General features: G+C 70.8%; 52 protein-coding genes, 4 tRNA genes and 1 riboswitch (1 of these 57 cut by a window edge). Of the genes, 28 read left to right on the top strand and 28 right to left on the bottom strand.

The genetic code is table 11. The features are described from left to right. Nucleotides 1-110: 110 nt before the first annotated feature. Nucleotides 111-896, bottom strand: a complete 786-nt coding sequence (locus tag LP52_RS09700) for an SDR family oxidoreductase (protein ID WP_040272624.1) — start codon at nt 894-896, stop codon at nt 111-113. Between the two features lie 309 nt (nt 897-1,205). Between LP52_RS09700 and LP52_RS09705 the strand changes: the two genes are divergently transcribed. Then, the gene (locus tag LP52_RS09705; protein ID WP_040272626.1) at nt 1,206-2,342 is read left to right on the top strand and encodes a winged helix DNA-binding domain-containing protein; all 1,137 of its coding nucleotides are present in this window, start codon (nt 1,206-1,208) and stop codon (nt 2,340-2,342) included. Between the two features lie 492 nt (nt 2,343-2,834). On the opposite strand, the gene LP52_RS09715 is transcribed toward LP52_RS09705, so the two are convergent. Next, nucleotides 2,835-3,143, bottom strand: a complete 309-nt coding sequence (locus LP52_RS09715; RefSeq protein ID WP_040272629.1) for a hypothetical protein — start codon at nt 3,141-3,143, stop codon at nt 2,835-2,837. A 152-nt stretch (nt 3,144-3,295) separates the two neighbouring features. Beyond that, nucleotides 3,296-3,361, top strand: a riboswitch (guanidine-III (ykkC-III) riboswitch). 11 nt (nt 3,362-3,372) lie between these two features. Between LP52_RS09715 and LP52_RS09720 the strand changes: the two genes are divergently transcribed. The 4 genes from LP52_RS09720 to LP52_RS09730 all read left to right on the top strand — a co-directional run bounded on the left by LP52_RS09720 (nt 3,373) and on the right by LP52_RS09730 (nt 5,505). Continuing rightward, entirely contained in the window at nt 3,373-3,687 is a 315-nt protein-coding gene (locus LP52_RS09720; RefSeq protein WP_040272631.1) for a DMT family transporter, read from the top strand. Nucleotides 3,688-4,147: 460 nt separating this feature from the next. Next, complete coding sequence (locus LP52_RS09725; RefSeq protein ID WP_040272632.1) at nt 4,148-4,912, top strand: helix-turn-helix domain-containing protein; 765 nt, start codon at nt 4,148-4,150, stop codon at nt 4,910-4,912. Between the two features lie 197 nt (nt 4,913-5,109). Further along, entirely contained in the window at nt 5,110-5,229 is a 120-nt protein-coding gene (locus LP52_RS28330; protein ID WP_221457558.1) for a DLW-39 family protein, read from the top strand. 203 nt (nt 5,230-5,432) lie between these two features. Next, nucleotides 5,433-5,505: transfer RNA gene (locus LP52_RS09730), tRNA-Ala, on the top strand. A 138-nt stretch (nt 5,506-5,643) separates the two neighbouring features. Here LP52_RS09730 and LP52_RS09735 read toward each other — a convergent pair. Together LP52_RS09735 and LP52_RS09740 are read right to left on the bottom strand one after the other, a co-directional pair. Then, a complete protein-coding gene (locus LP52_RS09735) occupies nt 5,644-6,114 on the bottom strand; it encodes a DinB family protein (protein ID WP_052809682.1) in 471 nt (156 codons plus the stop codon). 405 nt (nt 6,115-6,519) lie between these two features. Beyond that, the gene (locus tag LP52_RS09740; RefSeq protein ID WP_040272635.1) at nt 6,520-6,954 is read right to left on the bottom strand and encodes a MarR family winged helix-turn-helix transcriptional regulator; all 435 of its coding nucleotides are present in this window, start codon (nt 6,952-6,954) and stop codon (nt 6,520-6,522) included. Between the two features lie 115 nt (nt 6,955-7,069). Between LP52_RS09740 and LP52_RS09745 the strand changes: the two genes are divergently transcribed. Then, nucleotides 7,070-8,095, top strand: coding sequence for a zinc-binding dehydrogenase (locus tag LP52_RS09745; protein WP_040272637.1), 1,026 nt, complete (start codon nt 7,070-7,072; stop codon nt 8,093-8,095). A 131-nt stretch (nt 8,096-8,226) separates the two neighbouring features. On the opposite strand, the gene LP52_RS09750 is transcribed toward LP52_RS09745, so the two are convergent. Then, nucleotides 8,227-8,793, bottom strand: coding sequence for a GyrI-like domain-containing protein (locus LP52_RS09750; protein ID WP_052809666.1), 567 nt, complete (start codon nt 8,791-8,793; stop codon nt 8,227-8,229). A gap of 409 nt (nt 8,794-9,202) precedes the next feature. Between LP52_RS09750 and LP52_RS09755 the strand changes: the two genes are divergently transcribed. Continuing rightward, nucleotides 9,203-9,847 (top strand): DUF1707 and DUF4870 domain-containing protein, encoded by a 645-nt coding sequence (locus LP52_RS09755; protein WP_157036292.1) that lies wholly within the window; start codon nt 9,203-9,205, stop codon nt 9,845-9,847. Nucleotides 9,848-9,968: 121 nt separating this feature from the next. On the opposite strand, the gene LP52_RS09760 is transcribed toward LP52_RS09755, so the two are convergent. Beyond that, nucleotides 9,969-10,568, bottom strand: coding sequence for a hypothetical protein (locus tag LP52_RS09760; protein WP_040272639.1), 600 nt, complete (start codon nt 10,566-10,568; stop codon nt 9,969-9,971). Between the two features lie 400 nt (nt 10,569-10,968). Here LP52_RS09760 and LP52_RS09765 point away from each other — a divergent pair, with 400 nt between their 5' ends. Continuing rightward, entirely contained in the window at nt 10,969-11,496 is a 528-nt protein-coding gene (locus tag LP52_RS09765) for a peptidylprolyl isomerase (RefSeq protein ID WP_040272640.1), read from the top strand. 15 nt (nt 11,497-11,511) lie between these two features. Then, nucleotides 11,512-12,411 (top strand): rhomboid family intramembrane serine protease, encoded by a 900-nt coding sequence (locus LP52_RS09770; protein WP_040272642.1) that lies wholly within the window; start codon nt 11,512-11,514, stop codon nt 12,409-12,411. A gap of 281 nt (nt 12,412-12,692) precedes the next feature. Here LP52_RS09770 and LP52_RS09775 read toward each other — a convergent pair whose 3' ends face one another. From LP52_RS09775 to LP52_RS09810, 8 genes are all read right to left on the bottom strand, one after another. Continuing rightward, nucleotides 12,693-12,947 (bottom strand): cell division protein CrgA, encoded by a 255-nt coding sequence (locus LP52_RS09775; protein WP_040272644.1) that lies wholly within the window; start codon nt 12,945-12,947, stop codon nt 12,693-12,695. 241 nt (nt 12,948-13,188) lie between these two features. Further along, a complete protein-coding gene (gene pknB, locus LP52_RS09780; protein WP_040272645.1) occupies nt 13,189-14,982 on the bottom strand; it encodes a Stk1 family PASTA domain-containing Ser/Thr kinase in 1,794 nt (597 codons plus the stop codon). A gap of 85 nt (nt 14,983-15,067) precedes the next feature. Further along, on the bottom strand, nt 15,068-16,603 hold the full coding sequence (locus tag LP52_RS09785; RefSeq protein ID WP_040272646.1) for a serine/threonine-protein kinase: 1,536 nt from the start codon (nt 16,601-16,603) through the stop codon (nt 15,068-15,070). Beyond that, nucleotides 16,600-18,039 carry a peptidoglycan D,D-transpeptidase FtsI family protein gene (locus tag LP52_RS09790; RefSeq protein WP_040272648.1) on the bottom strand — a complete coding sequence of 480 codons (1,440 nt, stop codon included), beginning with the start codon at nt 18,037-18,039 and terminating at the stop codon, nt 16,600-16,602. Before LP52_RS09790 ends, LP52_RS09785 begins: the two co-directional genes overlap by 4 nt. Beyond that, entirely contained in the window at nt 18,036-19,412 is a 1,377-nt protein-coding gene (locus LP52_RS09795; RefSeq protein WP_084723092.1) for an FtsW/RodA/SpoVE family cell cycle protein, read from the bottom strand. Before LP52_RS09795 ends, LP52_RS09790 begins: the two co-directional genes overlap by 4 nt. A 61-nt stretch (nt 19,413-19,473) precedes the next feature. After that, nucleotides 19,474-20,889, bottom strand: a complete 1,416-nt coding sequence (locus LP52_RS09800; protein ID WP_040272651.1) for a Stp1/IreP family PP2C-type Ser/Thr phosphatase — start codon at nt 20,887-20,889, stop codon at nt 19,474-19,476. Further along, nucleotides 20,886-21,374, bottom strand: a complete 489-nt coding sequence (locus LP52_RS09805; RefSeq protein WP_040272653.1) for an FHA domain-containing protein FhaB/FipA — start codon at nt 21,372-21,374, stop codon at nt 20,886-20,888. Before LP52_RS09805 ends, LP52_RS09800 begins: the two co-directional genes overlap by 4 nt. Before the next feature lie 280 nt (nt 21,375-21,654). Then, nucleotides 21,655-22,416 (bottom strand): FhaA domain-containing protein, encoded by a 762-nt coding sequence (locus tag LP52_RS09810; RefSeq protein ID WP_274518797.1) that lies wholly within the window; start codon nt 22,414-22,416, stop codon nt 21,655-21,657. Nucleotides 22,417-22,697: 281 nt separating this feature from the next. Between LP52_RS09810 and LP52_RS09815 the strand changes: the two genes are divergently transcribed. Together LP52_RS09815 and LP52_RS09820 are read left to right on the top strand one after the other, a co-directional pair. Further along, nucleotides 22,698-22,783, top strand: a tRNA-Leu gene (locus LP52_RS09815). Between the two features lie 223 nt (nt 22,784-23,006). Next, a complete protein-coding gene (locus LP52_RS09820; protein WP_040272654.1) occupies nt 23,007-23,615 on the top strand; it encodes a TenA family protein in 609 nt (202 codons plus the stop codon). A 25-nt stretch (nt 23,616-23,640) separates the two neighbouring features. Here LP52_RS09820 and LP52_RS09825 read toward each other — a convergent pair whose 3' ends face one another. Next, nucleotides 23,641-24,153, bottom strand: a complete 513-nt coding sequence (locus tag LP52_RS09825) for an SSI family serine proteinase inhibitor (protein WP_238580818.1) — start codon at nt 24,151-24,153, stop codon at nt 23,641-23,643. Between the two features lie 170 nt (nt 24,154-24,323). On the opposite strand from LP52_RS09825, the gene LP52_RS09830 reads away from it, so the two are divergent. From LP52_RS09830 to pheA, 6 genes are all read left to right on the top strand, one after another. Continuing rightward, entirely contained in the window at nt 24,324-24,656 is a 333-nt protein-coding gene (locus LP52_RS09830) for a rhodanese-like domain-containing protein (RefSeq protein ID WP_040272657.1), read from the top strand. 123 nt (nt 24,657-24,779) lie between these two features. Further along, complete coding sequence (locus LP52_RS09835; protein ID WP_052809683.1) at nt 24,780-26,663, top strand: PAS domain S-box protein; 1,884 nt, start codon at nt 24,780-24,782, stop codon at nt 26,661-26,663. 263 nt (nt 26,664-26,926) lie between these two features. Then, a complete protein-coding gene (locus tag LP52_RS09840) occupies nt 26,927-27,463 on the top strand; it encodes an ATP-binding protein (protein WP_157036293.1) in 537 nt (178 codons plus the stop codon). Nucleotides 27,464-27,603: 140 nt separating this feature from the next. Continuing rightward, complete coding sequence (locus LP52_RS09845) at nt 27,604-27,960, top strand: STAS domain-containing protein (RefSeq protein ID WP_193789974.1); 357 nt, start codon at nt 27,604-27,606, stop codon at nt 27,958-27,960. 456 nt (nt 27,961-28,416) lie between these two features. Continuing rightward, nucleotides 28,417-29,070 carry a DUF4446 family protein gene (locus LP52_RS26415; RefSeq protein WP_238580819.1) on the top strand — a complete coding sequence of 218 codons (654 nt, stop codon included), beginning with the start codon at nt 28,417-28,419 and terminating at the stop codon, nt 29,068-29,070. Nucleotides 29,071-29,214: 144 nt separating this feature from the next. Continuing rightward, on the top strand, nt 29,215-30,156 hold the full coding sequence (gene pheA, locus LP52_RS09855; RefSeq protein ID WP_394298195.1) for a prephenate dehydratase: 942 nt from the start codon (nt 29,215-29,217) through the stop codon (nt 30,154-30,156). A 37-nt stretch (nt 30,157-30,193) separates the two neighbouring features. Here the strand turns inward: pheA and LP52_RS09860 are convergent, their stop codons facing one another. Further along, nucleotides 30,194-30,376, bottom strand: coding sequence for a hypothetical protein (locus LP52_RS09860; protein WP_040272662.1), 183 nt, complete (start codon nt 30,374-30,376; stop codon nt 30,194-30,196). Nucleotides 30,377-30,594: 218 nt separating this feature from the next. On the opposite strand from LP52_RS09860, the gene serS reads away from it, so the two are divergent. After that, nucleotides 30,595-31,863: a serine--tRNA ligase gene (serS, locus tag LP52_RS09865; RefSeq protein WP_040272663.1), complete on the top strand. Its 1,269-nt coding sequence runs from the start codon at nt 30,595-30,597 to the stop codon at nt 31,861-31,863. A 147-nt stretch (nt 31,864-32,010) separates the two neighbouring features. Here serS and LP52_RS09870 read toward each other — a convergent pair whose 3' ends face one another. After that, on the bottom strand, nt 32,011-32,544 hold the full coding sequence (locus LP52_RS09870) for a bacterial proteasome activator family protein (protein ID WP_040272665.1): 534 nt from the start codon (nt 32,542-32,544) through the stop codon (nt 32,011-32,013). Between the two features lie 29 nt (nt 32,545-32,573). Continuing rightward, nucleotides 32,574-33,557 carry an NAD(P)H-quinone oxidoreductase gene (locus LP52_RS09875; protein WP_040272667.1) on the bottom strand — a complete coding sequence of 328 codons (984 nt, stop codon included), beginning with the start codon at nt 33,555-33,557 and terminating at the stop codon, nt 32,574-32,576. A gap of 1,651 nt (nt 33,558-35,208) precedes the next feature. Between LP52_RS09875 and LP52_RS27680 the strand changes: the two genes are divergently transcribed. After that, on the top strand, nt 35,209-36,582 hold the full coding sequence (locus LP52_RS27680) for a MinD/ParA family ATP-binding protein (protein ID WP_394298196.1): 1,374 nt from the start codon (nt 35,209-35,211) through the stop codon (nt 36,580-36,582). Nucleotides 36,583-36,877: 295 nt separating this feature from the next. Here the strand turns inward: LP52_RS27680 and LP52_RS09885 are convergent. Beyond that, nucleotides 36,878-36,966, bottom strand: a tRNA-Ser gene (locus LP52_RS09885). Nucleotides 36,967-37,078: 112 nt separating this feature from the next. Continuing rightward, complete coding sequence (locus LP52_RS09890; protein ID WP_040272668.1) at nt 37,079-37,996, bottom strand: LysR family transcriptional regulator; 918 nt, start codon at nt 37,994-37,996, stop codon at nt 37,079-37,081. 74 nt (nt 37,997-38,070) lie between these two features. On the opposite strand from LP52_RS09890, the gene LP52_RS09895 reads away from it, so the two are divergent. Next, nucleotides 38,071-39,060, top strand: a complete 990-nt coding sequence (locus tag LP52_RS09895) for a DMT family transporter (RefSeq protein ID WP_084723074.1) — start codon at nt 38,071-38,073, stop codon at nt 39,058-39,060. 53 nt (nt 39,061-39,113) lie between these two features. Here LP52_RS09895 and LP52_RS09900 read toward each other — a convergent pair whose 3' ends face one another. Further along, a complete protein-coding gene (locus tag LP52_RS09900) occupies nt 39,114-41,105 on the bottom strand; it encodes a cation:proton antiporter (protein WP_040272670.1) in 1,992 nt (663 codons plus the stop codon). A 142-nt stretch (nt 41,106-41,247) separates the two neighbouring features. Between LP52_RS09900 and LP52_RS09905 the strand changes: the two genes are divergently transcribed. Both LP52_RS09905 and dnaN read left to right on the top strand, forming a co-directional pair. After that, nucleotides 41,248-41,715, top strand: a complete 468-nt coding sequence (locus LP52_RS09905; protein ID WP_040272671.1) for a DUF4442 domain-containing protein — start codon at nt 41,248-41,250, stop codon at nt 41,713-41,715. Nucleotides 41,716-41,901: 186 nt separating this feature from the next. Next, the gene (gene dnaN, locus LP52_RS09910; RefSeq protein ID WP_040272673.1) at nt 41,902-43,044 is read left to right on the top strand and encodes a DNA polymerase III subunit beta; all 1,143 of its coding nucleotides are present in this window, start codon (nt 41,902-41,904) and stop codon (nt 43,042-43,044) included. Between the two features lie 38 nt (nt 43,045-43,082). Here dnaN and LP52_RS09915 read toward each other — a convergent pair whose 3' ends face one another. From LP52_RS09915 to LP52_RS26420, 4 genes are all read right to left on the bottom strand, one after another. Next, nucleotides 43,083-43,511 carry a PPOX class F420-dependent oxidoreductase gene (locus LP52_RS09915; protein ID WP_040272675.1) on the bottom strand — a complete coding sequence of 143 codons (429 nt, stop codon included), beginning with the start codon at nt 43,509-43,511 and terminating at the stop codon, nt 43,083-43,085. 377 nt (nt 43,512-43,888) lie between these two features. Continuing rightward, on the bottom strand, nt 43,889-44,701 hold the full coding sequence (locus tag LP52_RS09920) for a DUF2786 domain-containing protein (RefSeq protein ID WP_040272676.1): 813 nt from the start codon (nt 44,699-44,701) through the stop codon (nt 43,889-43,891). Nucleotides 44,702-44,780: 79 nt separating this feature from the next. Beyond that, a complete protein-coding gene (locus LP52_RS09925; RefSeq protein ID WP_040272678.1) occupies nt 44,781-45,188 on the bottom strand; it encodes a hypothetical protein in 408 nt (135 codons plus the stop codon). A gap of 238 nt (nt 45,189-45,426) precedes the next feature. Then, complete coding sequence (locus tag LP52_RS26420; RefSeq protein WP_084723075.1) at nt 45,427-46,317, bottom strand: NUDIX hydrolase; 891 nt, start codon at nt 46,315-46,317, stop codon at nt 45,427-45,429. Between the two features lie 121 nt (nt 46,318-46,438). Between LP52_RS26420 and LP52_RS09935 the strand changes: the two genes are divergently transcribed. Next, nucleotides 46,439-47,734: a hypothetical protein gene (locus LP52_RS09935; RefSeq protein WP_040272679.1), complete on the top strand. Its 1,296-nt coding sequence runs from the start codon at nt 46,439-46,441 to the stop codon at nt 47,732-47,734. A gap of 46 nt (nt 47,735-47,780) precedes the next feature. Here the strand turns inward: LP52_RS09935 and LP52_RS09940 are convergent, their stop codons facing one another. From LP52_RS09940 to LP52_RS09950, 3 genes are all read right to left on the bottom strand, one after another. Further along, nucleotides 47,781-48,314 carry a hypothetical protein gene (locus tag LP52_RS09940; protein WP_157036294.1) on the bottom strand — a complete coding sequence of 178 codons (534 nt, stop codon included), beginning with the start codon at nt 48,312-48,314 and terminating at the stop codon, nt 47,781-47,783. Between the two features lie 528 nt (nt 48,315-48,842). Then, the gene (locus LP52_RS09945) at nt 48,843-49,448 is read right to left on the bottom strand and encodes a DUF4352 domain-containing protein (RefSeq protein ID WP_052809670.1); all 606 of its coding nucleotides are present in this window, start codon (nt 49,446-49,448) and stop codon (nt 48,843-48,845) included. 7 nt (nt 49,449-49,455) lie between these two features. Then, the gene (locus tag LP52_RS09950; protein ID WP_040272680.1) at nt 49,456-50,187 is read right to left on the bottom strand and encodes a hypothetical protein; all 732 of its coding nucleotides are present in this window, start codon (nt 50,185-50,187) and stop codon (nt 49,456-49,458) included. 359 nt (nt 50,188-50,546) lie between these two features. On the opposite strand from LP52_RS09950, the gene LP52_RS09960 reads away from it, so the two are divergent. The 5 genes from LP52_RS09960 to LP52_RS26425 all read left to right on the top strand — a co-directional run. Then, complete coding sequence (locus LP52_RS09960; protein WP_040272682.1) at nt 50,547-50,729, top strand: hypothetical protein; 183 nt, start codon at nt 50,547-50,549, stop codon at nt 50,727-50,729. Between the two features lie 51 nt (nt 50,730-50,780). After that, on the top strand, nt 50,781-50,963 hold the full coding sequence (locus tag LP52_RS09965; RefSeq protein WP_040272683.1) for a hypothetical protein: 183 nt from the start codon (nt 50,781-50,783) through the stop codon (nt 50,961-50,963). Nucleotides 50,964-51,088: 125 nt separating this feature from the next. After that, a complete protein-coding gene (locus LP52_RS09970; protein WP_238580821.1) occupies nt 51,089-54,130 on the top strand; it encodes an AfsR/SARP family transcriptional regulator in 3,042 nt (1,013 codons plus the stop codon). A 761-nt stretch (nt 54,131-54,891) separates the two neighbouring features. Further along, nucleotides 54,892-54,968: transfer RNA gene (locus LP52_RS09975), tRNA-Pro, on the top strand. Nucleotides 54,969-55,377: 409 nt separating this feature from the next. Beyond that, nucleotides 55,378-56,095, top strand: partial view of a DUF4062 domain-containing protein gene (locus LP52_RS26425; protein WP_084723077.1) — the 5' portion only. 437 nt of this gene lie beyond the right edge of the window; only the first 718 of its 1,155 coding nucleotides appear in the window; the start codon lies at nt 55,378-55,380; its stop codon lies off the right edge, out of view.

The raw sequence follows: 56,095 nt of genomic DNA on the forward strand, positions 1-56,095 counted from the left end.
CGGGGGCCCTGCCCCCCTTTTTTCGTACCCAAGATGAATACACTCGGTTATCGGTTTGTGGCCTTGAGTGTTTCAGAGTGCAGTGCGGTGCGGGGCGGTCTCCACTCGCCCTACTCCCCCGCCGGGGATTCCAAGAAGTCCTCCCACGTCTGTCGTCCGACCGGACGACCGGCCGCGAGGTTGGCCCCGCTGCGGAAGGCCGAAGCCGTCTTTCCCGGGACCGGGATCTTCTTCACCGGCCGCCGCCGACCCCGGATCAGCTCGTAGGACTCGGCGAGGCTCTCGATCGAGCGGACTTCGGGCCCGCCCATGCCGACCGCGCGTCCCGCAGGTTCCTCGCGCGCCAGCTCCACAAGACGCTGCGCCACTTCCCCGGCGGCCACCGGCTGGAACCAGAACCCCTGCGGCACCGGAACGAACGGCAGTCGCTCCGCTTGGCTCAGCGTCCAGTCGATCAGTTCATGGAACTGCGTGGTGCGCAGGATCGTGGATGGAAGCCCGGATTCCTCGATCAGCTCCTCGACCGCGACCTTGCCCCGGTAGTAGCGCAGCGGAACATAGTCGATACCCACGATCGATATGTAGACGAAGTGCCTGATTCCGGCCTGCGCCGCCTCCGTCAGGAGATTCGCGGCCGCCGACACCTCCTCAAGCGGGGACGCGGGGGCGTGGGCGCAGTGCACGACGGTGTCGACGCCTTCCAGCGCTCGCCTCAGTCCTCGGCCCGCGGCGAGGTCGCCGGTGAACCACGTCGCTCCGTTGCCCTGTGCGGGTGCGGCCCGCCGGCTGAGGACGCGCACCTCTGTGTCCCCGCCCTCAGCAAGGCGCCGGACGATGAGGCTCCCCAGCGTCCCTGTCCCGCCTGTGACCAGTATCGGTGTCGGGTTTTTCGCCATGGCCCTGATTCTCCTCCGACGTCGCCTGACCGGGAGGACCGCCGCGCGGTCGCGCGCCTCAACGGCCCTTCCGTGTTCGCTCCTCGGCCTCCGACTAACCACCGGGCCCGCCTGAGCCAACACGGGAAGCCGTGCCGGTGCTCGTCCGCTCGGGGCCGACCGCCGGGCCGAGAGTGAGACAACAGTATGCCGCCCCCGGCCTACCCGCTGCGGGCGCCGGTGTGTGTCGGCGGGATGAAACGGGCCGAGCCGAGGCCGGTGCCTGGCATGGTTGTCGTTACGGCGACAAGTCCAGGAGGTGCTTCAGCGATGGCTGCCCCCGTGGACGACCACAGATTGCGTATCGCGCGGATGCACGCCCAGCTTCTTATGGGGCCGCCCGCGGCGACGGCCGAAGATGCGATACGCGGCGCCGCGGCGCTGCAGGCGCAGGATGCGCAGGCTCTGCGGTTGGCGGTCCGAGCCCGGACGGCGGGGCTGGTGGTCGACGACGTCCGGCGCGCGGTGGTCGAGGAGCGCTCGATCGTGCGCACCTGGGGCATGCGGGGGACCCTGCACGCGCTGCCCGCGTCCGACGCCGGCTGGATCGTCGACCTGCTGGGGCCGGTGTTCGTACGGCGGTTCCGTACTCGCCGTTCGGCTCTGGGATTGGACGACGCGTTGTGCGAACGCGCCGCATCCGCGATCCGCGACCTCCTGTCGGGCGGCGCGTGCCTGACACGCAAGGATCTGGTCGAGCAGCTGAACAGGTCGGGCACGCCCGTCCCCGACAGCGGGCAGGCGCCCGCGCACCTGGTGGCCTACGCCGCGCTGCGCGGGATCGTGTGCAGGGGACCCGACACGTCGGGCGGCGATTCCGGCGAGCCCACCTACGTTCTGATGCGCGACTGGATAGGGCCGTGGGAGCCCAGCGACACCGAATCCGCGTTGCGGAGGTTGGCGCGGCGCTACCTCTGGGCGCACGGTCCGGCGACGCTGGAGGACTTCGCGGCGTGGTCAGGGCTGCCGGCGGGCATGGCGCGCCGCGGCTGGGACCTGGTGGAGGCCGAAGCGGCCGAGGTGCCCACGCGCCGCGGTCCGGCGCGAGCGCCGCGGGAGTTCGCCGAGTCCCTCCCCGTCGCAGCTTCCACACCCGCTGTGCGGTTGGTCGGGGCGTTCGACGCCTCTCTGCTGGGTTACAAGGGGCGCGACGTCGCGGTGCCGCCGAGCCATGAGCGCCGAATAGCGCCGGGCGGCGGGATCATCCACTCGGCGGTGCTCGTCGACGGCCGCGCAGTGGCGAGATGGCGTTGGGGGCACGACCGCGACACGGTGGTGGTCGAGCCGTTCGCACCGGTGCCGAGCGAGCTGGCGGCACCACTGGAAGACGAGACCGCCGACATCGGCCGGTTCCTGGGTGCCCGCTCCTTGCGGCTGGCTCTACGCGAAGCCGTCGAGGCCGACTGAGCGGGCAGCTGATGCGGTCGGATCGACAGGGCCGCGGGCACGGCCTTCGGCACTCGCGTGCCGGGAAGGCGTCCACCGCCGGACGAAGGCGACCTCTCGGCGGACGGGGGCGGGGTGTGGCATGCGAGCACACACCTCCGCACGCGGGAGCGGGAATCGCGCCCGCGTTGCTGTGACCAGGAGTAAGGGAGTGCCGGCTGGAGCTACTCCTCTTCGGACTCCGGCCCAGTGGGGGTCTCCATCAGCTGGCGCACCAGCGCCATGAACTCTTCGTCGCTCATCGCGGCCCAGTCCACACGCTCGTTCATGGTGGGCGGATTCCCCGGATTCAAGATCAATAAGCCTGAAACGGTCTCTCCGCGGGCTAATTCCTGGTAAAGGATCGATGATCGGCGCTTGGTGTGACCTCTCGGGGAGGTCGGGACGGCGAAGGCACTCGGCTCCTCTGCGGCGACCGAGATTCCTGAAGCCGGACAGAGAGCCCCTGCGGCGTCACAGCCGGCGGTTCACCGCTCCGCGGCACTGGGGACAGCGGCAGCGCTTGTTGTACGCGGTCAGAGTGCCGTGAGGCAGATCGGGGTCCCGCTCGGCCGTAAGTGTGGCGTCGAGCTGGTCACCGAAGGTGGTGAGGATGCGTGCCGCGGAGAACACGCGTTGGGGGCTGACACCGAGATCGCGCGACGCGTCGTCGATGTGGGCGCCCTTGCGCAGCTTGGCGATCAAGCGCGAACGCGTCGGAGGAGGAAGTTCCTCCTCGGCGTTCGCGATGAGCTGCTCGGTGTCGTCGATCGGATGGCTCATTGGGTTCCTTCGCCTGTGCACGGGGTTCATGCTCCCGTCGGTCCATCTGCATCGTATGCGGTCCCCACGACAGTTCGGCGCGGGGGCGTCGCCGACCGTGACTGCGGAGTCACGTGGAATAGGTGCCTCGTCGGACGGGTTTCCCGGTTCGGGAGGAGCCGATCCGGCCGCCCCCGGACGAGGTACGCCGTACCCGGTCAGCGACAAGACGGCGTGGTTCGGAGGCGTCATGGCCTGGTTTCTGCTGGTGGTTTCCGGTCTGCTGGAGAGCGTCTGGGCGCTCGCGCTCGCCGCGTCGCACGGCTTCACGCGGTTGTGGCCGTCGCTGATCTTCGCGGTCGGTCTCGCGCTGAGCATGTCCGGCCTCGCGATCGCGCTGCGTTCGATCCCCGTGGGCACCGGATACGCCGTATGGGTGGGTATCGGCGCAGTGGGCACCGCCGTCGCGGGCATGGTGTGGTTCGGCGAGGAGGCGAGTGTCGCGCGGGGTGTCTGCCTGCTGCTGATCGTCAGCGGGATCGTCGGATTGAAGCTGCTGCACTGATCGCGTCCCCCTGCCGATCGCGCGGCTGTGCGGCGGGGTGCGCGAGGCGTGTGCGGCGAGCAGGGGACCTCGTCTTCACGCTTTCCGCTGCTCCCGACCTGCCCGGCGCATTCGGCTGTGCGCCGGGCAGGGATCCGGGCCGCACCGAATTCCGATGCCTTTTCCGAGGGCGGCGCCGACGGCGGCGGAATGCACGCTGTACTCGTTGACTCGATTCCCGCTGGTCACACGGGGCCACTCGGGAGACGCTCCGCGGGCAGGGCCGGCCAGGCAGCAAGCGCCGAATAATCCGTGGTCGGAGTCTGATTTCTAGAAACTCATTGCTAGAGGCTAGGTCGAGTGCTTCTCTGGAGCTACGTAGCCAGTACTCAGTGTGTACGGGACAGGCGCCATGACCAGCCCTACTGTTCGCCGTCGCAGGCTCTCTGCGGAATTGCGCAGGCGACGCTTCGAAGCAGGAATGACCCTCAGCGACGTCGCCGAAGTCCTCGAATGGTCCCCGGCCAAACTCGGACACATAGAGACCGGCATCCGGAAGTGGCCGTCCGTGATGGAGGTCTCCGCGCTGCTGAAGCTGTACGGCGTGACCGGCGGGCAGCGCGAGGCCATCCTCACCATGGTCCGCGAATCCCGGCTGCGGCCGTGGTGGACGGAGTACGAGGACGTGATCCCATCGGCCTACGTCGGCAACGAGGCCGGGGCCGTCGCCATCGACACCTACGGCGGGATGCTCGTCCCCGACCTGCTGCAGGTCCCCGAGTACACCGCGGCGCTGGCCCGCTCCCAAGGGCACGGCGACCACGGCACGGAGCGCATGGTCGCCGCCTTCCTCAAGCGCCAGGAGGCCCTTGAACACAGCAGCCTGGAGCGATACCAGGCGGTCGTGGACGAGGACGCACTGCGCCGCATCGGCGGCGACTCCGCCCTGCTGCACGCCCAACTGCGCCGTCTCATCGACCTGGGCCGCCGCCACGACCGCGTCGTCATACGGCTGCTGCCTACCTCGGTCGGTCCGCACGCCGGCAGCGCCGGACCCTTCACCGTCCTGGAGTTCGACGAGGGCGAGGCGTCCTTGGCCTTCGTCGAGGCGACCCACGGCGGTGGGATCGTGGAGTCCGAGGAGGGGGTCGCGGCCTGCCAGGACGTGTGGCACCGGCTGGTCGATGCGTCCAGTACGGCCGAGACGACGGTGACGACCCTCAACCGGATGGCGCTGCTGACCTGAATCCCCGGCCGCATCGGGCGGGAACGCGCCGACGGGTTGCTAGTCTGCGGGGGAGACAACCCCATAAAGTTCTCTAGTGGCGCCTTCCGCACAGCAGGCGGGGTGGTCGGCAGCAGATGGCCGTACCGCGCTCCCCGGCCGGGTGGTGGCGCGCACGTCCGATTTTCCGTATCCGAGACCAAGAAGGGGTGCACGCCATGAAGAAGATCGTTGTTCTGGTGCTGGTGGCACTCGGTGCGTTCGCCGTCTACCGCAAGATCCAGGCGGACCGTGCCGAGCTCGACCTGTGGACCGAGGCCACCGCGGGCGACGCCTAAGCGGAACCGGTCCCATCAGCCGCGACGCGTGCGCGTGTCGCCGGCTGTTTCGGCGTACCCGAAGACGTGGGCGGACGTCGTCCCCTGCGGCCCCCACGCTTCCGGGACCGAATCGCGAGTGGTGCCTCCTCCACCCGAGCGCTGCGCCGGAAAAGAGCGACCGGCACTGCCCGCCGCACGGTATGATCGACACTGATCACACCGGGGCCATAGCTCAGCTGGCAGAGCGCCGGTTTTGCATACCGGAGGTCAGGGGTTCGACTCCCCTTGGCTCCACGGTTGTTTTCGCTGCTCAAGCGAACACACGACGGCCGCCCGAGGTTCTCCTCGGGCGGCCGTCGTGTGTCTGATGCATATAGCGCGGGGCCCGTCCCGTGTTCGGGGGCCTCGGCTCGTGCGGCGGCGTTTGGGGGCTCAGCCCATCGTCTTCTGGCCGTCGAGTGATTCGCGGATGATGTCGGCGTGGCCGCAATGCTGGGCGGTCTCGCGAAGCAGGTGCAGCAGGACGTCGCGTGCGGTCCAGCCGGCGTCCTCGGGGAACCAGGGAGCCGCCGGGAGCTTGTGGGCGACTTCGAGGTCCGGCAAGGTGCGCACGTACTCTTCGGTCTGCTCCGCCGTCCGCTGGTAGTCGGCGAGGACGCTTCGCAGCGTCTCCTCACCGGCCAGGCGGAACCCCTGTGCGTGAGCCTCGAACGTGGCCGGGTCCTCGTAGTCGATCTCGCCCGCCCCGTGCTGGATGAACTCGATCCATTCCCGTTCGGTCGCGGTGACGTGCTTGATCAGGCCGGCGAGAGTCAGTTCGCTGGCGGTGGTGCGCTGTGCAGCCTGGTCGTCGTCCAGGTCCTTGACGGTGAATCGCAGAAAGTCGCGCTGCTCGGCGAGCATGCGCAGCAGTGATTCGCGTTCCGTGTCGGGCACGACCCGTTCCCTTCGTCGCGGAGGACAGGTGGCTGATACTAGGAGGCCGTCCCGGCGGAACCGGGCGGGCATCGCCGGTCTCCGCTTACACCGTCGCGGATTCCGGGGCCGCCATGGGGTCGGACGACGGGGCGACGTGCTAGACGGGCTGCACGGGGCGGGCGGGGGGAGCAGCGTCGGGAGAAGGAGCGTGACCGCGCGGAGCGGGCGTCGTGTGCGGGCGGGGGCGCAGGGCGCTGCGCGAGCACATCCGGCACGGGCACTTGTCATGCGGTGTGTTCGTCATGCTCCGATTCTCGTTCCTGCCACTGACAAGAACCTGAGTATCGGCACCCAGATACTCCCCGTGGCCGAACTCGGCCATCGCCGAGCTCAGCCGGTTCCCAGGGCGCGGACCAGGAGTTCGCGGAGCCGGGCGCGGTCGGGCTCGTCCAGTCCTTCGAGGATCTCCTTCTCGGCTTCGGCGACCAGGTGCCGGCCGCGCTCCTCGGCATCGCATCCGGATGGGGTCAGGGTGAGCAGGTAGGCCCGCCGGTCGGCCGGGCTGCGCCGCCGCTCGACCAGCCCTCCGTCGTCGAGACCGTCGACCACGCTGACGACGGTGGTGCGGTCGATGCCCATGCGCTGCCCGAGCTCCTGCTGGGTCATCGGTCCTTCCTCGACGAGCACGCTGAGCGCGGCGTGCTGCTTCACGTTGACGTTCAGCGACGCCAGCCCCTCGCCCTCGGCCTCGAGGGCCCGGAAGTGGAGCTTCCCGAGGAGGTAACTGAGCCGGTCGAGCAGCGGCGGAGGGAACCCGGTAGCCATGGCTCGACTGTAGTCGCGGGAAATATATGTTGCTCAGATGATAATCAGTAGTACTGTTTAATTGCGTCCGGCTCGGATGAGCGTCGCCGTCGATCCGTGAAGCGAGGAAGCAGCCATGCAGCAGGTCGAGGCCGCCCGCTTCGGTGGGCCAGACGTGCTCCACGTCGTCGAGAGTCCCGATCCCGTAGTCGGCCCCGGCGAGGCGGTGATCGAGGTCGCGGCGGCCGATGTACTCATGCTGGATGTCCTCGTGCGACGCGGGTCCCCGGGGCCGTGGGACGTCCGGCCGCCCTACGTGCCGGGCGCGGGCGTCGCCGGGAATGTCGCCGCTGTCGGATCCGGGGTCGACGCCGCGTGGATCGGCCGCCGGGTCGCGGCCAAGCCGGGCCGCGCTGCTGCGGACGCGGGCTCCGGGAGCGTGGCCGACGCCGCCGAGGGGTCGGTGCCGACCGGCGGCTACGCGCCGCTGGCCGTCGCTCCTGTCGAGGCGCTGATCTCGGTTCCCGAGAACGTGGGGCTGCGCGACGCGGCCGCGCTCGTCAACGACGGCATGACCGCGATGCTGATCGCTCGTGCGGCGCGGGTCCGCGAAGGCGAGCAGGTGCTCGTGACACCGGCCGGAGGCGGCTTGGGGAGCCTGCTTGTGCAGCTCGTTCGTGCCGCGGGGGCGACAGTGATCGCCGGGGCCGGCGGCCGCCGCAAGCTCGACCTCGCGTGCCGGCTCGGGGCCCACTACGCCGTCGACTACTCCCGGGGAGAGTGGGTCGACGACGTCCGCGAAGCGACCGGCGGCACCGGGGCGGACGTCGTACTGGACGGCGTAGGCGGTGCGACGGGCGCGTCCTCGTTCGACGCCGTCGGCCGCGGCGGCCGATTCCTCGCCTACGGCGCGCCCGCCGGCGGATTCACCCGCGTCGACCGCCAGCGGGAGCGCGAGCGGGAGGTGTCGGTGCGGAACCTGCTGGAGGTGCCGATGGAGCCGGGCGACCACACGCGGCTTGCGGAGGCCGCACTTGCCGAGGCCGCCGTCGGCGGCATCACCCCGACGGTGGGGCAGACCTTCCCGCTCCGGCGGGCCCGCGATGCCCACACCGCCATCGAGGCGCGCGCGGTCGTCGGCAAGACCCTGCTGCTGCCCTGAGATCCAGGCGACCTGCTACGTGGCACCGCCCGCTCCCCGGGTGGCGAACGCCTTCCCCGGCGACCGTCCCGCCGATCCGGCGGCGCGGCCGACCGGCTCCGGGGCGCCCCCGCGTCGTCGTGTCGGTCGCCCTAGCGTCCGGCAGGGGACCGGCCGGTGCGGGCCCCGGTGCGAGCCGCCTCTCCGGCCTCAGGCAGGTGGTCCGTGCCGTGGACCAGGTAGGCGATCTCGACGGAGCAGGCGTCCCTGGGGGTGTGCACCGGGTCGTTCAGGTAGAACTCGAACCGGCCGCCCCACACCTCGCTGCTGCCTTCACCGCGGTTCATCCATGTGAGGCCCTGTCCACGGGTCCAGGACTGCAGGTGGGAATGCGCGCCGTCGATGCGCTCGGGATCGCCGGTGTGGACCAGGACCACGTAGTCGCCCGCAGGCACGGAACCGGCCACCACGCGGCCGTCACCGGGTACCGCTTCGCCGACCGGCGCGCCCACCTCCAGGATGTGCTCCCGGTCGCCGCCTCCGATCGTCCAGTAGCGGAAGAACGGTGGTCCCGCCGCTGCCACACCCGCGCCGCGCAGCCAGTCCTGGATCTCGGTGACGAGCGCGGCGGCCTTTCCCCACTCCCGCGGCGTCACCTTCGCCGGGATCGCGACATAGGGCTGCTCCGCACGCACCTCACGCCTGGGACCGCTGGTCATCGAGACTCCCCCCGGGTTCCGCCACCGCCGCCAACAGCGCACGCGGCGGCCTCACGACTGTTCCTGACAAGAACTCTCCCTGCTCGCGGCGCCGATCGCTCGGAGGCGCACGGCGGAGCGCGCCGACCGGACCGCTATCCGCGCCGATCGTCGTGAATCCCTCGCGCTCCCCGTGTCGTGTTTCCCCGTGCGGACGGACGCCGCAGCACGCGGTTGTGCACACTGCTCGGCGGCCGGGGCGAGCACCGCATAGTCTGGAAAGCCGAGTACGACATCCCCCGGCACTCTGCGAACCAGGGAAGCCTCAGGGGCTTCCCCCATATCCTGCGCGTCGCCGGCCGCGCATCATGGAGATGGGATCTACCCGCGGTGCCGCCGCCGGCGGCGGCCGAGCGTCGAGGAGTTGAGGGTGGCTGTGCACGAACCTCCGTCTCCACCGCCCGCGGGCGGAAGGTGGGACCCGGTCCCTCAGCGCCGCCGCAGCGGCGGCGGAGAACTGCGACTGACCCACGCCGACCGCGACTCCGCGGTCGAGAGCCTGCGTGAGGCCTACGCCTCCGGTCAGCTGGACGACACCGAACTCGAGGAGCGCCTCGGGCTCGCCATGAACGCCAAGTTCCCCTCCGAACTGGAGCCCTTGCTCCTGGACCTGCTGCCGGCGCAGCAGCAGGTACCCGGCCGCAGCGCCTCCGGCAAGGCGGCGGCCAAGGAGGGGCCGCGGTCGGCGTCCGACCGGCTGCACGCCTGCGCGGGCCACTTCTCCGGTTACTTCACCTTTCTCGGCCCGCTGTTGCTGCTGCTGACCAGTCGCGACGTCTCGCCGTTCGTCCGAAGGCACCTCACCGAGGCGCTGAACTACCAGATCACCATCGCGGTGGCCTCGATCGCGGGCATCGGGCTGGCCTTCCTGATCGTGCCCTTCGTGTTGTGGATGGCCATGGTGGTGGGCTGGGTCTTCCTCCCGGCGATCGCCGGGGTCACGGCCCTGCTGGGCGGCGACATGCGCTATCTCTTCACCTGGCGCCCCGTGCGCGACGGTTCCGAGGGCTCCTAGCCCCCGAGAGTGTCGGCACCGGCCCGGCGCCCGCTGAGGCGCGGACGGCCCCCGAAACGAAGGAGGCCCCGCCGCAGAGCGGCGGGGCCGGGGCCGTGTGATTCGGGGATCACCCGGTCGATCACTGGGTGACGCGACCGTTGAGGTCGCTGGCGGCCTGCTTCGCACCTGAGGCGGCGGTGTCCTTGGCCTCCTCGGCGTCTCCCTTGAGCTCGGTGCCGGTACCGGCCACCTTCTCCTTGGCGCTCTTGGCCTTGGCGGCGAGCTGGTCGCGGGTCTCGCGGACCTGGTCGCGCGCCTGGTCGAGGTTCTCCTGCCAACGGGCGTCCTGGGAGGCCTGACGCAGTCGGACCACGCCGTACAGCGCGGCGGCGCCGGCGACGGCCGCTCCGGCGAAGATGACAGTGCGCGGCACCTTCCGGCCGCCGCGGCGTGCCAGGATTCCACCGCGCTTGGCTTGGCGGGGTTCCACTCGGGTGGCCGCGTAGCTGAGGAGGTCTGCCACGCGGGGCGCGACGGTGTCCTCGACGCGATGCGCCGCGGTCTCCAGGCGAGGGGCGGTCCATCCGCGCGCCTGGTAAAGGCGCTCGGCAGCCGTTTGCCGGGCCTGGTCGGCGTAAGGGCCGAATCGATCGGACTGTTCGCGTGCGAGCTGCTGCAGTCGGGCCATTGCCGCCTCAGTCTCGAAGTCGCCCTTTTGGCGCTTCAGCGTTTTGGCCACGGTGACCTCCTTTTCTCTCAGTCTCTGTGTGCCCCTGCCCTGTCCCGGGCGACCTATGCGTGGGCGCCCGGCGACGTCGGTCACCGATCGAGTCGCATCCGGTTCCTCTGTTCGCGACAACGGGGCGTTTTTCCACGTTATCGACGTGTTATCCCAACATACTCCCGCTGGATACGCGGACCACGGATTCAACACGCAGTCCCGCCCGGCTGACCAGAGGTGGCCGCCGCGCGGTGCCTGAAACGCTGGGCCGACTGCCGACTGCCGGGGCCGCACTCCCGTAGTGGCGGATGGCGCGGGTCTGCCGCGCTCTTCGGGTGCGCGGTGTGCAGGAACGCGGTTCAGGCCACTGCGGGTAGCGTAGGCCGAGCAACTGCAGACAACGGAAAGGCACACCCAGGTGTCCGAGGTCAACGGTCAGCCCCGCGCGCGGCTGAACACCACACAGGGGACGATCGTCGTCAAGCTCTTCGCGGAGCAGGTCCCCGAGACGGTCGAGAACTTCATCGGTCTGGCCGAGGGGACGAAGCAGTGGATCGACCCCACCACCGGTAAGCCCAGCAACGCCCCGCTGTACAACGGCACGATCTTCCACCGGGTCATCGACGGCTTCATGGTCCAGGGCGGCGACCCGCTGGGCAACGGCCGCGGCGGTCCCGGGTACAAGTTCAAGGACGAGTTCGACCCCTCGCTGAAGTTCGACCGTCCCTACCTGCTGGCGATGGCCAACGCCGGCCCCAACACCAACGGCTCGCAGTTCTTCATCACGGTCGGCACCCCCGACTGGCTGAACCGCAAGCACACCATCTTCGGCGAGGTCGTCTCGGGCACCGAGATCGTCGACACGATCTCGAAGGTCTCCACGAACGCCCAGGACCGTCCGCTTGAGGACATCGCCATCAACTCCGTCGAGATCGAGCGGTCCTAGGCGGCGGCTGCACCGATGTCCTCCTCCCCCGCTGACGGCTCCGGGCCGGACGCCGCGGACGTCCCCACGTGCTACAGGCACCGCAAGCGCGAGACCTACCTGCGGTGCTCCCGGTGCGACCGCCCGATCTGCCCTGACTGCACCAACGACGCGCCGGTGGGCCAGCACTGCCCCGAGTGCGTCGCCGAGGGCAACCGGAACATGCGGCGGTCGCGCACCGTTTTCGGCGGCCGCATCGCCTCCCGGCCCACCGTCACCTGGGTGCTGCTCGCCCTGATCGGGGCGGGTTTCATCGCCCAGCTCGCACTGCCCGGGCAGCGGCTCGCCGCCGACTTCGGGATGTACGGCGAGGCGACCGTGTTCGGCGGCCAGTGGTACCGGCTGATCACTTCGGCGTTCCTGCACGGCGGGATGATGCACCTGCTGTTCAACGGGTTCGCGCTGTACATCATCGGCCAGCAGGTCGAGACCGCTCTGGGCCACGCGCGCTACACCGCGCTGTGGGTGCTCAGCGCGCTGGGCGGGTCGGTGCTGAGCCTGCTGCTGGCGCCGACCACGCTGTCGGTGGGCGCCTCGGGCGCGATCTTCGGGCTGTTCGGCGCCATCTTCGTGATCGGCCGCAAGCTGCGGATCGACATCCGGTTCATCGTGGGCCTGCTCGTGGTGAACCTGCTGATCACCTTCCTGGTGCCCAACATCGCCTGGGCCGGACACCTCGGCGGCCTTGCCGTCGGCCTGCTGCTGGGGGCGGCTTACGCCTACCTGCCGTTGGGCGAAAGGCGCACCGGCGCGGAGGGACAGCGTGCCCAGCAGGTCGCGCACTGGCTGGCCACCGCCGCAGTGGCGGTCCTGCTCGCGGTCGGCGCCATCGTGGGTGCGATGCTGCTCGACGCCGGCATCATCCTGCTCGGGTAGCGAACGCATGCGCATTCCGATCCCCCGGGCGCTCCGCGCCCGGGGGATGCCTGTGTCGGGGCCGAGGCCGACCAGCGCGGCGTCCGGGCTGCCCGCGCGGCCTCGCCGCGACATGCGAAAACCAGCTACCCACAGCTTGTGGATAACTCTGTGGACAACCGTCTGGCGGTTATGGGAGACCACGGCGCGGGTGCCACCGCCGAGGGAGGTGGTCACCGCGATCGCGCCGCGAGGCGAAGAAGTGGAGAGGCAGGTTTCAGCCTGCGTGGACGCTCGAAGCGTCAGTGCCAGCGTGTACCCAGGATGAGCGCGAGGATGATCCCGCCGAACCCGATGGCCAGGTTCCAGTTACCCAGGTCGCTCATGTAGGGAATCATCGAGCCGGCGATGTAGTACACCGCGATCCACACCACGCCGAGCACCATCACCGTGACCAGCGTCGGCAGCAGCCAGCGCGGGCTGACCTGAGGCTTTGCAGCCGACGGCGGCGGCGTGTAAACGGCCTTCTTCTTGCGATCGTTGCGGGACTTGGGCACGGTCGCTGCTCCAAAAACGAATCGGCCGGGAACTGATGGATCTCGGTCGTTGCCAGTCTACGCCCAATAGAGCGCTTGCGGGACGTCCGAAACGGCCGACCTACCTGCTGCCCTACCGGCGGCGATGTCGCTGACCTGCGCGAATGCGAATCCGATCACTCCAGGAGCCCGGTCGCACCCACCGCGGTCGCCGGATCCGCTCGGCCGGGGCGCGACGCCGCGGCGCGCCCCGGCCCCGGGATCAGCCCTCGTCGGGCGGCCATGGAAGCTCGGACGGCCAGCCCTCCGGAGGCTCGCCGTCGCCACCGCCCTCCGGGGGGGTCGGCGGAGTCTCCGTCGGGGACTCCTCGGTCGGCTCGTCGTCCTCGGGTTCGGTGGCCAGCCAGACGGTGACCGAGCTGTCCGGGTCGACCTCCGCACCGCCCTCGGGGTCCTGGCGGGTCACCCGCCCGGGATCCACCTCTTCGCTGGGCTCCTCTTGGAAGCTCGCGTTCAGCCCTGCGTCGCTCAGGGCGCCCTCGGCCTCTTCCCGGGTCATGTTGGACAGGTCGGGCACCTGAACCTGCTCGGGCCCGGAGGAGATGACCATGTCGATCCGGCTTCCGGGGTCGGCGGACTGACCGCCGGGCGGATCGGTGCGGACGACCTGCCCTGCGGGGTAGGAGGACGAGGCCTCCTCACTGGTGTCGCCCACCTCGAAGCCGGCGTCCTGGAGCGTTTGCGCCGCGGTGTCGCGGTCCTGCCCCACGACGTTGGGGATCTCCTCGGATCCCGGCCCGGTGGAGATGCGAAGGGTGATGTCGCTCGTGGCAGTGCGCTCCTGGCCGGCGGCCGGGTCGGTGCCGATCGCGTTGCCCTCCTCGATCTCCCCGTGGTTCTCCTCCTCGACGGAGACGTTCTCGAACCCGCGTTGCTCCAGGGCCTGCTCGGCGTCGGACTGCGACATCCCCTGCACATCGGGGATCTCGATGGTTTCGGCGGGAGACTGCATGAACAGCCACAGTGCGAAACCCAGTGCGGCCGCCACAGCGAGGCCGAGCGCGACCCACAGCGCGACGCGCTTGCCCTTGCCCTCATCGCGATCGTCGTCGTAGTAGTCGTCGTCGCCGTAGTCGTCGCGCCCGCGATCGTCCGCGGGCGGAAGCGACGACGTCGCCCCCGCGGCCGCCATGGCCATCGTGCTGGCCTCGGTCGGCATCCCCTGCAGGCCGCGCTGGATGTCCTGGCGCATCTCCTCGGCGGTCTGGTAGCGCTGCTCGCGGTCCTTGGTCATCGCGCGCAGCGTGATCTGCTCCAGCCACGCCGGGATCTCCGGGTCGGCCTGCGAAGGCGGGACCGGTTCCTCACGCACGTGCTGGTAGGCGATCGAGACGGGGGAGTCGCCTACGAAAGGGGGGCCGCCGGTCAGCAGCTCGTACAGGACGCAGCCGGTGGAGTAGATATCGCTGCGGGCGTCGACCCGCTCGCCGCGCGCCTGCTCGGGCGAAAGATACTGTGCCGTGCCGATGACCTGCGAAGTCTGGGTCATCGTCGCCTGGTTGTCGTTCATCGCGCGCGCGATGCCGAAGTCCATCACCTTGACCTCGGCCTGGCGCGTCAGCATGACGTTGGCCGGCTTGATGTCGCGGTGCACGATGCCGTTCTGGTGGCTGTACTCCAGAGCGCGCAGGATGCCGTCGGTCACCTCGGCGCAGCGCTCGGGCAGCAGTCGCCGGTCGTCGTCGAGCAGCTCCTTGAGAGTGCGCCCGTCGACGTGCTCCATGATGATGAACGGGATCGCAAGCCCGTCGACCATGTCCTCGCCGGTGTCGTAGACGGCGATGATCGAAGGATGGTTCAGCGACGCCGCCGACTGGGCCTCGCGCCGGAACCGCATCTGGAACGTGTGGTCGCGGGCCATGTCGTGGCGGAGCATCTTGACGGCCACCATGCGGTCCAACCGCAGATCACGGGCGCGGTAGACCTCGGCCATGCCGCCGCGCCCGATGAGTTGGTCGAGCTCGTAGCGACCGCCGAGTAGCCGTGGCTGAGACATGTCGTGAACTGTTCCTCGTAATCTGCGCGGGTGTGCGGGAGTCCCGCGTCGCCTGGCGAGTGTCGGATCGTCGCGTTTCCTGCGGTCAGCCTTCCCCTGTCGGGACCCCGGCGTCGTCGCCGGCGCCGCCTCCGCCGTCCCCCGATCCGGAGCCGTCGCCGCTACCGCCTCCGCCGTCCCCGGATCCGGAGTCGTCCCCGCTACCTCCGTCGCCGGATCCGGAGTCCCCGGTCTCGGTCGAGCCGGGGTCCGGCTCGGGCCCGGCGGTGGATCCGTCGTCGCCGCCGTCGGGCGGGGTCGCCGGCACCGTGGACGTCGGTTCGCTTGTATCCGGCTCGTAGTCGGTCGAGTCGTCCTCAGGCGGCGCGTAGTCCTGCGTGCCGGAGTCCGCGTCCGACGTCTCCTGCTCCGTCGCCGACGGCTGTGGTCCTGACGAACTGCTCTGCGATTCGTCGGGCTGCACGTTGCCTACTTTGTTGCCCTCCGACTCCGGCGTGCTGAACTCGCGCCCGGCCCAGACAACGCCGAGCACCAGGACGGCGGCGGCCGCCACTGCGGCGAGTACCAGGGGAAGGCTTGCCCTGCGCTGCTGAGACGAGGCCGGGCCAACACTATCGGACTCCTCCGAGCCGTCGGCGGCCCCGTGCGCATCGCCTTGCACCGGGGTGAACCGGTCGGGCGCGGTGGCCGCACCGGCGCCGGCGACCCCGGCGACCATCGTGCGCGCGGGATCGGGCAGGTCCATGGCCGTGGTTCCGCCGAGCACGGCGCCCAGGTCGGCGCGCAGCCGCTGGGCCGCGGCCGCCACTTCGCCGGCCGAGGCGGGGCGGTCCTCCGGCGACTTCTCCAGCAGCCGCTCGACGAGTGCGGCGGCCTGGACGGGAATGGTGTCGGGCAGCTGCGGCGGCGGTTCGCGGGTGTGGGCCAGCGCGAGGGCCAGGGGGGTGTCGGCGGTGAAGGGCGGCTGGCCGGCGAGGCACTCGTAGGCGACCACGCCCAACGCGTAGATGTCGGAGGCGTGTGTCGCCGCGCGGCCCGAAGCCTGCTCCGGCGAGATGTACTGGGCGGTGCCCATGACCATGCCGGTCTGCGTGAGGGTGACCGACTCGTTGCCGCGGGCGATGCCGAAGTCGGTCAGCTTCACCGTGCCGTTCTCGGTGACCAGCAGGTTACCGGGCTTGATGTCGCGGTGGACGACGTCGCGCGCATGCGCCGCCGCCAGCGCGGCCGCGGCCTGGCCGAGGATGTCCAGCGTGACGCTGGGCTCCAGGCCGTCGTTGCGCCGCAGGATGGACGACAAGGGCTCGCCCGGCACGAGTTCCATGATCAGGAACGCGTGTCCGTCCTGTTCGCCGTAGTCGTAGACCTGGGCGATGCCTGGATGGGAGAGCCCGGCGGTGATGCGCCCCTCCGTGCGGAACCGCTCGCGCGAGGTGGGCTCGGCCATCTGCGCGGGGTGCAGGAGTTTCACCGCCACCTCGCGGTTGAGCAGCGTGTCCTGGGCGCGCCACACCGTGCCCATGCCGCCGGAGCCGATCTGCTCCTGGAGCCGGTAGCGGCCGCTGAGCACTGTACCGGCCATGGCGCCCGCTCCGGGCGAGCCCGCGTCGTTTTCGCTCACTCGTTGATCACAGCTTCCATCATCTCCTTGGCGATCGGAGCGGCCAGCGTCCCGCCGCTCTCGCCGCCGTTTTCCACGACGACCGCAACGGCGACCTGCGGGTCGTCGACCGGCGCGAAGGAGATGAACCAGTTGTGTGTGGGACCGGTAGCCGTCTCGGCGGTGCCGGTCTTGCCGGCGACCTGCATCCCGGGGATGGCGCCGGCGGGGCCCGAGGCCTCGTCGCCCTCGGTGACAGCGATCATCATCTGGGTCAGATCCTCGGCGGTTCCGGAACTGATTGCTTCGGAGAAGACCTCCGGCTGGGCGGCCTTGACCTCCTCCAGGTTCGAGTTCTGCACCGAGTCGACGAGATAGGGCTTCATGACGTCGCCGCCATTGGCAACACCGGAGGCGACCATGGCCATCTGCAGCGGCGTGGACTCGATGTTGGCCTGCCCGATGCCGCTGCGGCCCAGGATATTGGGATCGGTCTCCAGGGGGGAGGAACTTTCCGTCACATCCAGCGGGATCTCCATGGGGCCCTGGTTGAAGCCGAACGCCTCAGCCTGCTCGTGCATCTTCTCCGGGCCGAGTTCCATCGCCCAGTTGGCCATCGAGGTGTTGCAGGAGATCTCGATGGAATGGGCCAGGGTATCGGGGTTCCCGTCGTTGCACGGGCCGGGCCAGGCGTTGGGCAGCGGCGCGCCCAGGTCCAGGCTCTCCGGGGCGGCCATCGTCGACTCGGGGGTGGCGCCGTTCTCCAGCGCCGCGGCGGCGGTGACGACCTTGTACGTCGACCCGGGCGGGTAGACCTCGTTGAGGCCGCGGTTGAGCAGCGGATTCTGTTCGCTCTGCTCCAGCTCGGTCCACTTCTTGGCCGCCTGCTCGGTCTCGGTGACGCTGGCGACGCTGCTGGGATCGTAGCTGGGACTGGAGTAGGAGGCCAGCACGGCGCCGGTTTCGGGGTCGAGGGCCACGGCGGCGCCGTTGTTGCCCAGCGACTCCAGACCGTCCATGGCGGCCTGCTGGGCGCCGGAGTTCAGCGTGAGGTAGACGTCGGCGCCCTCGGGCTCCTCGCCGGTGAGCATGTCGCGGAAGTTGTTGACCGCCAGCAGCTGGTTGGAGCCGTCCAGGAACGAGTTCTCGGCCCGCTCGATGCCGGTGGCCGACCCCGCGCGAAACGCCCCCACGACCGGCGCGTACATCTGGCCGTTCTTGTACTTGCGCTGGAACTGCTCGCTGTCGCCGCCGACGGGTTCGGAATAGGCGACCTCCTCGCTTCCCACGAGGATGGAGCCGCGGTGCTGGGTGAGGCTTTCGACGAACTGGCGGCGGTTGTAGGGGTGCTCCTGCAGACTCTCGGCTTGGAAGGTCTGGATCCAGGAGACGTTGAGCATCAGCACTCCGAAGAGGGCCAAGGAGAAAATCGCGAGGCGGCGGATGGGCTTGTTCATCGTGAGATCACCTGTGTCGCGCCTTCGTCCTGGATGGCCTGCGGGGCCGGCTTGCGTGCGTTGTTGCTCATCCGCATCAGCAGCGCGAGCATGACCCAGCTGGAGAGCAGGGCCGAACCGCCCTTGGCGACGAAGGGGATGGTCGCACCGGTCATCGGGATCACGCGGGTGACCCCGCCGATGACGACGAATGTCTGGAAGGCGATCAGGAACGAGATGCCGGATGCGAACATCTTGATGAAGAGTTCCTTGGAGGCCAGGGCGATGCGCATACCGCGCTCGACCAGCAGGGCCATGGCCATCAGCATCACCATGCAGCCGGCCAGGCCCAGCTCCTCGCCGAACGCGACGAAGATGAAGTCGTTCTGCACCTCGGGAACGAAGCCCGGCTTGCCGCCGCCCAGGCCGGCGCCGGTCATCCCGCCCTCGGCCATCGCGAACAGGCCCTGCACCAGCTGCTGGCTGTTACCGGCGGTCTGGCAGAAGGAGTCGGGATTGGCCATAGCCTCGTCGGTGCAGTACACGTCCGGGCGGAACGCGTCGAGCCAGGTGACCATGCGCACCCGGAAGTGCGAGACGAACGGGTAGATCAGAGCGCAGGCGCCGAAGAACGCGGTGAGCCCGATCACCAGCCAGTTGCTGCGGTGGGTGGCGACGTAGATCATCGCCAGGAAGGTGCCGAACAGCATCAGCGCCGTGCCGAGGTCGTTCATCACGATGACCAACACGATGATGCAGAAGCCCCACATGGCCGCCATCGGCGCGAGGTCGCGGGCGCGGGGCAGGTCCAGCACCTTCAGCGGTCCGATCTTGACCTGGCGCGAGGCCAGGGCGAGGACGTCGCGTTTGGTGACCATGTAGCCGGCAAGGAAGACCACCAGGGCGATCTTGGCGAACTCCGAGGGCTGCAGTGTGGTGACGCCGAGGTTGACCCACTGCCGGGCGCCGTTGACGGTCATGCCGATGCCCGGGATCAACGGCAGGAGCAGCAGCACCACAGCGGCCAGCGCCATGATGTAGGGATAGCGCTGCAGTGTGCGGGGCTCCTTGAGGAAGTAGACCAGCGCCGCGAACACCGCCATGCTGGCCGCGGTGAGGATCAGCTGGTCCTGCGCGCTGCCCTCGGAGGTGTCGCCGGTCGCCTCGAAGAGCCGCCAGAGCATCGCGATGCCGAGGCCGTTGAGCAGCGTGGCCAGCGGCAGCAGCAGGGGATCCGACCACGGCGCGAAAAAGCGGATGAAGACGTGGGCGAGTGTCGCGAGCCCGCCGAAGAGCACGCCGTAGACGAACAGGCTCGCCGGCATCTCGCCGTTGCGGGTGAGGCCGGCCTCGATCATCGCGAAGAGTGTGATCGCCACTGCGGCGAGCGTCATGACCAGCTCGGCGTTGCGCCGCTTGATGGGCGGCAGCTGGGTGGGGGCCTCGGTGGTCACCTCATTCCCCTCCCGTCGGGGTCTCGGCGGCGTCGCCGCTGACGGAGCCCTGCGCCCTGTCGTCGCCGGAGCCCTGCTGCCCGGACTCCTGGCCGTCCTGGCCGGGGTCCTGCTGGCCGGATCCGTTGGAGTCGAGCCCGCAGGACTCGGGGTCGGCCGCGCAGTCGTCTGCGGTTCCGCGCAGTTCGGCGATGCGGCCGTCGGCTTCGTCGCGGCTGTCGAGGGGGATGGTGGCGTTGACGGCGTTGCGCTGAGTCTGGGGCAGGCCGTCGAGGGGGATGTCGGTGTTTCGGATCTGCTCGGCGAGGTCGTAGCCGGCGACGTCGGTGTTGAGGCCCTGGTAGAGGGCGACGGTGGAGCCGTCCTCGGAGGGGCCGATGAAGAACTGGTTGCTCAGGTAGCGCGAGCCGAAGTAGAAGCCGGCGGCGGCGATGGCGGCGACGATGACCAGGAAGGTGACGACCATCGGCCACCATCGGCGGGTGCGTGGCCCGGAGCCGGAGCCGGAGCCGGGGGGAGCCTCCCGCGCGTCCTCCAACGGGGGGATGCGGTCCATTTCGGCGGTGTCGCCGGAGGAGCGGTTCAACCCTTGGGCGCGGCCGGCCGGGGTGTCGGGTGTCATCACCGGCTCGCGGCGCTGGTCGGCGGCGCCGGCGATCGCCGGCGCCTGGGTGGGGCCGCCCGGGTCCGTTGCGGTGTCGATGACGTCGGCGACCACGGCGGTGATGTTGTCGGGTCCGCCGCCCCGGTTGGCGAGGTCGATCAGTCGGCGCGCGGCCGCGTCGGGGTTGGCCTCGGTCTCCAGCGTCTGGCGGATGGTGTCGGTGCTGACCACCCCGGACAGGCCGTCGGAGCACAGCATGTAGCGGTCGCCCACCCGGGCTTCGCTGACGGAGATGTCGGGGTCGACCTGGCTGCGACCGTCCAGCGCGCGCAGCAGCAGGGACCGCTGCGGGTGGGTGGCGACCTCCTCCTCTGTGATCTTTCCTTCGTCGACGAGGGTCTGCACGAGGGTGTGGTCGTGGGTGATCTGCCCGAACTCCTCGCCCCGCAGCAAGTAGGCGCGGGAATCCCCGACGTGGGCCATGGCCATGCGCGCGCCCGACCAGAGCATGGCCGTTAGAGTGGTGCCCATGTTCTCCAGGCGGGGTTCGTCCTGGACCCGCTGGGCCAGCGTGGAGTTGGCGCGCTCGACGGCGTGCTGGAGGGAATCGACCATCTCGTCGGTGGAGGGGACGTCTTCGTCGAGCGCCCGCAGTGTCGAGACGGCGATGGCGCTGGCGATCTCACCGCCGGCATGACCGCCCATTCCGTCGGCGACGGCGAGGAGGTACGGGCCGGCGTAGGCGGAGTCTTCGTTGCCTTCGCGGAGGCATCCTACGTCGGAGTACGCCGCGTATCGGAGAGCGATTGTCATTTGCGCAGTTCCAGGACGGTTTTGCCGATGCGGATGGGTTGTCCGACCGAAATGGGCTGGGGGCTGGTCAGCCGCTGCTGACCGAGGTAGGTGCCGTTCGTCGACCCGAGGTCCTCGACGATCCAGCGGCCTTCGTCGGAGAAGATGCGAGCGTGGCGACCGGACGCGTAGTCGTCGTTGATGACGAGGGTGGCGTCGTTGGCGCGCCCGATGACGATCGGCTGCGAGGTGAGGTTCAGCGAGGTGCCCGCGAGCGGTCCCTTGGTCACGACCAGGGCCCGCGGTTCGTTGCGGCGCGCCTTGGGAGCGCGGGAGGGCCGCGCGGGACCGGCGGAGCGGCGCTCCTCGCTGCGTTTACTGCGCTTGGACTTGTTCTTGGCGGGGCCGAGGAGATCGGTACGGATAACGCCGACCGCCATGATCACGAACAGCCACAGCACGCAAAGGAACGTGATCCTGATCAGCATGAGGGTCAAGTCGGACATTGAACTGCTCTTCAGCCCCTGTCGTGCTCCGGCGAGGTGGCGGTCATCGGAGCCGCCACCGCGTCTAGTCGGCGTCGGACCCTACGAGATCGTGTCGGAAAAGCCGAACGAACTCAATGGAAGGGGATCCTAGGGGTCGTCGCCGGATGATTCGGTCGCCGCCTGATCTTGTGACCGAAGGCGGCGCTCGGATGGAATGTCGCTGTACGTCTTATGTGACGCGGTGAAAGCGGCTCTGGTTGTAGCGGGTGTCCGGGCAGGGGAAGCCCGGCCGTGGAGGTCAGTCGCGGCGGAAGGTCATGGTGGTGCGGCCCAGGCTGATGCGGCTGCCGTCGACCAGGCGCGCACGCTGGACCTGCTCGCCGTTGACGAACGTGCCGTTGGTCGAGCCGAGGTCGACGAGGACCGCCTCGGCGTCCTCTACACGGACCTCGGCGTGGTGGCGCGAAACGCCGTTGTCCACCAGTCGCAGGTGGCAGTCGGTGCCCCGGCCGAGCAGAGTCACCTGAGTGTTGAGAACGAAGGACTGCTGCATGCCCTGGCCGGCCGTCGAACCCTCGGTGGGCGCGCCACCGGGCGAGATCAGCAGGCGGGGGTGCCCTTGGACGTCGGCGGAGCTGCGCGGCTGGTCGCTGACCGGTTGGCGGATCTCGCCGCTTTCCACGGTGGAGCCGCGGATCACCCCGGAGCGGATGCGGAAGCGGCCGATCTGCAGGTCGGCCTCTGACTTGAAGTGTACGCGCACGGGGCCGACGAAGGAGTATCCCTGCTCGGTCGCGTAGTCGCGCGCGAGCTTGGCCAGTTCCTGGCCGATGGTGTCGGCCAGGGCGTTCATCTGTTCGGCGTCCTCGCTGGAAAGCTCCACGACGAAGTCGTTCGGCACCAGGGTGCGCCCCTGCGCGACGATGGCGGCGCGCTCGTCCATCTCGCGCTGGACGGCGCTGGCGATCTCGACCGGTTCGAGCTTCGACTTGAAGGCCCGCGCGAAGGTGCCTTCGATCATGCCTCCAAGCCTGCGCTCGAAGCGTTGGAGCACTCCCACGAGGTACCTCCCTTACTCCACTCCGGATGTACTCACGATCGTAACCGGGTAATCGCCCCCTTGAACTCACGCGCGCCCGCCGGTGGCGATCCGGCGGGAACCGCGGTCCGCCGCTTAGCGGAGTGGAGCACTGCGGTGCTGGCGGAAGCGTGCACAGACCACCCGATGTCCGTGCTAATCTGGTCTCTGTCGCCGGGAAGAGGCGAGTACGCCCCCCAGGGGCGGCAGCGAGATCCCGGCGAACCCACTGTATATGTGTGCAACCATATACGTGCTCACTCGGGCGGGTGGCGGAACGGTAGACGCGCACGGTTCAGGTCCGTGTGTCCGAAAGGATGTGAGGGTTCAAATCCCTCCTCGCCCACCAGTAGACGGGCCCTGCCGCACCAAGCGGCGGGGCCCGTTTCTTCGTGTCGCCGTCCCGATGTCCCGACGTGCCTCCGTATCGCCTTGTCGATTCGCAGATCCGTCGACTCGTGGACTCGTCGGCTCCGCCTCGTCGGCGGCCGGATGCGGCCGGTGCGCGGTGCCGTGGAAAATCCCCCGGCCCGCCCGCGTCCCCGCGCCGAAGCGCGTGCGAGACTGCCGCTGTGAGTTTGAGTGAGCGACTGCACACCGCCGGGCGTCCGCTGGTCGAGGAACAGCTCGCCCACCCCACCGTCGCCGGCATCGCCTCCGGCGACCTGGACGAGCGCGTGTTCGCCTCGTGGCTCGAGCAGGACTACCTCTACCTGCTCGACTACGTCCGCGTCTTCGCCCGCCTGGCCTGGCAGGCCCCGCCGGCGCACCTGGCGTCGCTGGTCGATCTGGCCCATGCCACGCTGCACGAGGAGCTCGAACTGCACCGCTCGCTGTCGGCGGAGTTCGGTGCCGATTTGGGCGGCGCTGTCAAAGGCCCGGCGTGCGCGGCTTACACGTCATGGCTGCTGGAGTCCGCGGCCGACTACGGCGAAGGGCTCGCGGCCGTCTACCCCTGCATGTGGGGCTACTCCTCGTTGGGCGCCGAGCTGGCCGGGGCCGCACCGCCCGATGCGCGCTACCGGCGCTGGATCGAGACCTACTCCGATCCGGACTTCGCCGAGCTGACCCGGCACGTGGCCCGGATGCTGGACGAGGCCGACGTGGACCCCGAGCGGGCCGAGGAGCTGTTCCTGCAGGGGATGCGCTACGAAGTGGACTTCTGGACCGTGCCCGGGTGAGCCCGGGAGCGCGCGGCGAGCCCGCTCAGGGGGCCAGGACCGCGCCGAGGTCCTCGTAGCGCTGCAGCTCGCAGCCGTCGGCCTTGGTGATCTCGGTGTCGATCGAGGTGTCGCCGACGTGTCCCTCGACACGGGCCACCTGCGGGCCGCCGTAGATGAAGGTGCACGGGCTGCTCTCGGGGACCTCCTCGAACGCCTCGGCGCCGCCGGCCTCGGCGAGGTCGGAGCAGGCGGCCTCGGGCGAGGGATGGTCGCCGCCCGCGGGCTCGCAGGTCAACTGCCACGTCGCGGGTTCGCTGGGTGAAGGGCTGGGAACCGGCGAGGGTTCGGCCTCGCCGCTGGGCCCGGCCCCGGGTTCGGTGGTGATGCGGATGGTGAGCTCGGTTTCCGGGGGCGGGCCGGCGGTTCCGGATGCCGAAGGCGTCGCATCGGCCGGAGGGGACTGCGGCGTGGTCACCTCGGACCCGCCGCAACCTGCCGCGGCCAGTCCCAGGCCGAGGACGATCAGTGCGGTCGGCGCGGTAGCTGCGGTTGGCATGCGCATACCCTGTTCGACGTGGCGGGGCGCCGGGAGGTTCCCTTCGTGGTGCTTGCGTCACGTACTGTCGCCGCGCCGCGGATCGCGCGCTTCCCTTCCCGCTCCCCGCAGAGGTGCCGATGAGGGGAGCCCGCGTCCGCGGAGCCGCACGAGGAGAGTCAGGAGTATCGGTGTTCGGTGAGAGTGTGCCCGTGGTCGATGTCGGATCGGTGCCGCCCGACGGCTACCTGCTCGACGTCCGTGAGGACGACGAATGGGCGGCGGGCCACGCGCCCGAGGCCGTGCACGTCCCTCTGGGGCGCCTGGCCGAGCGGGCCGGCGAGATCCCGAAGGATCGGCAGGTCTACGTCGTCTGCCGGGTCGGCGGGCGCTCGGCCCAGGCGGTACAGGCACTCAACGAGGCCGGCTGGCAGGCGGCCAACGTCGCCGGCGGGATGCAGGCCTGGGCGCTGTCCGGCCGCGAAATGGTCAGTGAGAGCGGGGACCGGCCGCACGTGGCCTGACCTGGGGCCACCGCCTCCGCCGCGGCTGCCGCGGTCGGCGCCGAACGGGCGCGGCGTGCGCGGCGCCCGGTTTTTCGGAGGATGGCTGACCGCCGGGGCGGTCTCGGGTGGCACTATGTCGAGGTGGCCCTCGATCACTTCGCCCCCAGCGCCGACGCCGTCCTGGCGTACGCCGCCGACGCGATCGTGGCTGTGGACACCGACCTGAGGGTCGTGCTCTGGAACCCGGCCGCCGAGCGCATGTTCGGCTGGACCTTCGCCGAGGTGGCCGGTCGCCCGCTGCCGATCGTGCCCGACGAGCTGCTGGCCGAACACCACGCCATCATGGAGCGGGTGCGCGCAGGCGGCCCCCTGTCGATCGTCAGCCGCCGACTGCGCCGCGACGGCACCGTGGTCGACGTCCGCATCGACACCAGCTCCCTGTGGGACGAGCAGGCCAACCTCACCGGTTGGATCGGCGTTTTCCACACCTACGAGGAGATCGGCGCCGTCCAGAGCCACATGACCGAGCGGGCGCGCCTGGTGCGCCGGCTCACCGACGTCGTGGCCGACATCAACGCCGACCTCGACCTCGACGCGGTGCTGGACCGCATCGCCCACAGCCTGACCGAGCTGACGGGCGCCGATGCCGGCGGGTTCGCGCTGATCGAGGACGACCAGCTGCGGCTGGTGAGCCTGACCCAGCTCTCCGACCACCTGCGCGGCTACCAGGCGCCGCTGGAGTCCAGCCTGTTCGGGGAGCTGCTGCGTAGCGGCAAGACGGTGCTGCTGGCCACCGACGACACCCGCAGCCTGGACGACCTCATCTGGGCGGACCTCGAGGGGCTGCACACCATCGCGCTGGGTGTCTCCAACGTGCAGGGGCGCCCTTACGGCGCGCTGTACGCGCTCTACAGCAGGCGCAAGGTCGGGCACGTCGAACTGGAACTGCTGGAGCTGCTGGCCGCCCACGCCGGCGTCGCGCTCGGCAACGCCATGGCCTATCGGGAGATCGTGCGGCAGCGCGCCCACGAACACGCCGTCGTCGACTCCAGCGCCGACGGCATCGCGGTCTTGGGGGCCAACGGGCTGGTGCGCAAGTGGAACCGCTCGGCCGCGGAGCTGACGGGCTACGCCATGGCCGACGCGGTGGGCCGGCACCCGCCGTTCCCGCTGCCGGGGTCCCAGGGCGAGAACATCCGCCACCGCCTGGACAACGGCCGCTGGCTGGAGATCCTCATCACCGACATCCCCGAGACCGGCGAGCGCGTGGTGGACTTCCGCGACATCACCGAGGCCAAGGCGCTTGAGGAGGAGAAGGACCTGTTCCTGGCCACGGCCGGGCACGAGCTGCGCACACCCATCACCGTGGTGCAGGGGTTCGCCAGCACCCTGGTGCGGCGCTGGGACCAGCTCGACGACGAGGCCCGCCGCAGCGCCGTCGACACGATCGCCGAGCGTTCGGGGACGCTGGCCCATCTGGTGGAGAACCTGCTGCTGGGCTCCGACGCCCGCGAGGCCGAGCAGAAGACCGGTAGCCACCCCTTCGACGTGGAGCGGCTGCTGCGGGACTGCGCGACGGCTTTCCAACCCTTCTCCGACCGGCACACCCTGGATCTGGACGTGCCCCAGCAGCTGCCCTTCGCGCTGGGCGACCAGGCCGCCACGGACGTGATCATCGGCCAGTTGCTGGAGAACGCGTTCAAGTACTCGCCGGAGGGCGGGCGCATCGTGCTGCGCGCGGCGGCGGAGGACTCCATGGTGGCGGTGTGCGTGGAGGACGAGGGGGTCGGCCTCCAGCCGGGCGACGAGGAGCGGATCTTCGGGCGGTTCGTCCAGGGCGAGGCGGGCGACCGCCGAAGGTTCGGCGGGATCGGGCTGGGTCTCTACATCGCTCGCAGACTGGCTCGCGCCCAAGGGGGCGAGGTCACCGCGCACGCGTTGGAGAACCGTGGTACGCGAATGAGATTCACATTACATTCGGCGCCCGCCGTGGGCACCGGCAAACCCGACATCCCGGACCAGTAGCCGGATCCCGCGGCTTGAGGCCGTCGACCGCTCGTCGGCCCGTGAGCGCCGCCTGTCGGACGAGCGCCGGGGACGTGTTTCCGATGTGGGCGAACGGGGCATTTCGGCCCTGGCAGAGTCGCACTGCCGGGACTTTGCCGCGAACCGACCAAGTGAATACGGACTGATCGAGGTCGGGGCGTGGGCAGCAGGCTCGTGCTCCCGCCGGTTGCTGAGCGACACCGGGTGCGTCCCTTCGACGCGCCGAGGAACGGGAGAAGGACGTGTCACGAGTTGTACTGCTGCCGCACGCGGCGTCGAGTGTGACGAGCGCGCGTCGGGGGCTGTGCTCTGATCTGCGTGCTTGCGGTGTCGCCCCCGGAACGGTCGACGACGCCGCCATCGTCCTGAGTGAGCTGCTGAGCAACGCCCTGCGCCACGCCGCCCCGCTGCCCGACCCCTTTCCGTCCGAATGCGTCCAGGTGAGCTGGGAGATCGGCGGCGCCGCGGCAGTCGGGGACCGGGAAGGATGGCTGGAGGTCGCGGTGTGCGACGGCGGGGCCCAGACCCTGCCGCGACTGGCCCGCCCCTCGGCGTCGGCCCTCGGCGGGCGCGGGCTGGGCATCGTCGAGAACCTCGCGGCCAAGTGGGGCACCGAGGTCGACGACCGCGTGACGACCGTGTGGGCGGTGCTGGAGGCTGCGATCGCGTCCGGGCGCAGCGCCGCACCGGAGGCCCGCGAGCGCACACCCGGTATCCGCGACGGCCAAGGCGGTACGCGCGTTCCGGCGACGCCCCGCCAGCAGACCGCCAGGGCCTGAGCGGTCCCGGGCGGTCGCGCCCGCCTGCACCGCTGTCGGCATCCGCGTCCGCTGCGAGACTTTCCGCGGAACGCGTCCGATGTCCCGAAACGCGGCCGCCGATGTGGCCCGTACTCCCCGTGGGCGCTACAGTCGCGACCGTGGAGTTGAAGATCTCGAGTCGGTCTCAAGGCGATTGCGCGGTTGTCGCCGTGCGCGGTGAGATCGACCTCTATACGGCACCGCAGCTGCAGAGCGGGCTCGTCAATGCGCTGGAGGACGGTGCGCGGCGCCTCGTGGTCGACATGTCGCGGGTGGAGTTCTGCGACTCGACCGGGATGAGCGTCCTGCTGTCGGTCATGAAGCGCGCACGCGCCAAGGAGGGCGACCTCGAACTGGTCGCGCCCAAGCCCGCCGTTCGCAAGATCCTGGAGGTCACCGGGCTCGACGCCGTCTTCACCGTCGAGGACTCCACCGACGTGCTGCCCGAGGCGGCCGAATCGAGCGCGACGCCCTGACCCGCCCCGCCCGAGACGGGTCTGTCCGGGCCTCGGCGCAGGCCCCGCCGCTCCCAGGGGCGTAGACCCCGCTCGCAGGCGCGCGGCCGCAGTCGAGCGCCCGGCGCACGGCCGGGTACCTACCGGGACCTCCCGACATCCACCGGATCCGACGAGGGGCGGCGGGCCGCCCGATGCGCCGCGGCTCCGACCGCAGCAGGGGACGGCCGGGGAGATCGGCGCGCGTGCCCACGGTCTTCGCGCGTCACGGCATCGCGTTCTCCTCGCTCCTCGCGCTCCGCCCGCGGCAGTGCGGAGCGGGCGCCTGTGCTGACCGGTCCCCTGCGGCGGGCGCCGGCGACACGGTCACCCGCGTCGCCGGTCGCGGCTGCGTCCGCCGACCGGCGGTGATCGGGAACGCAAAACGCGCAGAGTACCGTTTTCATTACTGTAGGTAGCGGCTACTCTCGCAGTGTGGTGACTACCTTGATTACCTATCTTGTCGTTTTCGCGGCGCTGGCGGGGCTGGGCGGCCTCGGCCTGGGCGCTTGGGCACTGATACGCGTCCGCACCGCTGTGAGCGACTGCCGCGCAGTGGTCCACCGGTTGCAGCACGACGGCAGCGGAGTGGACACGCGGGCGGTACGCGACGTCGCGGTGGTGCGCTACGACGCCCTGGAAGAGATGTCGGGGGCGCGTTCCTTCTCACTGGCCCTGCTCAACGCAGCGGGCGACGGTGTCGTCGTGACCTCGATCAACGGCCGCACCGAGACCCGCACCTACGCCAAGACCATCGAGCACGGCCGCGCCGAGGAGGCGCTCTCCCCCGAGGAGTACCGCGCCCTGCGTGCCGCCCGACTCGGCCGGGGCCCGGGCGAAGCGGAGGGCAAGGAGACCGCCGGCGCAGGTGCGCGCGGCGGCGAACGCGCCCCGGGGCGCAGGCGCAAGCGGACCGACGCGGGGGCCGGAGGCGCGACGGCGATGGATGCGCCCCCCGGCCCCCGTACCGAGGGCGAGCCGGCGCCGGGCGCCTCCGCGGCCGATACCGGTGCGGACGGCTCGTCCGTCCGCACGCTGGGAACCGCACCGAGCGGCGCACCGACGAGTGGATCCCCGAGCGCCTCCGAGTGACGCGCGCCGCACAAGCGCTCGCGCGGCGGTCTGATCCTCGGCGGTCCGACAGCGCCCGCCGTTCGGGCGGTCCCGGGCGCCTGCGCGACGACGCCGCAGCTCGCGCACGGCCAGCGCAGGTCGCGCGGGTATAACCTGAAAAACATGCGCTACGCCTATCTCGGCCCCGAGGGGACCTTCACCGAGGCCGCTCTGCGGGCACTCAAGCCCGATGCGCCGGATGCGGCCCGAGTCCCTTATCCGGGCGTGGACTCCGTGTTCGCCGCGGTCCGCCGCGGCGACGTCGACGGCGGGACGGTGCCGCTGGAGAACTCCGTCGAGGGCGGTGTCACCGCCACCATCGCCGAGCTGATCAACGGCGACCCGCTGCTGATCGCAGCCGAGGCCGCGCTGCCCGTGGAGTTCACCCTCTTCGCGCGCGAAGCGTCGGCGATCGCCGACGTCAAGCGCGTGGCCACCCACCCGCACGCGCTGGCCCAGTGCCGCGGGTGGCTCGCGCACCACCTGCCCGACGCCGAGGTGTTCACCGTCTCCTCCACGGCCGCCGCGGCCCAGAGCGTCGCCGAACCCGGCAGTCCCTACGACGCCGCCATCTGCGCGCGTATCGCCGGCGAGCGCTACGGGCTGCGTGCGCTGGCTCAGGGCGTCGGCGACCGCGACGACGCCGCGACACGCTTCGTCCACCTGGTGCGGCCGCAACCGCTGCCCGAGCCGACGGGCGCGGACCGCACGTCGCTGGTGGCCTTCATCTCCGATGACCACCCGGGTGCGCTGGTCGAGCTGCTCAATCAGTTCGCGGTCCGGGGGGTGAACCTCACCCGGCTGGAGTCCCGGCCCACCGGCGACGGCCTGGGCCGGTACTGCTTCTGCCTGGACGCCGACGGCCACGTCGCCGAGCCGGCCGTCGGAGAGGCGCTGATGGGACTGCGGCGGCTGTGCAAGGACGTCCGGTTCCTCGGCAGCTTCCCGCGGGCGGAGGCCGACACCGAACTGACACCGTTCATGCCCACGCGCGGCACCACCAGTGCCGACTTCTACGAGGCCCAGGAGTGGCTGGCGCGCATCCGTGCCGGCGAGGTCGTCTGAGCGGCTCCGCCTCGGCCGCAGCGGCCGTATCCGCCGCTCACCCCGCCGGCTGGGCGATCTCCAACGGCCGCTCCCGGTCCAGTGTGCTCGCCAGCTGGTTGCGCAGCGCCTTCTCCAGTGCGGCGTCCTCCGGACAGAGATTGGGCAGCTGGTTCAGGGCTGCCAGTACCTCCGCCGCCGTCATCGCACCGAGCGCCTTCATCGCCCACGGCTGTGCCATGGTTCCGCTCCTTCCGCTACCGCCGCGCCCCCTCCAGCGCGCCCGTACCCGGTACACGGTGGCGGGCCCCGGTTATGACGCGCTTTCGCGCCGCCGGTTCGCCGCGCAGCGGCGGCGCCGCGAGGGTCCGTGGAACGGCGCAGCGTGTCACGCGGAGGTGACGGGGTGGCGATGACGCGTTGGGCGGCGCCCTCCTCCAGCACCGGTAGCCTGCAGATGTGATCGACCTTCGCGCTGTCAGAGAGACCCCCGACCGCCTGCGCGCCTCGCAGCGGGTCCGCGGTGAGGACGAAACCGTCGTCGACCGCCTGCTGGACCTCGACTCCCGGCGTCGTACCGCGCTCACGCGCTTCGAGGAGCTGCGCGCCGAGCAGAAGAGTGCGGGCAAGGCGATCTCCTCTGCCGCGCCCGAGGAGCGGGATTCGCTGCTGGCCGGGGCCAAGGAGCTGGCCACCCGCGTCAAGCAGGCCGAGGCCGAGGCCGAGGAGCTCGGCACGGAGGTCGACCGGCTGCTTCGCGAGATCCCCAACCTCGTGGACGAGGACACCCCCGAGGGCGGGGTCGACGACTTCCGGGTGCTGGAGGAGGTCGGCACCCCTGCCGATTTCGACTTCACACCGCGCGACCACCTGGAGCTGGGTGAGCTGCTCGGTGCCATCGACACCGATCGGGGCGCCAAGGTCTCGGGGGCACGGTTCTACTTCCTCACCGGTGCGGGCGCGCTGCTGGAGCTGGGACTGCTGAACATGGCCATGCAGCAGGCGGTGGCCAACGGCTTCACTCCGACGATCCCGCCGGTGCTGGTACGGCCGGAGACCATGGAGGGCACCGGTTTCCTCGGTGCGCACGCCGACGAGGTCTACCGCTTGGAGGCCGACGACCTCTACCTGGTGGGGACCTCCGAAGTGCCGCTGGCCGGGTTCCACGCCGACGAGATCCTCTCCGCCGACGAGCTGCCCAACCGCTACGTCGGCTGGTCGTCGTGCTTCCGCCGCGAGGCCGGCTCCTACGGCAAGGACACCCGCGGCATCATCCGGGTGCACCAGTTCAACAAGGTCGAGATGTTCGTCTACACCCATCCCGACAACGCCCGCCAGGAGCACGAGCGGCTGCTGGCCTGGGAGCGGGAGATGCTCGACAAGCTGGAACTCCCCTACCGCGTCGTCGACATCGCAGGCGGCGACCTGGGCACCAGCGCCGCCCGCAAGTTCGACTGCGAGGCGTGGATGCCCACCCAGGGCCGTTACCGGGAACTGACCTCGACCTCCAACTGCACCGACTTCCAGGCCCGGCGGCTGAACACCCGCTTCCGCGACGACGCCGGCAAGCCGCGCCACGCCGCCACACTGAACGGCACGCTGGCGACGACCCGCTGGATCGTGGCGATCCTGGAGAACCACCAGCGGGCCGACGGCTCGGTCGTGGTGCCCGAGGCGCTGCGCCCCTTCGTCGGCCGCGACGTACTCGAACCGGTCAAGGGCCGGTAGCCCACCGGTCGCGAAGGGGGCGTCCCCGGCGGGCGCCGGCGCTTCGAGCAGCCGAGCGCGGGGCACTCCGGCCGGGGCGGCGGGCGTCGTCCACCGGTCGGCCCCGGCGACGGGGCCGACCGGGCGGACGCTTCTCGCCGCGTCGAGTCAGAGGTAGGGGCCGGAGCGGGAGCCGCCCTGCTCGTCGTCGGGGGCCATGCCTGCGGGCAGCGCTTTGCGCATGTTCTCCAACTGCGCCCTAGCCGCCATCTGCTGGGCGAACAGGGTGGTCTGGATGCCGTGGAACAGGCCCTCCAGCCAGCCGACGAGTTGGGCCTGGGCGATGCGCAGTTCGGCGTCGCTGGGGGTGTTGCCCTCGGCGAAGGGCAGCGTGAGGCGCTCCAGCTCCTCGATCAGCTCCGGAGCGAGCCCGTCCTCCAGTTCCTTGATGGAGCTGGTGTGGATCTCGCGCAGCCGCACCCGGCTGGCCTCGTCCAGCGGGGCGGCCTTCACCTCCTCCAGCAGCTGACGGATCATGCTGCCGATCCGCATGACCTTGGCCGGCTGCTCGACCATCTCGCTCAACGGGCGCTGTCCGGCCTCCTCGCCGCCACCCTCGCCGGATCCGGGCTGGGAGGCTGCGGCGTCGGAGCCCATGACCAGTACGTGCGGCTGCTTCTCCTCGTCGAATCGTTCGCTCATCAATCCCTCACCTGGCAGGTATCCGGTCGTCAGCGGGTGAGCACGATCTTGCCGACGTGCGCACTCGACTCCATGATGCTGTGTGCTTCGGCGGCGCGTTGCAGGGGCAGTGTCTGGTCCACGATAGGCCGGACGGTGCCCTCGGACACGAGAGGCCAGACGTGCTCGGCCACGCCCGCCACGATGGCCGCCTTCTCGTCGGTCGGGCGCGCGCGCAGTGTGGTGGCGTGCACCGACAGCCGCTTGACCAGCATGCGGCCCAGGTCGAGCTCGGCGGAGCGCCCGCCCATCAGCCCGATGACGGTCAGGCGGCCGCCGACGTTGAGCGAGCGCACGTTGTCGGCCAGGTACGACCCGCCCATGATGTCGAGGATGACGTCGGCGCCGGCGCCGCCGGTCTCCTCCTTCACCCGTTCGGGGAAGTTCTCCTCGCGGTAGTTGATCCCGACGTCGGCACCGAGCTCGCGGCACTTCTCGAGTTTCTCGGCGCTGCCGGCGGTGGTGAGGACGCGGGCGCCGCGCGCGTGCGCCAACTGGATGGCGAAGGTGCCGATGCCGCTGCCGCCGCCGTGGACCAGCAGGGTCTCGTCGGCGAGCAGTCCGCCGACCATGAACACGTTGGACCACACCGTGCAGGCCACCTCGGGCAGAGCGGCCGCCGACACCAGGTCGACGCCCTCCGGGATCGGCAGCAGCTGGCCCACGGGCACGCCGACCCGCTCGGCGTAGCCGCCGCCGGTGAGCAGAGCGCAGACCGGGTCGCCCACCGACCAGCCCGAGTGCTCGGTTCCGGGGCCGAGCGCGGCGATGTGCCCGGAGCACTCCAGGCCCGGATACTCCGGGGCGCCGGGCGGCGGGGGATAGTTGCCTAGGCGCTGCATGACGTCGGCGCGGTTGGCGGCGGTGGCGGCGACGTCGACGAGAACCTCGCCGTCGCCGGGGGTGGGGTCGGGGACCTCGGTCCAGGCCAGGACGTCGGCCGGGCCGGGTTCGGTGATGAGGATCGCATGCATGCCGCAACGCTACCCAGGCGGAGGCCGGCCGCGCGCGCCGCCTCGGTCGGTTGTGGACGGGCATGCCAGGGCCGGGTGCGGGGTGTCCGCTTTTGGCTGCGGTTCGTATCTTTGTGGGCGGAGGAGACAATGAGTCGTGAGTCCGGGTCTGGTCTGCCCGAATCCCCAGGCGCGGCCAGGCGGCAGCGATCGGACATCGCGCACCCGAGCAAGCGTCTTGAGGAGAACCGCGTTGGCAGACCGAGAGCACGACGGTTCCGAGCATGCCGGTACGCGTGCCTGGGACAGGCGGCACGACCAGGACCCCGGGCCGGGTGAGGCGCCGTCCGACCGCGGGCCGGACCCCTCGCCGGCCGACCAGTGGTTCGGCGACGCGTCCCCACCCCCTCCCCCCTACGCCATCGACGACGGCGCCGTCCCTCCTCCGCCCTATGCCGTAGGCGGCACGGAGAGCGCGTTCGAGGGCGACCGGCAGGGTCTGCAGTCGGCGCAGCGTCCCGGCGGGGCCGCACCCGCCGAAGGGATGCCCCCGGCCGGGCAGCGACCGGGGGAGCCTTACGACCCCTACGCCCCCTCCGGTGCCGACGCGTCGGCGGGTCCGCAGCCCGGTGCGCGGCAGCAGGCGCCCGGTACCCCCGATCCGCAACCGCAGCAGCAGGCCCCCGGCCGTCCGCCGCACGAGGGCTTCCCCTCGGGCCCGTACCCCGCCTCGGCGGCGGGTGCGCCCGGCGGGCATCCCGCGGCTCCCGGCCGACAGCCGCAGGCGGATCATCCCTCGGGTCCCTATCCCGCGCCGGGACCGGGTCCGCAGTCGGCGCAGCGTCCCGGTGGAACCGCACCCGCGGAGGGGATGCCCCCGGCCGGGCAGCGGCCGGAACCCGACGACTCCTTCGGCCGTTACGACTACTCCGGCTCCGGCGCGTCGCCGGCTCCGTACCCCGATCCGGGACCGGGGCCGCACGGCGGCCCGCGGCCTCCGGCGCCCGGGCAGCCGGCACAGGGGCCGCACCAGGCGCCGCCACCCCCGCCGGGCGGCGCTGTCCCCGGCGCCGCCAACGGCCGGCCGGCGCCCGCCGAGCCCTCGCACGGCCACGGGTGGGCGCCGCCTGCCGCGCCCGGTCCGGCGCAGTCCCCGCAGGGTCCCGAGGCCGCCGGCCGCGGACAGAGCGGTGCTCCCGGGCCCGGAGGCGGAGGCCCGGCAGGCGGGGAACCGGAGCGGGCCGAGCGCGCCGCCCCGGGTGCGCCTGCGTCTGGAGAACCGGGTGGAGGTCCCGCCGACCCGCCGGGACGGCAGCCGTCCGCACCGCCGTGGAACACCGGTGCGTCCAGCGGCTTCTCCCAGTGGGCGCCGCCCGAGCGCGCGCCGAGCCCGGGCGCCGGGGCCCGCCCCGACACCGGCCCGTTCCCCAACGGTGCCGCGCCGCGCCCGGGAGAGGCCACCGAAGTCATACCGCCGTACCGCGACGGGGACGAGCCGCCGTCCGGCCCACAGGATCCCCGGACGCACGCCGACTCCGCTGCGCCCCCGGAGGCACCGGCCGCGGGTGCCGGATCCGCAGCAGAGGGCCCGGCACAGGACGTCCCCGCCCCCGAGCAGCTTCCGCCGCTGCCGCCGAACGCCGCCGCACCCGGCCAGGCGCCCGGGGGGCCGATGCCGCCCGCGCCCCAGGCGTGGGCGCCGCAGCACCCCGGCGGTCCCGGCGCCGAGTCCGGCGGCGGGCCCGCGCCGCAGCCGCCGCACGGGGAGTGGCGAGCGGAATCGGCGCCGTCGGGGCCCCAGGGATGGAACGCGCCCCCGCCTCCGGCACCCGGAGGGCCGCAGCAGCCCGGTCCCGGGCGGCAGCAGGGAGGCCTGCCCCACCCCGGCAATCCCTACGACCAGCCCCACGGTCGGCTCTACGACCCCTACCGGCAGCCCGGACCGGGTCCGGCCGGCGCCCCGGCTCCGCCGCCCGGTGCGTCCGGCCCTCAGCAGCACGGCCGGCCCGGGCCGGCCGGCGGTCAGCAGTCCGGCCCGCAGTCGGGGTTCCAGTACTCCGCCCACTTCGCCGAGGGCGTGCAGCCCGCCCAGCAGTACCCCGGCCAGAGCGGCCACCCCGAGACCGCCGAGGACCTGCGCGCGGAGAACCTGGTCGGCGACAAGCGGCCCGGCCCGACCAAGGGCTGGCGCAAGGCGCTGCACTCGGCCACGTTCGGCCTGATCGACGTGGGGGAGTCGGCGGCCGAGCAGCGCCGCCGTGAGCTGACCGAGCGTGCGCGCACCCACGTCGGCGGCGGCCACCACCGGGTGGCGGTACTCAGCCTCAAGGGCGGCGTGGGCAAGACCACCACGACGGTGGCGCTCGGATCGATGCTCGCCTCGCTGCGCGGCGACAGGGTGCTGGCCGTCGACGCCAACCCCGACCGCGGAACGCTGTCGGACAAGGTGCGGCTGGAGACCGCGGCCACGATCCGCGACCTGCTCAACGAGAAGGGGTCGATCTCCCGCTACGCCGACATCCGCGGATTCACGTCCCAGGCCAACAGCAGGCTGGAGATCCTCGCCTCCGACCGCGACCCCGCTGTCTCGGAGGCCTTCAGCGAGGAGGACTACCGCGAGGTCTCCTGGCTGTTGGAGCACTACTACTCCATCTGCCTGACCGACTGCGGTACCGGGCTGCTGCACTCGGCCATGCGCGGAGTGCTCGGGTTGGCCGACCAGATCGTGCTGGTCAGCTCGGCGTCGGTCGACGGGGCGCGCAGCGCGAGCGCGACCCTGGACTGGCTGGAGGCCCACCAGTACGGCTCGCTGGTGCGCGGCGCCGTCGTGGTGCTGTCGATGGTGCGCAGCGGCAAGAGCAGTGTGGACCTGGAACGGCTGGAGCAGCACTTCGCGAGCCGGTGCCGCTCGGTCATGCAGGTGCCGTGGGACGCCCACTTGGAGGAGGGCGCCGAGGTCGACCTGGAGCGTCTGGCACCCGGCACCCGCGACGCCTACCTGCAGTTGGCCGCGACCGTGGGCGAGTCCTTCGCCTGGCCGCGGTGATGCCGGGTGCGGGGCGGCGCCGCCCCGCACACCGCAGTTGGCCGCGACCGTGGGCGAGTCCTTCGCCTGGCCGCGGTGATGCCGGGTGCGGGGCGGCGCCGCCCCGCACACCGCAGCGGTCAGGGCGTGCGGGCGACTCCGCGCAGCGCGAAGAACCGCGGGCGGCGTGCCGGCGCGTGAAGGCCGGGCGCCGCTCGGGAGCGGACACGGTCTTCAGGGGCGGCCGAGTGGGGACCGGCCGCGGACGCGCGAAGCCCTTCCCCGGTCCGCGGACCGGGGAAGGGCTTCACCGATGCGGAGGGTGTGGGATTCGAACCCACGAGATCCCGCTAAGGATCTTGTGCTTTTCAAGAGCACTGCACTCGGCCACTATGCGAACCCTCCAGCAGGGCGGCCACGCAGGCCGCCCACAGCATAGCGCAGACACCGCCACGCGTCCGGGGCTCCGTACCTCGGGCGGGGAAGCCGCCGGGCGGTCCGCCCGCCGGTCCCCGGGCTACACCCACTCGCCGCTCCGGCCCGCTTCCGGAAGGACGTCGGTCAGGGTGGAAACGCATGCGCGGATCGGTGGAGTCTCGGCGCCGGACCTCCAGACAGCGGTGATCTCGCGACGCAGCGGCGACTCCAGCGGGAGGAACCGGACGCCGGTGGGAGCCGGCCGCTGCGCCATGTCGGGGATGAGAGCGGCGGCGAGGCCCGCCCCCACCAGAGCCAGCTGGGTCGGTATCTCCACGATCCGGTAGCGGACGTCGGGCTCCGTCCCGAGCCCGCGCACGGCCTGCACGAGCGCCTCATGCTGTTCGGTCCCCTGCGCGCAGCTCGCCCACGGGGCGTCCGCCAGTTCGGCCAGGCCGACGCGTTCCCGCCCGGCCAAGGGGTGGTCGACCGACACCGCGGCGCGCACCTCCTCATCGACCAGGGGCCGCACCGAAAGTCCCGGCGGGAGGAAGAGGGGCCGGTTGTTCCAGCTCTCTGCCAGCAGCAGGTCCAGTTCGCCGTGGAGCAGGGGCGGCATCATGTCGACGACCTCGCCGTCACGTACCGATGGCACCAGTCGCGGGTGCTCGCGAGCGAGTCCGGCCAGTGCCTCCGGTAGCAGAGCACGCACCGCGCTGCCGACAGCGCCGATCCGCAGCGGGCCGAGCGTCTCCTCGCCCAGCCCTGCGAGGTCGTCCTCCGCTGCGGCGGCCTGCGCCACAACCCGTGCCGCGTGCTCGGCGAGGACCCTCCCGGCGTGGGTCAGGCGGACGCCTCGGCCGTAGGGCTCCAGCAGCGAACGACCGGTCTCGCGCTCCAGTTTGCCCAGGTGCTGTGAGACGCCGGAGGGGGTGATGTGCAGGGCCCGCGCGGCGTTGGCGACCGACCCGTGGAAGGCGACCGCGTGTAGCACGCGCAGGCGCTCAAGATTCAACACGTTAGCTACGCTACCGGGTTCCGCGAAGAAAAGATCGCTTTTGCTTCGCAGTCGGCCACGGCAGTGTTGGTGCCATGGACAAGCTGCACGGTTCCACCGCGTCCCCGGCACCGGACCGGGCCTCCGAGTCCGCCTCCATCCCGGGTTCGGACCCCGGCGGCGCCGCAAAGGCGGCCGGTCCGCTCGCGCGCCTGGACCCGGCGGTGTCCGCGGTGGCGGGGGCGATGTGCAACTCGGCGTCCGCGTCCTTCGCGAAGCTCTCCGAGGCCAACCCCGGCACGGCGGCGTTCCTGCGCTGCGCGCTCGCGCTGGTCGTCCTGCTGCCCCTGGCCGCGGTCGAGCGCCGAGTGCGGGGACCGCAGTCGCTCCGCTTCGTGGTCACGAACGCGGCGGCCGGGGTGCTGCTGGGCGTGGACTACGTGTTCTGGGTGCGCAGCATCGACGAGGTGGGCGCCTCAATCGCCACGGTGCTGATCAACGTCCAGGTGGTGGTGTTCCCGCTGTTGGCGTGGGCCTTCAGCGGTGTCCGCCCCATGCCCCGGTTCGCGGCGGCGGCACCGGTCATGCTGGGCGGTGTGGCTTTGGCGAGTGGGGCGGTCGGAGGCGGCGCGCCGGACGGCTCGCCGACCTCGGGCGCGCTCTTCGGTGTCGCCGCGGGAACGGCCTATGCGGGGTACCTGTTCCTGACGCGCATGGCGGGCGGGGGCGGTCACAGCGCTTCACCCGTATTCGTCTCGACGCTCAGTGCCGCGGCAGCGGCGGCGGTGCTGGGCGGCCTGTGGACCGGGATCGACCTGGCCCTGCCGCTCACCTCCTGGGGATGGCTGGCCGCGCTCGCGCTGTTCGGTCAGGTGCTGTCGTGGATGCTGGTGGGCGCCGCACTGCCCCGGCTCGCTCCGGCGACCGGCGCCGCCCTCCTGGTGGTCCAGCCGGTGCTGGGCGTCGCGACGGCCACCGCCTTCCTCGGCGAACGGCCGACCGCCGTCCAGCTCTGCGGGTGTGCGCTGGTGCTGCTCATGGTTTGGGCGCTCGCGGGTCGACGAACCGCTCCCGCGGCCGGGTGAGCGGCCGGCACCGCCGTCCCGGCGACGTCACCGCCCGCAGGCGGTGCGCGGATTCACTCCTCGGGGGACAGCCGGGTGGCGTCCAGGTAGCACCAGGCCCAGTTCTCGCCGGGTTCGGCGGAGGTGACCAGGGGGTGCTCGGCGTCGGTCGCGTGTGCCGAAGCGTGGCGGTTCGGCGAGGAGTCGCAGCAGCCGACGTGTCCGCAGCTCAGGCAGATCCGCAGGTGCACCCAGTCGCGCTCGCCCGTGCGCAGGCAGTCGGTGCAGCCCGCGGTGCTGGGCAGGACCGGCTGGATCTGGGCGGTGTGCGGGCACGGCGACTGCGGGTCGGCGGAGAAGTCGACCGGCGTGTTCGGGTCGGGGCGGTCGCCGGGTGCCGGTGCGGACAGGCCCAGCGCGTCCAGCAGGGTCTCGGACAGGGCGGCGGAGACGGTGCGCGTGGTGTCGAGGATGCGGTCGGCGCCGGACGGGGTGAGCAGTTCGGTCTCCGGCGCGTCGACGGGGCGCACCACGATGGGCGCGCCGGGTGCGAGCTGTCGGATCACCGCGGCGATGCGGGCGCTCTCCTCGCTGGTGTTCTCCGGGATGACGACAGCGCGGGCCGAGGACAGCCCCGCCTCCTGAAGGACGTTGTGCCGCATCGGGTCGCCGCGCACCACGGTGTGGCCCTCGGCCTCGGCGGCCGCCGCGAGGTCGGGGCCGAGCGTGGTCACATGGACGGGGATGCCGCGGGCGCGCACCGACGCGGCGAGCTCGGCGGCCACCGGCCCCCACCCCGAGATCAGCACGGGCCCGCCGGGCGGCGGTCCGCTTCCGTCGGCGGCACTCGCCGCGGGCGCGGCCCGGCGCGCGCGGCGGCGGGAACCGGCCCAGCGGCCCAGCCGGTCGCCGAGCGCGGCCAGCGCAGGTGTAAGGGTCATCAGCAGCACCGTGACCGCGATGAGCACCTGCTCTCCGTCCTCGCCCAGGCCTGCCGGTTCGAGCCCGGCCTGGGCGCCGGCGCGCTGCAGGACGAAGGAGAACTCGCCGATCTGAGCGAGCAGCAGGCCGCCCGCGACCGCGGTCGGGGTCCCCACTCCCAGCACCGCCAGGGCCGTCGTGGCGGTGACGGCCTTGAGCACGACGACCGCGAGGGCCAGCAGCAGCACCAGCCACCACAGGTCCAGCAGTGTCCGCAGGTCCAGCAGCATGCCGATGGAGACGAAGAACGTGGCGCTGAAGAGGATCTGCAGGGGCAGCACCTCGCCGAGGGCGTGCGCGCTGTGCCTCGATTCGCTGACGACCAGCCCGGCCAGGAACGCGCCCAGCGCCACGCTGACCCCCGCCAGCGAGGTCAGGTAGGCCGTGCCCATTCCGATGGCGACCACGGTCAGCAGGAAGACCTCGGGAGAGCAGGCCCGCGCCACGCGCTCCAACAGCGGGGGCATGACCTTGCGGGCGACGAGCAGCACCACCACGAGCACGGCCGCCGCGGTGCCCAAGGCCCGCGCGATATCCAGCGGCCCTTCGCCGGAGCCGCCCAGCAGCGGGATGAGCAGCACCATCAGCACCACGGCCAGGTCCTGGAAGATCAGCGTGGCGACGGAGGTCTGGCCCACCGGCGACGTGGTACGCCCGGCCGCGGCCAGCACCTTGAGCACGATGGCGGTGGAGGACAGCGCGACAAGGAACCCGGTGAACACGGAGGTCTGCCAGCCGGCGCCGAACGCGAGGACCAGCGCGGCGGTCACCCCGGCCGTGAGCAGCACCTGCAGGCCGCCGCCCACGATCACGTAGTTCCTGATCGCGGCCAGGCGGTCCAGCGAGAACTCGATGCCGATGGTGAACAGCAGCAGGATGACGCCGATGTCGGCGGCGGCCTCGACGGTCTCGGTGGTGGCGACCAACCCGAGCTGGTGGGGGCCGATCACCACACCGGCCAGCAGGAACCCGACGATGGGAACGACGCGCACCCGCACGCTGAGGTAGCCGATCACCGCGGCCGAACACAGCAGCAGTACCACGGGCGGCAGGTAGGCCGGAGTCTCCTCGGCCGCCAAGAGCATGTCGGTCCCCCTTGTGCGCTGCTCGCAAGCCCGGTCGGGCCACGCCAGCATAGGCGCCGGGAGTAGGCGGGGCGAAGCGCGGGGCACGGGGCGGCCCGGTCACGTCCGCGCCGCGAGGTTACTTGTGAGTAATATCGAGGGCATGGCAACCATGAACGCAGAGACCGCCGAGTTCGTGAAGTCCGGATTCACCGCGGCGGTGCCCTTCGCCCGGACTCTGGGCGTGGAATTCCTCGACGTCGACTACGGCCGGGTCGTCATGCGGCTGCCCGACGCCGAAGCCCACCACAACCACGTCGGCGGCCCGCACGCGGGGGCGATGTTCACGCTGGGCGAGTCCGCCTCGGGCGCGGTCGTCACCGGCACGTTCGGCGAACTGCTCGACCGCTGCGTGCCCCTGGCCGTCAAGGCCGACATCCACTACTACAAGCTCGCCATGGGCGACATGGTCGCCGAGGCGCGACTGACCCGCCCGCAGGAGGAGATCGCCGGCGAACTCGACGCGGGCGGGCGTCCGGAGTTCGCGGTCGAGGTCGAACTGCGCACCGAGGACGGCACCGTCACCGGCGCCATGACCGTCACCTGGACCCTCAAGCCCAACACGCGCTGACCCCGCGCATCGGCACGGCCCGCAGCGGTTCGCGGTTCGGGGTTCGGGCCGCGAACCCGCTGGGAATGTCGGACCCGACGGATACGGTGACCACGCCGCAATCCCGATCGGCGGCGCCGGATGCCGACGGGCGCATGGACGGGGCCTCAGCGGAGCCGTCCGCTGGATACGTGAGGTGGGGACAGCGTGAGATTCCGAGCCGATCGCGATTCGTTCGCCGACGCCGTGGCGTGGACCGCCCGTGCCCTTCCCACACGCCCGTCCATGCCGGTGCTGGCGGGCATGCGCCTGGAGTCCCGGCCCGGCTCTTCCATGCTGCGCCTGTCCAGCTTCGACTACGAGGTCTCGGCGCGCGCCGAGGTCGAGGTCGGCGTCGAGGAGCCCGGTGCCGTACTGGTCTCCGGACGGCTGCTCGCCGAGATCGTGCGCAACCTGCCCGACGCCCCCGTCGACCTCCGCGCCGACGGCGCCCGCGTGCTCGTCACCTGCGGCAGTGCGCGTTTCACGCTGCTCACCCTGCCCATCGAGGACTATCCGTCACTGCCGGAGATGCCCGAGGTCAGCGGCTCGCTCAGCGCCGACTCCTTCGCCGGCGCGGTGCGCCAGGTCAGCCCGGCCGCCAGCCGCGACGACACCCTGCCGATGCTCACCGGCGTCAACATCGCCTTCTCCGGCGACACGCTCACCCTGGCGGCCACCGACCGCTACCGCATCGCCGTGCGCGAGCTGTGGTGGAAGCCGCAGGACGCCGCGCTGGAGACATCCGCACTGGTACCCGCGCGCACCCTGCACGAGATCGCCCGCTCGCTCGCCGGGGGCACCGGTCTCGACGTCGCACTGTCCCCGGCCGCCGCCGGCGGTGCCCAGGGCGAGGGGATGATCGGCTTCGGCAACAACGGGCGCCGCACCACCACGCGCCTGATCGACAGCGACTTCATCAAGTACGAACCCCGGTTCCCCCAGGAGTCCGCGGCCCGCGCCAAAGTCGCCACCGCACCGCTGATCGAGGCGGTCAAGCGCGTTGCGCTGGTGGCCGACCGCAACACCCCGCTGCGCCTCTCGTTCGGCGAGGGCGAGGTCGTACTGGAGGCCGGGTCCGGCGACGACGCCCAGGCGGCCGAGGCGCTCGCCGTCGAGTTCAGCGGCGATCCCATCCGGGTGGCGTTCACCCCCGAATACTTCCTCGACGGCCTCGGCGCCGTGCACTCCGAGAACGCCCACATCGACTTCACACTGCCGACCAAGCCCGTCGTCCTCTCCGACGTGCCCGCCGACGAGGGCCAGGCTCCGGAGTTCCGCTACCTGGTCATGCCGTTGAGGGTGGCGTAGGCGCGGCGCCGCCGGCCTCGCCGGGGCGGACGCGGCCGTCAGTCGGGACAGCCTTCCATGTTCTCGATGTCGTGGTTGAGGTCGAGCGGGACGAACTCGTAGTGGCGGGTGCGGTACTTCAGCAGCTTGTGGCTCATCGGCACGGCCCACCCCTGCAGCATCGGGTGGCGGCGGGCCAGCAGCAGCGAGGCGCGTTTGGCCTCGTCGCCCTCCAGCGGGCGCACCTCACCCCGAACGGCGCCGCCGCGCGGCTTGCCGTTGAACGTGCAGGGGCGCAGGTCGGCGTTGGCGTTGCGGGCCAGTCGCTTGGCCTTTCCCGACTCCTCCCAGGTTCGGAACAGGACGCGCCCGTCCTCGACCACGATGCTGACCGCCGTGCCGTGCGGGGTGACACCGTCGTCGCGGTAGGTCATCAGCAGGGCGGTCTTGTAGCGCAGGAAGGGCTTCAGGAGTGTGGCTGCGGTCATCGGCGGTGACTCCTCGTCGGACAGGGGATGCGACTTCACTCTTTCCCAGAAGAGTGGCCTACGTCACCTGTCACTCGGAGGATGTCGATTCCGTGAGTGCACGCCGCACCCCGCCGGCGGCCCGGCGGGGCCGTTTCCGCGATGAATGGGACACGGGTCCGCAGTCGCGGCGCACGGCCGCAAGTGAACGGCGCGCCACGCACGGGCATCGACCGGTCAACGGGCGAGAAGAGGAAAGAATCCGCGGCCGGGTGGTTTATCCACAAGGGATTGGGGCCGCTCGGCGAATCCGAACGGATATCGCCGAGTTACCCACAGAGTTATCCACAAGCATCCACCAATGCGGGATGGATGTGGATGGATGCTGCCTCGTCCGCTTACTCCCTTTCGGACAGTGCCGAGGTACCGCCACTGCCGACCGAAGAGCCGATTCCGAGTTCGGCGCGGCGCCCCCGTGCATACCCGGCGCGATAGCCCGCCCGGTGGTGGGTGCGCTCGGGCTTGGTGGGCTTCAGCTCGGGGAACCGGCGCTGGAAGTCCTCACGCACCCTGTCGATGTCGGTGCGCAGCACGACCTCCGCCCCGCGGGCCGACGCCGCCTCCTCCCCGGACTCCGCGCCCGACGACTCGGCCTCGTCCTCGCGTTCCTCGACCAGCCGGGCGCGGAACTCCTTGATCCGCTCGGCCACGGCGTAGCCGTAGGCGCGCACGAACGACCGGTAGAACCGGCTGCGCTCGGTCGCCAGCGTGGAGCGGTCGTAGTTGCGCAACTCGCGCAGGTTGGTGACGTGCTCACGCGCGGTGAACTTGGCCGAGGCCTCCATCTGCATGCTGATGGAGGGCAGCAGTACCCGCAGCGCGTCCAGCGCGCTGGCCGTGCCGACGATGATCAGCGTCCGCTCGGCGTTGGTGGAGTTGTTGCCGCGCACCGCCGACTGGCATCCGTAGGCGGCCGCGATCCCCGCCAGCGCCTTGACCCGGGCCTTGCCGTGGCCGCCGACACCCGAAACCGGGAAGTCCAGCCGGGTTACCGACTCCGGCTCCTCGCCCCGTTCTGCGCGCGCCTCGGCCTCGGCGATGGCGTGCCGCGTCATCAGCTCGGCCGCCTTGGCGGTGAACGCCTGGCTCTCGGCGTCGGTGACCGAGGGATCCTCCGCCATACGAAGGAGCCCGCGGACACGCTCGATCATCTTCTGACGAGCTTCTGTCATAGAGCGCTTGGTCGTTCCCCGTTGATGTTCTCTGCCATGGACCGGTGCAACAAGGAAATCAGGCCGACTTGTTCCCCGCGACCATGCCGACGATGCCGAGGATGACCCAGATCACCGCGGCCGAGGCCAGACCCGCGAAGATCGCGCCGAAGAAGCCGCCCGCGCCCAGCAGGGTCATCAGGGCCGTGCCCAGTCCGGCCAGAACGGCGGGCCCGCCGGCGAAGCGCCACGGGTACTGGCCCGCCCAGCGGCGCGCGCGGCGGTCGCCCTTGCCGCCGAGGAGCGCGACACCGCCGCCGACGAGAGCGAAGAAGAAGATGGCGGTCGCGATCGGTCCGGTGATGCCGGGTTCCGCAAGGAACGACAGGCCTCCGGCCACCAGGCCGGCTCCTGTCGCGATACCGGTGGGCCACATCAGTGTCGCCGCGTGCACGGGCATGAATGAGTTTCCGCGCTCCAGCGTCATGTCAGCTCCTTCGATTCCGGCTGGTTGAAAGCCTGGTGTCCAGCCTGTCCTGTCCAGGATGCCCGCCCGGTGGCAGAGATACATCAGGGCACACCCCTGACATACCCCTGATGGAGCATTCCGGCACCTGCTCGCCCCGGCGCAGCGGGATCGGCCCGCAGCGCCGGGGACGGCTTCGGGGGGTGAACGAGCGGTGGGCGACGGAAGTGCCCGCTGCCGGCGCCGGGCCGGGGGTGGGTCATGTCTCCGGCACACCCGGGCCCTGCTTGGCGGCTGTGGGCAGCGCCCCCGCCGCCGCCAGCCACGACGGCGGAACCGTGTGCGTCCCGCCGGCACCGGGAACCTCGTCGCCGCCGGTGACGAGCAGGGTCTGGGTGCGTACCCCGTCCGCCGACTCCGCCTCGGTCGGCGGGGCCGCCGACACGCCCGAGCGCGCCACCACCTCCACGCCGGGCACCGGGTCGGGCGCCTGAGCGCACGCCGACACGAGCAGTCGGATCCGCGGGAACCACAGGTGCAGGCCGGAGCCGCTCATGCCGTCGGGAAGGGCCTCGGCGGCGACGCCCGACGCGGCCAGGTCGGCCAGGTCGTCGCGCAGCCGCTCCACCGACTCGGCGTCCTCGGCGGGCAGCACTGCGGATGCGTCCACGTGCACGGCGAGCCGCCGGCCGAGGGCTTCGCGCAGCAGTGGCCAGGTCCGGCCGAACGCCGGCAGCAGTCGCAGGTTCGCCACCTCCCCGACGCCGACCCAGCGGACCTCGTCGCTCTCCCAGTTGGCGGCCTCCAGCCGCTCACCCGCCGCGGCGCGGGCCAGCACCGTGTCGTAGCGCCAGACCGTGTGCTCCTGGCGGTGCAGCCCGATCAGCTCGATGCTGCCCGGGTCGCCCGCCACCTCCTCGCCGAACTCCCGCATGGCGGCCTGGACCGGGGTCTCGTCGCTGTTGCGCGCCCCACCGGGCACACCCCAAGTGCCGCCCTGGTGGCTCCATACCGCGCGGTGCTGCATCAGCACGTGGCCGCCGCCCGCACTACGCCCCTCAGGCGCGCGCAGCAGCAGGCCGGCGCTGCCGAAGCGGCCCCAGCGGCGCGATCCGTCGGGAAGCGTCACCCAACCGTCGCCGTCGCTCATCCCACCTCCTTCTCCTGCCCCGATCGCGGGGCGGTCCGTCCCTCCACCTTGCCCACTGCGGCCGAGTCCGGCCAGTGCGAGGTCCCACCGCCTTCGGCCGGGCCGCTAGGATGCTCGCGCGATGAGCAGGACGGCGAAGGCCACGGCCTCGGTGACACGGCTGCCCCTCTACAGCCTCGACCTGGTGAGGCGGTACTGGGCGCCGCTGCTGTGCGTCTATGTCATCGGCACGTTCCTGCACGACATGATGATGCGCGGCGTCGTGCGGCTGTCGGCCATCGACCAGAACCTCGGCCTGATCGGCATGACCCTGGTCGTGCTGACGCAGCTGACCGTGACCATCGTGATGTTCCACCTGCTGCGGCCGGGCCTGCCCACAGTGGACCGCGAGCTTGTCGCCGCCTCCCCACGAGCCGGAGGGGCCGCCGAGCGCGAGCGCCGCTGGGTCGACGCCGTGGCGATGGCGATCCTGCCGTTCCTCATCTTCTACAACGCCTGGGGGCGCTTCGCCGAGGAATTCCGCAGGTACAACGTGGAACTGATCAACCAGCGCGGCCTCGACGGGTTCATCGAGACCAACGAGATCAACGCCCTCGGTCTTCCGCTGGGCATCGCGCTGGCCTCCTTCCTGCTGCGGATGCTGTGCGAGCGGTTCTACCGGCGCACCGACAACAAGACCCTCGGAGTCTGCACAGCGCTGTTCGAGGCCAACTGGATGTTCTTCGGCCTCTACTCGATCGTTCAGGTCTTCGGCAACATCAGGGCCTGGTTCACCCAGCGCCAGGCCTGGTACGCCGTCGAGAACGGCATCCTGGAGTTCATGCGCAGCCTCGGCAGCACCCTGTCGCTGCCGATCGAGCAGGCGTACCTTGCCGGGCTGGAGGCGGTCGGCCAGGTGCTGCAGCATCTGCGCGACGGCCTGTTCGAGCCGCTGCTGTGGCTGACCATCGCCGCAGTCGTCTTCGGCGCCGAGATGGACCGCCACCAGTCGCTGTTCCGCAAGGGCAGCCGCGCCGCCAAGATCGAGGGCGCGCTGACCGCGGACGGCAACCGCCTCATGCAGGAAATGGGCAGGATCTTCCAGCGCGACGCGCAGGACCGGTGGATGCCCTTCGTCAACGCCCTGCGTTTCGTCCTGCGCGCCAGCCCCGTGTTCTACCTGGGCTTCTGCCTCTACTACGTACTGCTCGAGGTCGCGTTCGCCTGGCTGGAGCGCGGGATATTCGTCGCCGTGGGACCCAACGAATTCCTCGGCTGGTGGTGGCCGTGGCTGACACCGATCAGCTTTATGGTCGACGCGCTGCACGAGCTGCTGCGCGTGTGCCTGCTGGCGGCGGCGTTCGAGATCACCCTGCGCAGCGTGGGCGCCTCCAGCACCGGGCGGCGTGCGCGCGCGGACAAGCGCGCGCACGCCTGAGACCGGCGGCGGCGCGGAAGGGACCGGCCTTCAGCCGGCGGCCCGGCTACTCCTGGAGGAAGCGGAGCGAATCGGGGGCGGGGTCGTCGCCGGGACCTGCGGTGGGCACGGTGACCTCGAAGGACAGCGATTCGACCGCGTCCTCGGGCACCACGAAGCTGACGACCACGCCGACGTCCTCCCCGGCGGGAGGCGGCTCGCCTTCCGAGTCGGAGCAGCCGTAGACCACCGAGAGCACGTCTTCCAGGCTCGGCCGCGAGGAGAAGGAGAAGGTCGGCTGCCACCAGCGCCCCTCCTCGTCCACAGCGCGGAACTCGCACTGATTGAGGCGCTTGCGGGAGGCGCCCTCGCCCGGAGTCAGCTTGAACACCGCGTCGACGAGACGGGTGCCCTCGGGCGGCGGGTCCGAGCCCTCCAACTCGCCCACGAGGGTGCCGCGGAGTTCCCAGCGGCTGCCGACGAGCTGGGCGGCTTCCTCCGTCTTCGCCACCTGGCTGGGCTCCGGCGGAATCAGGCCGCGGTCCTGCATCTCCTGGCGCTCCATCCACCAGGGCGTCCCCAGAGCGATCGGCAGCGCCACCGCCAGCACCGCGATGGAGGGCAGGTGGGCGCGCTTCCACAGCGGCAGGGCGCGCCGAGGGCGCTGACCGCCTCGCCGCGGTGACGGCGGCGGGCCCTGAGGAGGGCCGGCAGGCGGCTGCTGCCCCGGCCCCGGGGGACCGGGAGGGGGAGCGAAGGCCGGGCCTGCTGAGTGCGGCGGAGGGCCGAGCGGGCCGCGGCCGGGAGGCGGCGCTCCCGGGGGCTGCGGGGGCGGCCCGTGGCTCGGCGGAGGAGGCGGTCCCTGCGGTCCGGGACCGCCCGGCTGCGGCCGGGGGCCGTTGCCGCCCGGAGGCGGGGGCGGGGGTGGCTGCGGGCGGCCGCCGTGCGGACCATGCGGTGGCCCGGGCGGAGGGCCGAGCGGGCCGCGGCCGGGCGGCGGAGCCTGCTGTCCGGGCGGAGGGGGCTGAGGCGGGGGCTGCTGCCCCGCAGGCGGCCGCCGGTGCGGCTGCCCGTCAGAGGCGCGGCGGTCGCCGCGGCGCGGGTCGTCAGGGTGCATGGGCGGCGCTTCCTACGACGTCTGGGTGGGAGCGGGAACGGCGATCCGCTTCTGCGGCTGCGCGAGCCGCCGGTCGAGCTGCTCGCCGTCCAGCCCCAGGTGGATGTCGGCGCGGGCGCTCAACCGCTCGTCGATCGACGTGCGCGCGCTCACCTGGAGCGTGGGGTCCGTGACCCGGTCCTCGGGGACCTCGAAAACCAGCTTGCCGGTCACGGGAATGCCCGGAACGGGCCTGCTGCTGCCGCCGTTGAGCCCGTTGTTCACCCACGTGCTGGCGGCGTAGACGTAGCCGTCGCCCATCACGAGTTCGGCGTCGACGTTGGGGAGCGGAGCCGTGGCCGCGGTGATCTCGAGGGTGGCCACCACCCACACGCCGTGGGCCTCGATCGCCTCGGAGGGCCCGAAGCCGCCCTCGTCGGTCACCGTCTCGGCGAACTCGACCTTTTCGACGGTGACCGTGAACCGGCGGGCGTCGAGGGGTTCGCCCATCTCGCCGGAATGGGGGATGGGCTCGGTCGCCAGCGTCTCCTCGGGCACCAGGGACTGCGCCGCGACGATCAGCGTGAGCAGCGTCAGGGTGGCGAACGTGGTCAGCGCGCTGCGGGCGAACGGGGACACGGCAGCCTCACCCCTGGCCGAGCGGAAGGGACATCTCGGCGGCGACCTGGTCGGTGGACTTCCAGCTCTTCGACTGGTCGGTGAAGCCCGGGGAGAACTCGGTCTCGCTGAAGGTCAGGGTCACCTCGTCCTCCTTCTCGGCGAGCGGCGCCACGTCCTCGGGCTTCTCCATCAGCGAGTCGAAGTCGAAGGGGTCGCCCTGGTCGGGTTCGCCGCCCAGCCCGGCAAGCGGATTGTCGGAGTCCCCCTGCTGCTCCTGGCCGTCCCCGCCCTCGGCCTTGCGCAGCGACCAGGTCATCAAGACCTCCTCGCGCATGTCCGGTTGGATGTCGAAGACCAGGCCGTCGGGGTGGCGGACGTACTTGACGCTGAGCGCGGAGGCGTCGATCCGTCCAGAGGGGAAGCCGACGTCGATCACCAGGTCCAACGAGCCGACGGGAAGGGGTTCGGTGTCGTTGGAGACCAGATCGGCGCGCACCTGCAGAGCTGTGAGCCCGCTGTCGTCGGAGACGAACTCGGCCTTGTGCGGAGTCAGGGTGTACATCGCGGTGCGCACCGTGTCACCGGGCTCCTTCTCGGGTGTGGCATCGGCGCGTGCCAGCCCTCCGGTCGCCCACAGAGCGAGTGTGGCGGCGCCCAGAACGGCGGTGGCCACCAGCAGGACGGCGACGCGCCAGAGCATGCTCCGGGGGAGCAGGTGGCTCGGTGCCTCGGGGGTGTCGGGAGCGTGGTGTGCCACGAGCAGGAAGTCTAGAGGGAACGGTCCCCTTCGTCGCCTTCGCGGCCTGATGAGGCCAGATTCCGAGGTGTCGGGAACCTGCGAGCGGGGGATCGCGCCCCTGCCCGCCGACTGCGGCCTTCGACGGCCGTAAGCGAAGTGAAAGCGCACCGCAAGACGATCTACTTAGGCTGGACCCACGTTCAGCCGGACCGGCACCCGCAGGAGGACGGCCTGCGGGCGCCGGCCGCGTTGGATCCGGGGCCGGTGGACGCGGTCGGCACGCCCGAGGGCAGGACGACCTACCTGCGGAGCGGCCGACGCCACGACCAGCGGGGGCCGGTCTCCCCTAGTACGTTCACGTGACTGAAGGGGTCCGCATGACTGCGACCGTGTCCGCTGACGCCGCGTCCGTCGATGCCGAGTTCGCCGCCATCGCCGTGCGTATCGGCCCGGCATCGACGGCCAAGCTCGATCCCTTCTCCGAGCCGGACTACGAGCCGTTCGAGGAGGACGACGACCAGCCGGTCGAGGACGACGACCCGGTGATCGACTGGCCGTAGGCCGCGTTCGGTCTGTTTCCGCGTAACACGCTGCAGAAATCGAGGATGCACATGAGCCACGCAACGGTCCCCGCGATCGCGTCGGTCGAGGCGGAGTTCGCAGCCATCACCGCCAGGCTCGACCCGTTCTCCGAGCCCGACACCGAGCAGGAGACCAAGTCCGCTCCTGACAGCGCGCCCGCCGAGAAAGAGGCGGACCTCCCGGAGAAGGAGACCGAGGAGGAAGAGCGCTGATCCTGTCCGCCCGCTGAGGGGCGGCCTTTGCGCCGCTGCGGCGCCGTGTTGCGGGAGGGGAGCACGGCGCCCGCGGCGCTTTCGCCCCCAGGTGCTGCGCGAACGGCCTTGCTAGAGTGCTGTTCGTGAATTTCGGCGTGCTCGGCCCCATATCGGCGTGGTCGAACGACGGGGAGTCGATCCCCGTCGGCGGTCCGCGCCAGCGGTGTGTACTGGGTGCGCTGTTGGCCGAACGGGGCAAGGAAGTCACCGTCGACCGACTGATCGAGTATCTGTGGGACGACGATCCGCCCCGCACGGCCCGATCGGTGATCCAGGTGCAGATCTCCCACCTGCGCCGGTCCTTCCCCGACGTCATCAAGACCACCGCCGGGGGCTACATGGCGGCGGTCGAGGCGGACAAGGTCGACCTGCACCGCTTCCGCGGCCTCGTCGCCCGCGCGAAGGCGGCGGAGGACCACGCCGAGGAGGCGGTCCTTTGGGACGAGGCGCTCGCCTGCTGGCGGGGCCAGCCGTTCTCCGGCACCGGCTCCGAGCACCTTTGGAACGCCGTCGCCAGGCCGCTGCTGGAGGAGCGCTGGAGCGCCTGGACCTCGTGGGCGCAGTGCGCCTTCACGCTGCACCGCTACACCGAGATCGTCACCCGCCTCACTCCCCTCGTCCGCGAGGACCCCATGCGGGAGCGGCTCCAGTACTTCCTGATCGCGGCGCTGTACCGCAGCGGGCAGCGGGCCACCGCCCTCGCGGTGTTCCAGGAGTGCCGCGAATACCTCGCCGAGGAACTCGGCGTCGACCCGAGCCCCGAGGTCATGGAGCTGCACGGGCGGATACTCCGCGACACCGAGTCCAACGTCGGCCGGATCATCGGCGCCGTCGCCCCCGCGGAGCCCGAGCCCTCCACGCAGCAGAGCGGCCAGGAGCAGCGGCCGCGCGACTTCGTCGCTCGCAACGACCTCCCGCGTGACATCCCCGACTTCACCGGGCGGGAGAACGACCTCAAGCGCCTGCTCGACCTGGGGATGCGCGACGAGGGCCGGGCCGAGATCGGCGTCATCACCGGTCTGGGAGGCGCGGGCAAGACCACACTGGCCGTGCACGGCGCCCACCGGCTGGCCGACCGGTTCCCCGACGGCCTGCTGTTCACCGACCTCTACGGCTACACGATCGAGCACGAGCCGGTCGCCCCCGCCTCGGCGCTGGGCAGCCTCCTGCGCGCCATCGGTGTCCAGCCCGACGCCGTCCCGGAGTCCGTGGAGGAGCGCGCCGCGTTGTGGCGCGCCAGTCTGACCGGGCGCCGAGTACTGATCGTGCTGGACAACGTCGCCAACTTCGCGCAGATCAGCCCGCTGCTGGCGGCCGCGCCGGGGTCGTTCACCATCGTCACCTCGCGCCAGGACCTGCCCGGCCTGAGCGGGGCGCAGTACATCTCACTGGGCATGCTCGGCGAGGAGTCGTCGCTGCAGTTGTTCGCAACGGTCCTGGGGCAGGAGCGTGTCGACCAGGAGGACGGCACCGCACGCGAGGTGGTGCGGATGTGCGGCGGGTTGCCGCTCGCGCTGCGCATCGTGGCGGGCCGCATGCTCAGTCGGCCGCGCTGGACGTTCGAGCACGTCAAGCAGCGCCTCAGCGAGCACCACAGGATGTTCCGCGAGCTGCGGATCGAGGGCCACAGCGTCGAGGCCGTCTTCGAGCTGTCCTACCAGAGCCTGAACGAAGAACAGCGCCGCGCATTCTTGATCCTCGGCATCATGATCGGCGGCACCGTCGATCTGCACGGCGCCGCCGCCCTGCTCGACTGCGATCCTCCCGAGGCCGACGACCTGCTCCAGGAGCTGGTCAGTGTGTGCCTGTTCGAGGAGCCCAGCGTCGACCTGTACCGGTTCCACGACCTGCTCGGCTCCTACGCCCGGGAGAAGGCAGCCACCGACCTCGCCGAAGGCGAGGCCGAGGAGGCCCGGCGCCGGCTCGCCGACCACTATCTGGACATGGCCAACCGCGCGGCCGACATGATGGGGCCGCGGGGCCACCATTACAAGGTCGATCGGCGCAGCTCCTCCCGCTACGAGACCACGCTGGCCGACCACGCCCAGGCCACCGCGTGGTTCGAGCGGCACCAGGACAACCTCGCCGCGGCCGTGGACTTCTACGCCGGAGTAGGCCTGGACGAGCAGGCGTGGCAGCTGGCCGACTCCTTATGGCGGCACTACGCCAACCACGGCCAGACCGAGCTGATGATGTCGACCCAGGAGAAGGCGCTGGCGGCCAGCCGGGCCAACGGCAACGTGCGCGGCAGCGCGGCGACGCTCATCGGCCTGGGGATCGCGCACTGCCTGGCGGGCCGCTTCTCCCATTCCCTGGAGCTGCTGAACGAGGCGCGCGAGTTGCTCGAGACGATCGACGACGAGCGCGGCCAGGCGCGGGTGTATTCGAGCCTGAGCCTGGTCTACGACCGGACCGGCCGCTTTCACGACGCGCTCTCCTGCGTGTGGAAGGTCTTCGAGTACGCGATCGCAGCCGGCGATCGGTCCCTGGAGGGCATGCAGCGGGCGAACCTGGGAGCGATGTACCAGGTCCTCGGCGACTACGACAAGGCCCTGGAGTTCTGCGAGGCGGCGCTCAAGATCAAGAGCGAGGACGGCCAATACGAGACCTCGGCCCAGGTGCTGCGCGTCCTGGGCGAGATCAACGCGCAGCAGGGCCACATGGAACAGGCCTTCTCCTATCTGGTCGAGGCGCTGAAGCTCGCCCAGCTCATCGGGTCCCAGCGCGACGAGATCTACATCCGCAACGGGATGGCGGCGGCCCTGCGTCGCAGCGGCGACCTGGAAGCGGCGATCGAGTCGCACAAGGCCGCGCTCCAGGTGGGCGAGGAGGTCGGCCAGCACAGTGCGGACGCCGAGATCCTCTCCGACCTCGGGGCCGCCTACGCCGAATACGGCGACGCCGCCGAAGCGCAGCGGACCCAGGAGCGCGCGCTGGAACTGTCCCGCAGCCGAGGCGAACGCCATGTCGAGGGCCGGGCGCTGATGCGGCTGGGGATGCTGCCCTCGGAGGCCGTTCCGCACGACGAGCGGGTGACCTACCTGGCGAGTGCGGCCAGGATCTTCGCCGACCTGGGGGTCCCCGAGGCCCAGCAGGCCGAGGCCGAGTTGGAAACGCTGGTCTGAGAAGGCCTGTTCCCCGCGGTTTCGTGCGCTGGTGTTTCACGGGAAACCCCAGGTGAAGCGCTGGCATCGATCGAGCGCGCGTCCGGACCCGAGACTCACACCGGCACCGTTCGGCGCCGACCGCCTGCGGTGAGGCGAGGACCTTCGGCGGGCGCCTCCCTCCTCCCCATGGGCCTGAGCAAGAGGAAGGCGCCCCGCTGGTCCGCGGAACGGCCGTCGGCCTAGGAACCGCCCGAAGGCGGTCGCCTGCCGGCGGGGCCGGCGGCGTCCCCCTGCCCGCTCACCGCGGAGGCGCCGAGGTCGGTCGGCGCCTCCTCACGGTGCTGCGGACACAGGTGGTCGCCCGTCATGCGCGCCCGCACGCAGCGGGGTGCAGCGCATCGGTGTTCTGCGAGTCGTGAGCGGAAGGTGCGGATGTGGTTGGTGCAGTGGCGCTCGGCCGGCTCCGTAAGCTCGATGCAGTCGCCCACCGAGCACACCCGGGACCCGTTGAGCCACCGCGACAGGCGAATCCACCGCGGGACAGCGGACCGGGGATCGGGAACTGGGACAGGGTTCTCGTCTCCCATGCCTCCAAGGTGCGTACGGTCTTCTGCTCCGGCAACCCCGAAGGCCGCTCCCGGCCGATCTCCCTAGAGAGGTTTGCCCGTCTCCGTTTCCCGGCACCTCGCCTCATCATCCCCGCGAACCCCGGCCCCCACCGCCGCCGCAAGCGTGTGCGAGCACTCCCGCACGTCCGCTAGACTGTCGAGCGGCGCAGACGGGGTGTAGCGCAGCTTGGTAGCGCGCTTCGTTCGGGACGAAGAGGTCGTGGGTTCGAATCCCGCCACCCCGACCACATAGTTGCAGGTCAAGGGCCTGATCACGAAGACTCGTGATCAGGCCCTTGGTCGTTTGACCGTGATCTGACCGTGGAACTGGGCACGATCAGGCGGCCGTGACCGTTCAGATCCGGCCCTTGGCGGCCGTCACCGGTCATCGCCGGTAGCCCGCAACAGTCGCAGCAGGTCGGTACTTTAGAAGCGGTCTCGGGCGATCCCAACGAGGCGATCCTCGCCGACATGGATGATCCCTGCGGCTGTCGTGTCATCGGTCAAGCCCGTATGTGGACTGCGTTCGGGCGACGCGCAAGGGAGCCTATTCATCCTATTATCCTAGGAGTCCCACGTTACGTGGGAATGTAATTCATCCTTACGGAAGTGCGGATTTTAGGCGTCAGGTCGTGGTGATTTCGCTAGGATGGCGTAATGATCGTCTTCATCTCATCCGTGCGTCGTGGATTGGAAGCAGAGCGCGACCATCTCCCTGCTCTTTTGAGGGTGACGGGATACGAGCCAACTGTCTTTGAAGATTTCACAGCTCAAAATTCTCCCAGTCGAGATGCAGTTGTGACGGCAGCGCGAAGCGCCGATGTAGTGGTTCTGCTGCTCGGTGAGTATTACGGGGATCCGCTTCCGGACTCTGGAGTAGCTACGACGGAGGAAGAATTCCGTGTTGCCAAGCAACAAAATATTCCTATCCTTGTTTTCCGGAAATCAAATATAACCCCCGAAGAGAAGCAATCCGAATTTATTCGCAGAGTCGGCGACTATGTTGGAGGGCGATTCTGGAAAGAGTTTAACAACGAGGCTGAATTGGGTGTCGCTGTGGTCAATGCCCTGAAATTAGTAGAAGAGAAAAGTGCTCCTCTTGAATGGATGCCAGCGGCAACCCCCGATCAAGTCCGATGGCGATCCGAGAGGTCATATTTTTCGAATATGCGCTATGGGAGTGCAAGTCCAACCTTAGAGGCGCATCTTCTTTCGTCGGGAAATAACAGTTCCCTTCCCGTCAGTACTCTTGAGAATATTAAGAACCAAATGGTCCGGTCCGCACGAGAGATCGGGCTCTTTCTAGACACAGCGGGCGTGAGAGTGGAGAACGACGCACGCTCTGCTTGGGCATTCAGTTTTCCTGAAGAGGATC

Origin of the sequence: Streptomonospora alba (assembly GCF_000826685.1) — a bacterium.
Classification (GTDB): Bacteria; Actinomycetota; Actinomycetes; order Streptosporangiales; family Streptosporangiaceae; genus Streptomonospora; species Streptomonospora alba.

Excerpts from the sequence above, each read along its gene's own strand:
- LP52_RS09700 (WP_040272624.1), bottom strand. The coding sequence starts at position 896 with ATGGCGAAAAACCCGACACCGATACTGGTCACAGGCGGGACAGGGACG.
- LP52_RS09705 (WP_040272626.1), top strand. The coding sequence starts at position 1,206 with ATGGCTGCCCCCGTGGACGACCACAGATTGCGTATCGCGCGGATGCAC.
- LP52_RS09715 (WP_040272629.1), bottom strand. The coding sequence starts at position 3,143 with ATGAGCCATCCGATCGACGACACCGAGCAGCTCATCGCGAACGCCGAG.
- LP52_RS09720 (WP_040272631.1), top strand. The coding sequence starts at position 3,373 with ATGGCCTGGTTTCTGCTGGTGGTTTCCGGTCTGCTGGAGAGCGTCTGG.
- LP52_RS09725 (WP_040272632.1), top strand. The coding sequence starts at position 4,148 with ATGACCCTCAGCGACGTCGCCGAAGTCCTCGAATGGTCCCCGGCCAAA.
- LP52_RS28330 (WP_221457558.1), top strand. The coding sequence starts at position 5,110 with ATGAAGAAGATCGTTGTTCTGGTGCTGGTGGCACTCGGTGCGTTCGCC.
- LP52_RS09735 (WP_052809682.1), bottom strand. The coding sequence starts at position 6,114 with ATGCTCGCCGAGCAGCGCGACTTTCTGCGATTCACCGTCAAGGACCTG.
- LP52_RS09740 (WP_040272635.1), bottom strand. The coding sequence starts at position 6,954 with ATGGCTACCGGGTTCCCTCCGCCGCTGCTCGACCGGCTCAGTTACCTC.
- LP52_RS09745 (WP_040272637.1), top strand. The coding sequence starts at position 7,070 with ATGCAGCAGGTCGAGGCCGCCCGCTTCGGTGGGCCAGACGTGCTCCAC.
- LP52_RS09750 (WP_052809666.1), bottom strand. The coding sequence starts at position 8,793 with ATGACCAGCGGTCCCAGGCGTGAGGTGCGTGCGGAGCAGCCCTATGTC.
- LP52_RS09770 (WP_040272642.1), top strand. The coding sequence starts at position 11,512 with ATGTCCTCCTCCCCCGCTGACGGCTCCGGGCCGGACGCCGCGGACGTC.
- pknB (WP_040272645.1), bottom strand. The coding sequence starts at position 14,982 with ATGTCTCAGCCACGGCTACTCGGCGGTCGCTACGAGCTCGACCAACTC.
- LP52_RS09790 (WP_040272648.1), bottom strand. The coding sequence starts at position 18,039 with ATGAACAAGCCCATCCGCCGCCTCGCGATTTTCTCCTTGGCCCTCTTC.
- LP52_RS09795 (WP_084723092.1), bottom strand. The coding sequence starts at position 19,412 with ATGACGCTCGCCGCAGTGGCGATCACACTCTTCGCGATGATCGAGGCC.
- LP52_RS09800 (WP_040272651.1), bottom strand. The coding sequence starts at position 20,889 with ATGACAATCGCTCTCCGATACGCGGCGTACTCCGACGTAGGATGCCTC.
- LP52_RS09805 (WP_040272653.1), bottom strand. The coding sequence starts at position 21,374 with ATGTCCGACTTGACCCTCATGCTGATCAGGATCACGTTCCTTTGCGTG.
- LP52_RS09825 (WP_238580818.1), bottom strand. The coding sequence starts at position 24,153 with ATGCCAACCGCAGCTACCGCGCCGACCGCACTGATCGTCCTCGGCCTG.
- pheA (WP_394298195.1), top strand. The coding sequence starts at position 29,215 with ATGCGCTACGCCTATCTCGGCCCCGAGGGGACCTTCACCGAGGCCGCT.
- LP52_RS09860 (WP_040272662.1), bottom strand. The coding sequence starts at position 30,376 with ATGGCACAGCCGTGGGCGATGAAGGCGCTCGGTGCGATGACGGCGGCG.
- LP52_RS09870 (WP_040272665.1), bottom strand. The coding sequence starts at position 32,544 with ATGAGCGAACGATTCGACGAGGAGAAGCAGCCGCACGTACTGGTCATG.
- LP52_RS09875 (WP_040272667.1), bottom strand. The coding sequence starts at position 33,557 with ATGCATGCGATCCTCATCACCGAACCCGGCCCGGCCGACGTCCTGGCC.
- LP52_RS27680 (WP_394298196.1), top strand. The coding sequence starts at position 35,209 with ATGCCGCCCGCGCCCCAGGCGTGGGCGCCGCAGCACCCCGGCGGTCCC.
- LP52_RS09895 (WP_084723074.1), top strand. The coding sequence starts at position 38,071 with ATGGACAAGCTGCACGGTTCCACCGCGTCCCCGGCACCGGACCGGGCC.
- LP52_RS09900 (WP_040272670.1), bottom strand. The coding sequence starts at position 41,105 with ATGCTCTTGGCGGCCGAGGAGACTCCGGCCTACCTGCCGCCCGTGGTA.
- LP52_RS09905 (WP_040272671.1), top strand. The coding sequence starts at position 41,248 with ATGGCAACCATGAACGCAGAGACCGCCGAGTTCGTGAAGTCCGGATTC.
- LP52_RS09915 (WP_040272675.1), bottom strand. The coding sequence starts at position 43,511 with ATGACCGCAGCCACACTCCTGAAGCCCTTCCTGCGCTACAAGACCGCC.
- LP52_RS09920 (WP_040272676.1), bottom strand. The coding sequence starts at position 44,701 with ATGATCGAGCGTGTCCGCGGGCTCCTTCGTATGGCGGAGGATCCCTCG.
- LP52_RS09925 (WP_040272678.1), bottom strand. The coding sequence starts at position 45,188 with ATGACGCTGGAGCGCGGAAACTCATTCATGCCCGTGCACGCGGCGACA.
- LP52_RS26420 (WP_084723075.1), bottom strand. The coding sequence starts at position 46,317 with ATGAGCGACGGCGACGGTTGGGTGACGCTTCCCGACGGATCGCGCCGC.
- LP52_RS09935 (WP_040272679.1), top strand. The coding sequence starts at position 46,439 with ATGAGCAGGACGGCGAAGGCCACGGCCTCGGTGACACGGCTGCCCCTC.
- LP52_RS09960 (WP_040272682.1), top strand. The coding sequence starts at position 50,547 with ATGACTGCGACCGTGTCCGCTGACGCCGCGTCCGTCGATGCCGAGTTC.
- LP52_RS09965 (WP_040272683.1), top strand. The coding sequence starts at position 50,781 with ATGAGCCACGCAACGGTCCCCGCGATCGCGTCGGTCGAGGCGGAGTTC.